The sequence below is a fragment of the Micromonospora sp. CA-263727 genome (genome assembly GCF_050942455.1).
Lineage (GTDB): Bacteria > Actinomycetota > Actinomycetes > Mycobacteriales > Micromonosporaceae > Micromonospora.
Genome location: NZ_CP192031.1, coordinates 171,927 through 228,838 on the forward strand (window position 1 = coordinate 171,927; position 56,912 = coordinate 228,838).

52 protein-coding genes (2 of these 52 cut by a window edge) are annotated in these 56,912 nt (G+C 72.4%); 31 read left to right on the forward strand and 21 right to left on the reverse strand.

Annotated features, from left to right (window positions below; genetic code table 11):
- On the reverse strand, positions 1–225 hold the 5' end (the start) of the coding sequence (locus ACQPYA_RS00785; RefSeq protein WP_433530715.1) for an adenylosuccinate synthase. Its footprint begins 1,065 nt before the window's first position; only the first 225 of its 1,290 coding nucleotides appear in the window; it begins with the start codon at positions 223–225; its stop codon lies off the left edge, out of view.
- 123 nt (positions 226–348) lie between these two features.
- Here ACQPYA_RS00785 and ACQPYA_RS00790 point away from each other — a divergent pair, with 123 nt between their 5' ends.
- The gene (locus ACQPYA_RS00790) at positions 349–1,347 is read left to right on the forward strand and encodes a hypothetical protein (RefSeq protein ID WP_433530716.1); all 999 of its coding nucleotides are present in this window, start codon (positions 349–351) and stop codon (positions 1,345–1,347) included.
- A 68-nt stretch (positions 1,348–1,415) separates the two neighbouring features.
- The gene (locus tag ACQPYA_RS00795) at positions 1,416–3,596 is read left to right on the forward strand and encodes a chromosome partitioning protein (RefSeq protein ID WP_433530717.1); all 2,181 of its coding nucleotides are present in this window, start codon (positions 1,416–1,418) and stop codon (positions 3,594–3,596) included.
- Between the two features lie 100 nt (positions 3,597–3,696).
- Here the strand turns inward: ACQPYA_RS00795 and ACQPYA_RS00800 are convergent, their stop codons facing one another.
- On the reverse strand, positions 3,697–4,125 hold the full coding sequence (locus ACQPYA_RS00800) for a DUF3151 domain-containing protein (protein WP_433530718.1): 429 nt from the start codon (positions 4,123–4,125) through the stop codon (positions 3,697–3,699).
- Between the two features lie 274 nt (positions 4,126–4,399).
- Between ACQPYA_RS00800 and ACQPYA_RS00805 the strand changes: the two genes are divergently transcribed.
- The gene (locus ACQPYA_RS00805) at positions 4,400–5,647 is read left to right on the forward strand and encodes an LOG family protein (RefSeq protein ID WP_433530719.1); all 1,248 of its coding nucleotides are present in this window, start codon (positions 4,400–4,402) and stop codon (positions 5,645–5,647) included.
- 127 nt (positions 5,648–5,774) lie between these two features.
- Here the strand turns inward: ACQPYA_RS00805 and fbaA are convergent, their stop codons facing one another.
- Together fbaA and ACQPYA_RS00815 are read right to left on the reverse strand one after the other, a co-directional pair.
- Positions 5,775–6,800 carry a class II fructose-bisphosphate aldolase gene (gene fbaA / locus ACQPYA_RS00810; RefSeq protein ID WP_433530720.1) on the reverse strand — a complete coding sequence of 342 codons (1,026 nt, stop codon included), beginning with the start codon at positions 6,798–6,800 and terminating at the stop codon, positions 5,775–5,777.
- A 244-nt stretch (positions 6,801–7,044) separates the two neighbouring features.
- On the reverse strand, positions 7,045–7,428 hold the full coding sequence (locus ACQPYA_RS00815; protein WP_433530721.1) for a phage holin family protein: 384 nt from the start codon (positions 7,426–7,428) through the stop codon (positions 7,045–7,047).
- 147 nt (positions 7,429–7,575) lie between these two features.
- Between ACQPYA_RS00815 and ACQPYA_RS00820 the strand changes: the two genes are divergently transcribed.
- The 4 genes from ACQPYA_RS00820 (at position 7,576) to ACQPYA_RS00835 (ending at position 12,947) form a co-directional block, all read left to right on the forward strand.
- Positions 7,576–7,788, forward strand: a complete 213-nt coding sequence (locus ACQPYA_RS00820; protein WP_433530722.1) for a hypothetical protein — start codon at positions 7,576–7,578, stop codon at positions 7,786–7,788.
- A 94-nt stretch (positions 7,789–7,882) separates the two neighbouring features.
- A complete protein-coding gene (locus ACQPYA_RS00825) occupies positions 7,883–9,310 on the forward strand; it encodes a 3' terminal RNA ribose 2'-O-methyltransferase Hen1 (RefSeq protein ID WP_433530723.1) in 1,428 nt (475 codons plus the stop codon).
- A 73-nt stretch (positions 9,311–9,383) separates the two neighbouring features.
- The gene (locus ACQPYA_RS00830) at positions 9,384–11,909 is read left to right on the forward strand and encodes a polynucleotide kinase-phosphatase (protein ID WP_433530724.1); all 2,526 of its coding nucleotides are present in this window, start codon (positions 9,384–9,386) and stop codon (positions 11,907–11,909) included.
- A gap of 102 nt (positions 11,910–12,011) precedes the next feature.
- Positions 12,012–12,947, forward strand: a complete 936-nt coding sequence (locus tag ACQPYA_RS00835; protein ID WP_433530725.1) for a DUF368 domain-containing protein — start codon at positions 12,012–12,014, stop codon at positions 12,945–12,947.
- Between the two features lie 51 nt (positions 12,948–12,998).
- Here the strand turns inward: ACQPYA_RS00835 and ACQPYA_RS00840 are convergent, their stop codons facing one another.
- The 8 genes from ACQPYA_RS00840 to ACQPYA_RS00875 form a co-directional block, all read right to left on the reverse strand.
- The gene (locus tag ACQPYA_RS00840; protein ID WP_007454255.1) at positions 12,999–13,376 is read right to left on the reverse strand and encodes an ArsR/SmtB family transcription factor; all 378 of its coding nucleotides are present in this window, start codon (positions 13,374–13,376) and stop codon (positions 12,999–13,001) included.
- Between the two features lie 57 nt (positions 13,377–13,433).
- On the reverse strand, positions 13,434–13,964 hold the full coding sequence (locus ACQPYA_RS00845) for an orotate phosphoribosyltransferase (protein ID WP_433530726.1): 531 nt from the start codon (positions 13,962–13,964) through the stop codon (positions 13,434–13,436).
- A 169-nt stretch (positions 13,965–14,133) separates the two neighbouring features.
- Positions 14,134–14,943, reverse strand: coding sequence for an SDR family NAD(P)-dependent oxidoreductase (locus tag ACQPYA_RS00850; protein WP_433533719.1), 810 nt, complete (start codon positions 14,941–14,943; stop codon positions 14,134–14,136).
- Positions 14,944–14,966: 23 nt separating this feature from the next.
- Entirely contained in the window at positions 14,967–15,623 is a 657-nt protein-coding gene (locus ACQPYA_RS00855) for a hypothetical protein (RefSeq protein ID WP_433530727.1), read from the reverse strand.
- A gap of 109 nt (positions 15,624–15,732) precedes the next feature.
- Positions 15,733–16,497, reverse strand: a complete 765-nt coding sequence (locus tag ACQPYA_RS00860; RefSeq protein WP_433530728.1) for a hypothetical protein — start codon at positions 16,495–16,497, stop codon at positions 15,733–15,735.
- Between the two features lie 190 nt (positions 16,498–16,687).
- Positions 16,688–17,062, reverse strand: a complete 375-nt coding sequence (locus ACQPYA_RS00865) for a hypothetical protein (RefSeq protein WP_433530729.1) — start codon at positions 17,060–17,062, stop codon at positions 16,688–16,690.
- Positions 17,063–17,207: 145 nt separating this feature from the next.
- Positions 17,208–19,799: an ATP-dependent chaperone ClpB gene (clpB, locus tag ACQPYA_RS00870; protein ID WP_433530730.1), complete on the reverse strand. Its 2,592-nt coding sequence runs from the start codon at positions 19,797–19,799 to the stop codon at positions 17,208–17,210.
- A 127-nt stretch (positions 19,800–19,926) separates the two neighbouring features.
- Positions 19,927–21,054 carry a hypothetical protein gene (locus tag ACQPYA_RS00875; protein ID WP_433530731.1) on the reverse strand — a complete coding sequence of 376 codons (1,128 nt, stop codon included), beginning with the start codon at positions 21,052–21,054 and terminating at the stop codon, positions 19,927–19,929.
- Between the two features lie 31 nt (positions 21,055–21,085).
- On the opposite strand from ACQPYA_RS00875, the gene ACQPYA_RS00880 reads away from it, so the two are divergent.
- From ACQPYA_RS00880 to ACQPYA_RS00890, 3 genes are all read left to right on the forward strand, one after another.
- A complete protein-coding gene (locus ACQPYA_RS00880) occupies positions 21,086–21,586 on the forward strand; it encodes a cation:proton antiporter regulatory subunit (protein WP_433530732.1) in 501 nt (166 codons plus the stop codon).
- A gap of 7 nt (positions 21,587–21,593) precedes the next feature.
- A complete protein-coding gene (locus ACQPYA_RS00885) occupies positions 21,594–22,805 on the forward strand; it encodes a cation:proton antiporter (RefSeq protein ID WP_433530733.1) in 1,212 nt (403 codons plus the stop codon).
- A gap of 169 nt (positions 22,806–22,974) precedes the next feature.
- On the forward strand, positions 22,975–23,403 hold the full coding sequence (locus tag ACQPYA_RS00890) for a hypothetical protein (protein ID WP_433530734.1): 429 nt from the start codon (positions 22,975–22,977) through the stop codon (positions 23,401–23,403).
- Between the two features lie 118 nt (positions 23,404–23,521).
- Here ACQPYA_RS00890 and ACQPYA_RS00895 read toward each other — a convergent pair whose 3' ends face one another.
- From ACQPYA_RS00895 to dnaK, 5 genes are all read right to left on the reverse strand, one after another.
- Positions 23,522–23,740, reverse strand: coding sequence for a hypothetical protein (locus ACQPYA_RS00895; RefSeq protein WP_433530735.1), 219 nt, complete (start codon positions 23,738–23,740; stop codon positions 23,522–23,524).
- Between the two features lie 128 nt (positions 23,741–23,868).
- Complete coding sequence (locus ACQPYA_RS00900; protein WP_433530736.1) at positions 23,869–24,297, reverse strand: heat shock protein transcriptional repressor HspR; 429 nt, start codon at positions 24,295–24,297, stop codon at positions 23,869–23,871.
- Positions 24,298–24,325: 28 nt separating this feature from the next.
- A complete protein-coding gene (dnaJ, locus tag ACQPYA_RS00905; RefSeq protein WP_433530737.1) occupies positions 24,326–25,504 on the reverse strand; it encodes a molecular chaperone DnaJ in 1,179 nt (392 codons plus the stop codon).
- An 85-nt stretch (positions 25,505–25,589) separates the two neighbouring features.
- On the reverse strand, positions 25,590–26,366 hold the full coding sequence (gene grpE, locus ACQPYA_RS00910; protein WP_433530738.1) for a nucleotide exchange factor GrpE: 777 nt from the start codon (positions 26,364–26,366) through the stop codon (positions 25,590–25,592).
- 46 nt (positions 26,367–26,412) lie between these two features.
- A complete protein-coding gene (gene dnaK, locus ACQPYA_RS00915) occupies positions 26,413–28,305 on the reverse strand; it encodes a molecular chaperone DnaK (RefSeq protein ID WP_433530739.1) in 1,893 nt (630 codons plus the stop codon).
- Positions 28,306–28,526: 221 nt separating this feature from the next.
- On the opposite strand from dnaK, the gene ACQPYA_RS00920 reads away from it, so the two are divergent.
- The 3 genes from ACQPYA_RS00920 to ACQPYA_RS00930 all read left to right on the forward strand — a co-directional run bounded on the left by ACQPYA_RS00920 (position 28,527) and on the right by ACQPYA_RS00930 (position 33,398).
- A complete protein-coding gene (locus ACQPYA_RS00920) occupies positions 28,527–30,371 on the forward strand; it encodes an ABC transporter (protein ID WP_433530740.1) in 1,845 nt (614 codons plus the stop codon).
- Positions 30,372–30,417: 46 nt separating this feature from the next.
- A complete protein-coding gene (locus ACQPYA_RS00925; RefSeq protein ID WP_433530741.1) occupies positions 30,418–32,103 on the forward strand; it encodes a GTPase in 1,686 nt (561 codons plus the stop codon).
- A 74-nt stretch (positions 32,104–32,177) separates the two neighbouring features.
- Positions 32,178–33,398 carry a hypothetical protein gene (locus tag ACQPYA_RS00930; RefSeq protein WP_433530742.1) on the forward strand — a complete coding sequence of 407 codons (1,221 nt, stop codon included), beginning with the start codon at positions 32,178–32,180 and terminating at the stop codon, positions 33,396–33,398.
- Positions 33,399–33,430: 32 nt separating this feature from the next.
- Here ACQPYA_RS00930 and ACQPYA_RS00935 read toward each other — a convergent pair whose 3' ends face one another.
- Together ACQPYA_RS00935 and ACQPYA_RS00940 are read right to left on the reverse strand one after the other, a co-directional pair.
- On the reverse strand, positions 33,431–34,399 hold the full coding sequence (locus ACQPYA_RS00935; RefSeq protein ID WP_433530743.1) for a hypothetical protein: 969 nt from the start codon (positions 34,397–34,399) through the stop codon (positions 33,431–33,433).
- Positions 34,396–35,457 (reverse strand): SPFH domain-containing protein, encoded by a 1,062-nt coding sequence (locus tag ACQPYA_RS00940; RefSeq protein WP_433530744.1) that lies wholly within the window; start codon positions 35,455–35,457, stop codon positions 34,396–34,398. Before ACQPYA_RS00940 ends, ACQPYA_RS00935 begins: the two co-directional genes overlap by 4 nt.
- Before the next feature lie 75 nt (positions 35,458–35,532).
- Here ACQPYA_RS00940 and ACQPYA_RS00945 point away from each other — a divergent pair, with 75 nt between their 5' ends.
- The 11 genes from ACQPYA_RS00945 to ACQPYA_RS00995 all read left to right on the forward strand — a co-directional run bounded on the left by ACQPYA_RS00945 (position 35,533) and on the right by ACQPYA_RS00995 (position 48,375).
- Positions 35,533–36,228: an NUDIX hydrolase gene (locus tag ACQPYA_RS00945; protein ID WP_433530745.1), complete on the forward strand. Its 696-nt coding sequence runs from the start codon at positions 35,533–35,535 to the stop codon at positions 36,226–36,228.
- Between the two features lie 149 nt (positions 36,229–36,377).
- On the forward strand, positions 36,378–37,067 hold the full coding sequence (locus ACQPYA_RS00950) for a hypothetical protein (protein WP_433530746.1): 690 nt from the start codon (positions 36,378–36,380) through the stop codon (positions 37,065–37,067).
- 638 nt (positions 37,068–37,705) lie between these two features.
- A complete protein-coding gene (gene pdhA, locus ACQPYA_RS00955) occupies positions 37,706–38,881 on the forward strand; it encodes a pyruvate dehydrogenase (acetyl-transferring) E1 component subunit alpha (RefSeq protein WP_433530747.1) in 1,176 nt (391 codons plus the stop codon).
- Entirely contained in the window at positions 38,881–39,870 is a 990-nt protein-coding gene (locus ACQPYA_RS00960; protein WP_433530748.1) for an alpha-ketoacid dehydrogenase subunit beta, read from the forward strand. The genes pdhA and ACQPYA_RS00960 overlap by 1 nt, the downstream gene beginning before the upstream one ends.
- A gap of 5 nt (positions 39,871–39,875) precedes the next feature.
- Positions 39,876–41,345 (forward strand): dihydrolipoamide acetyltransferase family protein, encoded by a 1,470-nt coding sequence (locus ACQPYA_RS00965; RefSeq protein WP_433533720.1) that lies wholly within the window; start codon positions 39,876–39,878, stop codon positions 41,343–41,345.
- 213 nt (positions 41,346–41,558) lie between these two features.
- The gene (locus tag ACQPYA_RS00970; RefSeq protein ID WP_165521953.1) at positions 41,559–41,696 is read left to right on the forward strand and encodes a hypothetical protein; all 138 of its coding nucleotides are present in this window, start codon (positions 41,559–41,561) and stop codon (positions 41,694–41,696) included.
- 343 nt (positions 41,697–42,039) lie between these two features.
- Entirely contained in the window at positions 42,040–44,604 is a 2,565-nt protein-coding gene (locus tag ACQPYA_RS00975; RefSeq protein WP_433530749.1) for an LppU/SCO3897 family protein, read from the forward strand.
- A gap of 310 nt (positions 44,605–44,914) precedes the next feature.
- The gene (locus ACQPYA_RS00980) at positions 44,915–46,642 is read left to right on the forward strand and encodes a recombinase family protein (RefSeq protein WP_433530750.1); all 1,728 of its coding nucleotides are present in this window, start codon (positions 44,915–44,917) and stop codon (positions 46,640–46,642) included.
- An 82-nt stretch (positions 46,643–46,724) separates the two neighbouring features.
- Positions 46,725–47,015 carry a hypothetical protein gene (locus tag ACQPYA_RS00985; protein WP_433530751.1) on the forward strand — a complete coding sequence of 97 codons (291 nt, stop codon included), beginning with the start codon at positions 46,725–46,727 and terminating at the stop codon, positions 47,013–47,015.
- Positions 47,012–47,584: a helix-turn-helix domain-containing protein gene (locus ACQPYA_RS00990; protein ID WP_433530752.1), complete on the forward strand. Its 573-nt coding sequence runs from the start codon at positions 47,012–47,014 to the stop codon at positions 47,582–47,584. Before ACQPYA_RS00985 ends, ACQPYA_RS00990 begins: the two co-directional genes overlap by 4 nt.
- A complete protein-coding gene (locus tag ACQPYA_RS00995; protein WP_433530753.1) occupies positions 47,581–48,375 on the forward strand; it encodes a hypothetical protein in 795 nt (264 codons plus the stop codon). Before ACQPYA_RS00990 ends, ACQPYA_RS00995 begins: the two co-directional genes overlap by 4 nt.
- A gap of 188 nt (positions 48,376–48,563) precedes the next feature.
- On the opposite strand, the gene ACQPYA_RS01000 is transcribed toward ACQPYA_RS00995, so the two are convergent.
- Positions 48,564–48,692 (reverse strand): hypothetical protein, encoded by a 129-nt coding sequence (locus ACQPYA_RS01000; RefSeq protein WP_433530754.1) that lies wholly within the window; start codon positions 48,690–48,692, stop codon positions 48,564–48,566.
- Between the two features lie 902 nt (positions 48,693–49,594).
- Here ACQPYA_RS01000 and ACQPYA_RS01005 point away from each other — a divergent pair.
- The 6 genes from ACQPYA_RS01005 (at position 49,595) to ACQPYA_RS01030 (ending at position 54,658) form a co-directional block, all read left to right on the forward strand.
- Positions 49,595–49,888 carry a hypothetical protein gene (locus ACQPYA_RS01005; RefSeq protein ID WP_433530755.1) on the forward strand — a complete coding sequence of 98 codons (294 nt, stop codon included), beginning with the start codon at positions 49,595–49,597 and terminating at the stop codon, positions 49,886–49,888.
- Between the two features lie 303 nt (positions 49,889–50,191).
- On the forward strand, positions 50,192–50,395 hold the full coding sequence (locus tag ACQPYA_RS01010) for a hypothetical protein (protein WP_433530756.1): 204 nt from the start codon (positions 50,192–50,194) through the stop codon (positions 50,393–50,395).
- Positions 50,392–50,646 carry a flavin reductase gene (locus ACQPYA_RS01015; protein WP_433530757.1) on the forward strand — a complete coding sequence of 85 codons (255 nt, stop codon included), beginning with the start codon at positions 50,392–50,394 and terminating at the stop codon, positions 50,644–50,646. The genes ACQPYA_RS01010 and ACQPYA_RS01015 overlap by 4 nt, the downstream gene beginning before the upstream one ends.
- 404 nt (positions 50,647–51,050) lie before the next feature.
- The gene (locus ACQPYA_RS01020; RefSeq protein WP_433530758.1) at positions 51,051–52,043 is read left to right on the forward strand and encodes a hypothetical protein; all 993 of its coding nucleotides are present in this window, start codon (positions 51,051–51,053) and stop codon (positions 52,041–52,043) included.
- A gap of 303 nt (positions 52,044–52,346) precedes the next feature.
- Complete coding sequence (locus tag ACQPYA_RS01025) at positions 52,347–53,408, forward strand: hypothetical protein (RefSeq protein ID WP_433530759.1); 1,062 nt, start codon at positions 52,347–52,349, stop codon at positions 53,406–53,408.
- A gap of 962 nt (positions 53,409–54,370) precedes the next feature.
- The gene (locus ACQPYA_RS01030; protein ID WP_433530760.1) at positions 54,371–54,658 is read left to right on the forward strand and encodes a hypothetical protein; all 288 of its coding nucleotides are present in this window, start codon (positions 54,371–54,373) and stop codon (positions 54,656–54,658) included.
- 67 nt (positions 54,659–54,725) lie between these two features.
- On the opposite strand, the gene ACQPYA_RS01035 is transcribed toward ACQPYA_RS01030, so the two are convergent.
- A complete protein-coding gene (locus ACQPYA_RS01035; protein ID WP_433530761.1) occupies positions 54,726–55,673 on the reverse strand; it encodes a hypothetical protein in 948 nt (315 codons plus the stop codon).
- A 555-nt stretch (positions 55,674–56,228) separates the two neighbouring features.
- Here ACQPYA_RS01035 and ACQPYA_RS01040 point away from each other — a divergent pair.
- Positions 56,229–56,912 carry the 5' end (the start) of an NHL domain-containing thioredoxin family protein gene (locus ACQPYA_RS01040; protein ID WP_433530762.1) on the forward strand. 1,152 nt of this gene lie beyond the right edge of the window, so the window shows 684 of its 1,836 coding nt (coding positions 1–684); it begins with the start codon at positions 56,229–56,231; the stop codon falls past the right edge of the window.

Genomic DNA, 56,912 nt, shown 5'->3' on the forward strand with positions numbered 1-56,912 from the left:
GACCACCACACCGTTGCCGATGACGATGACGGCGTTCGGGGAGAGCGCGCCCGACGGCATGAGGTGCAGGGCGTACTTCTGGCCGTCGGGGGTGATCACGGTGTGTCCGGCGTTGTTGCCGCCGGAGTAGCGCACCACGTAGTCGACCCGCTCACCCAGCTGGTCGGTAACCTTGCCCTTGCCCTCGTCGCCCCACTGAGCGCCGATGAGCACGATCGCTGGCATCTTCTCGCCTCCAGAAGGCTCGGGTGCCAGACGGCGACCGGTCAGCGAGCCCGGGGTGTCAGGTTAACAAGTAGTGACGGCACGACCGGCAGGGGTCGTGCGTGCAGGCAGGAGGGGCTACCCGTGTACGACGTGGTGCTGCTCACCCTGGGCTCGGAGCGGGACGCTCCGGGGGCCGGGTGCGGCGGCGGCGAAGCCTGCTGCGGGGGTGCGACCGAGGCCGCGGAGGAGCGGGACAAACGCTGCGATACGCCGCGGGTGCCCGTGCTGGCCTGCGCGGACGCGTTGACCGCCCGAGGCGCCCGGGTCGAGACGGTGACCGCCCGCTCGGACGCGGAGATCGACGCGGTGCTGGCCCGGCTGGACGGGCCGCCCCGACCGGACGGCCACACCTGGCCGGACCCGGACACCAAGACCCGGCTCGTGGTCGCCATAGCCGGTGACGCACAGTTGCGCGCCGTGCTACGCCGGCTGGTCCGGCGGTACGCGCCACCGCCCAGCCGCCGCCCGGCGGACCTGGCCGGCAACCGGACCGTGCCGGACCTGCCGCCGGTCGGCGTACTGCCGCTCGATCCGGCGCGCAGCACGGCGCACCGCGACCTGGCCGCGCAGCTCGGCCTGCCCCGCGCCCCCGCTGCGGTGGCCGCCGCGGTGCTCGACGGCACGCCCCGCCGGCTCGACCTGCTGCGCAACGACGGCGGTTCGGTGACCCTGGACGGCGCGCTGCTCGGCGCCGCCGCCGAGGACGGACGCCCGCTGCACTGGCGGGGCCGGGTAGAGGTGGACGACGCCGTCCTGTCCAACGGCGACGATCCGCTGCTGGCCTGTGCGATCGGCAACGCGGGCGGGTACGCCCAGCTCGACGACGTCACCCTGCTCAGCACGCCGGACCCGACGGACGGGCTGGTCGAGGTGGCGGTGGCGGTACCGGTGTTCACCCGGTCGCGGCTGGGTCGGCGTCGGGTACGCCTGGAGGTCCGCCGGGCCCGGGGCCGGGCCGTCTCGGTCCTGCCCCGGGACGGGGGCGCGCTGCCCTACCTGGACGACGGCGTGGAGGGGGAACTGACCCGCAAGCGGTCATGGTGGACCGAGCCGGGTGCCTGGGCGGTCTGGACGGCCTGAGCCCGCCGCCGCACCAGCGGTCCGGGTCGGCCGGGCCTATCCTCGGCAGGGGGAATGGGGAGGAAACCGTGGTGGACGAGAACGCCGACCGGGCGCACGTGCCCGGCCAGCATGGGGTGCCGGAGCGGGACATCGAACCACTCTGGCCGCCGGAGCAGATCGACGGCTTCGGCACACCCGCGTGGGGTCCTCCGCCGCCCGCGCCACCCGCCGTGCCACCGCCACCGACGCACCCGACGTCCCGGCCCGGCCCGCCGGCCGCCGGTTCGACCACCGACTACCCGTCGCTGACCGGTGACGGGCCGGCCGCCACCGGCTGGGGATCCGGCACACCACCCACCACCGACGGCGAGCCGGGGCCACCGGCCTCGTCGTGGGCTCCACCCGCCAGCGGGGAGCCGGGGGCATCGGCTTCGGCATGGGAGCCGCCCACCACCGGGCTGCCGCCGGAGCCCGCCCAGGTCGACCTGAACCTGCCGTTCACCCTCGACCGGCCAACCTCGCTCGCCCCGGCGAGAGAAGGAGTGCCAACCGGCGGCGAACCCTCCGCCGGGGACGGTACGTCGGCCGGCGGAGGGCGCTCGGCCGGCGACAGCGGCATCGGGGCGGATGCGCCCGTCGAGGCGGGCGGCGCGACGGAGGCTCCGGCGGACACCGGGCCGGGCGGTCCCGACGGATCGAGCACCGATGCCGGTACCGCACCGCCGGTGGCCCGCCCGCAGACGGAGTCGCCGTGGGCGCAACCTCCGCAGCGTCCCGCCCCCGACCCCCCGGCCGCCGATCTGCCCGGCAGCACCGACCACCCGCCGCAGCCCACCTGGGCGGCGCCGGCCCAGCCGTTCCCGCCGGTGCCGCAGCCCTTCGCCGGCCCGCCGGCGCCCCTGCACGCCGGCCCGTATCCCGGGGCTGCCCAGCTGCCACCCGGCGCGCCCGTGGCCCAGCACGGCACCCCGACACCGCAGCACGGCCGCGCGCCCGTGCCGCACCACGACGCCCCCGCCCTACCGCCTCCTCAGCCGGGGCCGCACCCACCGGGGCCGTACGCGCCGGAGCTGCACCTGCCGCAGACGCCGGAGCCGGGGGCACAGCCGACGGAGACCGGGGCACCCGGGCAGTCGTACCCCGGGCCGGTCGCGCCGCAGGCCGAGCCACCGTACGCGGCAGCGCCGCCCGGCCCGTTCCCGCCGCAGCCGGCCTGGCACCCGGCGCCCTGGCAACAGGGCGCGCCGCCGCCGGTGGCACCCCCGCCATACCAGCCGACGGAGACCGCATCCCGGCTGCCTCCGGCGTACGCGGAGCCGGCGTGGAGCCCGGAGGTGGGCGCCGCACCGACCGCCGAGGACTTCGCCCGCCGGCGTCAGGTGCGCCCCGCCGATCCGGTCGCGACGATGGGCGTACGCGCTGTGGTCAACAAGACGGGTCTGGTGAAGCTGCCACCCGGGCGGCACGAGCTGGAACTCAAGCGGGACATCGAGATGGTGCGCCGCAACTTCGGCGGGCTGCGGCAGGTGACCGTGGTCAACCCGAAGGGCGGTGCCGGCAAGACCGTCGCCATCCTGCTGCTCGCGATGACCTTCGGTCAGAAGCGCGGCGGGTACGTGCTGGCGTGGGACAACAACGAGACCCAGGGCACCCTCGGCATGCGCGCCCAGCAGGACTTCCACTCTCGTACGGTGCGTGACCTGCTGCGCGACCTGGGGCAGTTCCACGGCGCGCACGGGCGGGTCGGTGACCTGTCGCAGTACGTCCGCTCGCAGGGCGAGGGGATGTTCGACGTGCTCGCCTCCGACGAGTCGGCCACCGGCGGCGAGATGCTCACCGCCGCGGCCTTCGGCGAGATCCGCGAGGTGGTCAGCCGGTTCTACAAGCTGATCTTCGTCGACACCGGCAACAACGTCCGGGCGCAGAACTGGCAGGCCGCGATGGACGCCACCGACCAACTGGTGGTCACCATGTCGGCCCGTAACGACTCGGCCGAGACCGCCGCCCGGATGCTCGACCACCTGGAGCAGAGCGGACGGCAGCGACTGGTCCGGCAGGCGGTCACCGTGGTCTCCATGCCGCCGTCCCGCAAGGAGATCGACCTACCCGCGATCGAGGAACACTTCGCGGCCCGGACCCGGGCGGTGCTGCTGGCCCCGTACGAGCGGCTCATCGACACCGGCGAGCCGCTCCGCTACGCCCACCTCTCGGCGGCGACCCGGGACGCCTGGCTCAAGATCGCCGCGGCGGTGGCCGAAGGGTTGTGACGGCGGCGCCCCGGCCGGGCGAGCCACCGAACCATACCGGCGTGGGCGGGCCGACCCGCGTCGCCGGCCCGGGCTGGCCTGGGCCGGCGACCTGTCGCAGTCAGTTGCTGGCCAGCGCGTCGGCGGCGGCCGGATCGCAGTCGCGGAGGAACTGGGCGCAGCGGGCCGCCTCGTCCGCCTCACCGATCTCGTCGGCGGCCCGGGAAAGCACGTAGAGGCAGCGCAGGAAGCCCCGGTTCGGCTCGTGCGACCAGGGCACCGGGCCGTGCCCCTTCCAGCCGCTGCGACGCAGCTGGTCCAGCCCGCGGTGGTAGCCGGTGCGGGCGTACGCGTATGCCGGGACGACCTGGCCCTGCGCGAAGGCCCGGGCGGCCAGCGCGGCCCAGGCCGCGCTGTGCGTCGGGAACCGGGCCGCCGCCTCGGCGAACGCCTCGTCACCACCGGCCTGCTCGGCAGCGGCCAGGGCGGCGTCGGCCTCGTCGGCGGCGGGCAGGAGCGTGGCGGGCGGCTCAGGCAAAAGGTTCTGCATCACCTCATTCAACCCGCTCCGGAGGGGGGTCCGCGAGGGGGTCCGCCGAGCTGGGATGGCTGAACGGCCGAGAGGTCCGTCACGCCTGCGGCCCATGCCGCCGGGCGACCATTTCCACTACAACTGGGGGTCCGGAGCCTCCCCAGGAACCGGAAGCGCGGGAGCCCGGCCAGGCCGCCGGGCTCCCGCCCCACGCCGCCGCCCACCCACTGCCCCCAACAGCCGGCCGGAGGCCGCGTCCGGACGGGTCGAGTCGGCCGGGCAGGATGATGCGGTGCCGACTCCACCCCCCGCGGACGTCATCGAGCCGCACACCTGGACAGACGAGATCCAGACCCGAGCCGAGTTCGACCGGCGACTGGCCACCGGAAGCCTGGTCGGCCTGACCGTCCAGGGGCTCCGGCTGGATCTGGACCCGATCCCCGATTTCACCGGCGTCGAGGTGGCCGGGACCCTCTTCGTCGGCTGCCGGTTCGCCTCCCGTCAGGTCGGCGCCGACCTGGTCCGGAGCGGCGCGAACGTGGTGCCGCCCTTCTCCGGCCTGCCGTACCCGACCCAGCCGCCGCACCTCTACACCCCGGAGGAGTTGGCCGCCGGCTTCGCCGAGGGCGGGTTCGAGGCGATGTACGACTCCCGGGTGTACGCGCACTTCCGGGCCCACGGCGGGGCGCTGCCCGACGTCCGGGAGGCGCTCGGCCAGCGGCTGCACGACCACGGGGTGGACAACGCGCTCGCCGACGCCACCCGGGCCTGGCTGAGCAGCCACGGGCCGCAGTCGGTGGTCGGGGTGATGGGCGGGCACGCGGTACGCCGGGGCAGCGCGCCGTACCGGATGGCCGCGGTGCTGGGCCGGGAGTTGGCGCGGGCCCACCGGCTGGTGGTCACCGGTGGCGGGCCGGGAGTGATGGAGGCCGCCAACCTGGGCGCGTACCTGTCGACCCGGCCGGCCGAGGACCTGACCGCCGCCATCGACCTGCTCGCCACCGCGCCGAACTTCACCGACCACGACCGCTACACGGCGGCGGCGCTGCGGGTTCGGGAACTCTTCGGCCGGTCGGTCGTGCCACCGCGCAACGGCCACGAGCCGGTCACCGCCTACCGGGCCGACTCGGCCGTGCTGGCCACCGGCGACCTGGACTGGGCCGGCTGCGGCGGGCTGGCCATCCCGACCTGGCTCTACGGCCACGAGCCGGCAAACCTCTTCGCCGGCCGGATCGCCAAGTACTTCTCGAATGCCATCCGGGAGGACACCATCCTGCGGCTGGCCAGGGGCGGCATCGTCTTCGCCCCCGGCCGGGCGGGCACCGTGCAGGAGGTGTTCCAGGCGGCCACCAAGACCTACTACGGCACCGACGGGAGCAGCGGCGCGTACGTCTTCCTCGATCGCGCGTACTGGACGGAGGAGCTGCCGGTGGAGTCGCTGCTGCGTCCCCTGCTGGCCACCTCACCCTTCGGCGACCTCTCCACCACCGTCCACCTGACCGACGACGTCCACGAAGCCGTCCACCTGCTACTCCGGTAAGGAGGGGTCCCTTCTTAACGCCTCCGGTAGAGGAGGGGCCCCCTATTAACACGAACGCGGTTCAACACAACGCGACGGCGGCCGGCTCCTGGGACGGGCCGGCCGCCGTCGTCGCGGCGTCAGGATGTCACTTGGTCATCGTGGTGCCGGTCGAGCGCAGGTGCTCGCAGGCCTCCACCACGCGGGCGGCCATGCCGGCCTCGGCGGCCTTGCCCCACACCCGGGGGTCGTACAGCTTCTTGTTGCCGACCTCACCGTCGACCTTGAGCACGCCGTCGTAGTTGCGGAACATGTGGTCGGCCACGGGACGGGAGAAGGTGTACTGCGTGTCGGTGTCGATGTTCATCTTCACCACACCGTAGTCGAGCGCCTCGCGGATCTCCGACAGCAGCGAGCCGGAGCCGCCGTGGAAGACCAGGCTGAGCGGCTTCTCCTTGCCGTACTTGGCGCCGACCGCCTCCTGGATCTGGTTCAGCACCTCGGGACGCAGCTTGACGTTGCCCGGCTTGTAGACACCGTGCACGTTGCCGAAGGTCAGCGCCGCCATGTAGCGGCCCTTCTCGCCCAGGCCGAGCGCGTCGACCATGGCCAGGCCGTCCTCGACCGTGGTGTAGAGCTTGTCGTTGATGGCGTTCTCGACGCCGTCCTCCTCGCCACCGACGACGCCGACCTCGATCTCCAGGACGATCTTGCCCTTGGCCGCCTCGGCGAGCAGTTGCTCGGCGATCTCCAGGTTCTCCGCGACCGGCACGGCCGAACCGTCCCACATGTGCGACTGGAACAGCGGCTCCTGGCCGTTCTTGACCCGCTCCTGGGAGATCCCCATCAGCGGCCGGACGAACTTGTCCAGCTTGTCCTTCGGGCAGTGGTCGGTGTGCAACGCGATGTTGACCGGGTACTTCTTGGCCACCTCGTGCGCGTACGCGGCGAACGCGACCGCGCCGGTGACCATGTCCTTCACGGACGGGCCGGAGAGGTACTCGGCGCCACCGGTGGAGACCTGGATGATGCCGTCACTCTCCGCGTCGGCGAAGCCCTTCAGCGCCGCGTTCAGCGTCTGCGAGGACGTCACGTTGATGGCCGGGTACGCGTACCGGCCGGCCTTGGCGCGGTCCAGCATCTCGGCGTAGGCCTCGGGGGAAGCGATGGGCATGTCGAACGCTCCTTACTTGCCGCTGTCGGCCGTACGGCCGCTGTTCTCCTTGCAAGCCGGCCGCAGGCCGCCTGAATCTCCTCGCATGCGGGCCGCCTGAATCTCCTTGCGTGCCGGCCGCAGATCTCGCGTGCCGGCCGCCGGCCGCCTGGTACTCGGCTTGGCACGCCGGACCGCGCTGTCCTCCGCGGGCAGTATCCCGTAGCTGGACCACCCGGGCACAACCGGCCCGGTGCGGCCCGGTTCACCGGCGCCCGGTGGAGTCCGGCACCACCACACTGATCAGCCAGGTGACCACCGCCATCACGATGGCTCCCCAGAAGGCCGCCCAGAAACCGTCGACGTGGAACGGCAGGTCCAGCGCCCGGGCGATCCAGTCGGTCAACAGGAACAGCAGCGCGTTGACCACCAGCGCGAACAGGCCCAGGGTCAGCAGGTAGAAGACGCAGCCCACCACCTTGATGACCGGCTTGAGCACCGCGTTGACCACCCCGAAGATCAACGCCACGATGACCAGGGTGAACGCGGTGTGGTAGCCGGTCCGCCCGGTCACCCCGACCCCGGGCACGATCAGCGTGGTGATCCACAGTGCGACGGCGGTGGTCGCCAGTCGGATGAGGAAGCCCACGACGTCATCCTGGCACCGGGGACGGTTCCGGTAGGGCGATTCGACCGACTCCGCTCCGGCCCGGCGGCCGGCCGGTTCCCAGCGAGTCGACCACGCAGCCCGTACCGTGGGTGCCGTAAACGTCCACCGACATCCCGGAGGGACCGAATGGGTCAGCCCGACGAGGACTTCGCTCCCGGCGACCACCTGAGCCCGGAGGAACGCGACCTGGAGGCCGAGCCGGCCGACGCGGTCGAGCAGGCCACCTCGGTCGACCCCACCGAGATCGAGACCGAGCCGCGCCGCGGCCTGGAGGTCGACGACTGGGACGCGATGGAACAGGCCCGGGTGGTCGCCGCCGACGAGGACGACTACCGCTGACCGGCGCCGGCAGCCGTGCGTCGCCGGTGCCGGGCACCCATCGCCCGACGAAATCGGGACGACGCAAGATCGACGGAGCTGACACCATGGGCGGGTGCTGCTCACCCTGACCACCACGCACCGCCCCGCGACCGACCTCGGCCATCTGCTGATCAAGCACCCCGACCGGGTGCACGCCTTCGACATGCCCGTCGGCACCGCGCACGTCTTCTACCCGGAGGCCGGCGAGCAGCGCTGCACGGCCGCCCTGCTGCTCGACGTCGATCCGCTGAAGCTGGCCGCCGCGCGGGGTCGGGGCCGCGGCCGGCAGCCGGCCACCACCCCGGAGAGCTTCACCCTCGGGCGGTACGTCAACGACCGGCCCTACGCGGCGTCCAGCCTGCTCGCCTCGACGCTGTCCCGGGTGTACCGCTCGGCGCTGCGTGGCGAGTCGCGGGAACGGCCCGAGTTGGCGGCGACCGGCATTCCACTGGAGATCCGGGTGCCGGTGCTGCGCTGCCGGGGCGGCGCCGAGGTCGCCACCCGGCTGTTCACCCCGCTGGGCTGGACGGTCACCGCCACCGCCATCCCGCTCGACGAGCAGCACCCGCAGTGGGGCGACAGCCGCTACGTCGACCTCACCCTCACCGGGACGGTACGGGTCGCTGACGCGCTCAACCACCTCTACGTCCTGTTGCCGGTGCTGGACGACGCGAAGCACTACTGGGTGGCCCCGGACGAGGTGGACAAGTTGCTGCGGGCGGGTGCGGGCTGGCTGGCCGACCACCCGGCGCGCGGTCTGATCGTCCGCCGTTACCTGGCCCATCGTCGGGCACTGGCCGGCCAGGCGCTGGATCGGCTGGCCGCCCAACGCCCCACCGACGAGCCGGTGGCCGACGACGGCGTGGACGACACGCCGGCCCGCGAGGCAGCGCCTCGGGCGTCACTGGCCGCGCGGCGGCGGGAGGCGGTGCACGCCGCGCTGGTCGACGCCGGCGCCCAGCGCGTACTGGACCTGGGGTGCGGCGGGGGCGCGCTGCTGGCCACGCTGATCGGGGACCGCCGGTTCACCGAGATCGTCGGCACCGACGTCTCCACCCAGGCACTCACGCTGGCCGCCCGCCGGCTGCGGCTGGACCGGCTGCCCGAGCGCCAGCGCAGCCGGGTCACACTCCGGCAGTCCGCGCTGACCTACCGCGACGATCGGCTGCGCGGGTACGACGCGGCGGTGCTGATGGAGGTCGTCGAGCACGTCGACCCGCCCCGGCTGCCGGCGCTGGAGGACGCCGTCTTCGGCCACGCCCGACCGGCCACGGTCGTGGTGACCACGCCGAACGTCGAGCACAACGTGCGCTACGAGGGCCTGCCGGCGGGTGCCTTCCGGCACGCCGACCACCGGTTCGAGTGGACCCGGGCCGAGTTCGCCGGCTGGGTGGAACGGGTCTGCGCGACGTACGGCTATTCCGCCGTACTGCGCGGCGTCGGCGACGACGATCCCGAGGTCGGCGCCTCCACCCAGCTCGCCGTCTTCACCCGGACCTGATGTTAAGAAGGGGCCCCTGCTCTACCTCAGGCGTTAACAGGGGGCCCTTCCTTTCTCCCTTGGAGCAGTTGCGATGAGCGTTGTGGGTATTCCTGAGCTGGCGCTGGTGGCGCTGGTCGGGGTCTCCGGCTCCGGCAAGTCGACCTTCGCCCGCCGGCACTTCGCGCCGAGCCAGGTGCTCTCCTCGGACGCCTTCCGGGCGATGGTCGCCGACGACGAGAACGACCAGTCCGCCTCCGCCGACGCCTTCGACGCGCTGCACTACGTGGCCGGCAAGCGGCTGCGCGCCGGCCGGCTCACCGTGGTCGACGCGACCAACCTCCAGCCGCACGCCCGGGCCGCCCTGGTCCGGGTGGCCCGGGAGCACGACGTGTTGCCGGTGGCGATCGTGCTGGACGTGCCGGAGGCGCTGGCCTGGGAGCGCACCGAGGCGCGGGCCGACCGCACCTTCGGCCGGCAGGTGCTGACCCGGATGTCGCGCGACCTGCGCCGCAGCTACGCCCAGCTGGCCCGCGAGGGCTTCCGCAAGGTGCACGTGCTGCGCGGGACGGACGAGATCGACGCCGCCGAGGTCCGGTACGAGCGGCTGTTCAACGACCGGCGGGAGCTGACCGGGCCGTTCGACATCATCGGCGACGTGCACGGCTGCCGCGCCGAACTGGAGGCGCTGCTCGGTCGGCTGGGCTGGCAGGTGCACCGCGACGACGCGGGCCGGCCGGTGGACGCGACGCATCCGTCGGGGCGTACCGCGGTGTTCGTCGGCGACCTGGTGGACCGCGGTCCGGACTCGCCCGGGGTGCTCCGCCTGGTGATGGGCATGGTCGCGGCCGGGCACGCGCTCTGCGTACCCGGCAACCACGAGCAGAAGCTGCTGCGCAAGCTGCGCGGGCGCAACGTGAAGGTCACCCACGGCCTGGCCGAGACGCTGGAGCAGCTGGCCGGCGAGCCGGCCGGGTTCACGGCCGAGGTGGCGGCCTTCGTCGACGGGCTGGTCAGCCACTACGTGCTCGACGGCGGCCAGCTGGTGGTCGCGCACGCCGGGCTGAAGGAGGCGTACCAGGGCCGGGCCTCCGGCCGGGTACGGGCGTTCGCGCTGTACGGCGAGACCACCGGCGAGACCGACGAGTACGGCCTGCCGGTGCGCTACCCGTGGGCGCGGGAGTACCGGGGCTCGGCCGTGGTCGTCTACGGCCACATCCCCACCCCGGAGCCGGAGTGGGTCAACAACACCATCTGCATCGACACCGGTTGCGTCTTCGGCGGCCGGCTGACCGCGCTGCGCTATCCCGAGCGGGAGTTGGTCTCGGTGCCGGCCGAGCGCGAGTGGTACGCCCCGGTCCGCCCGCTGACCGCCGCACCGGCCCGCCCCGACGAGGTGCTGGAGCTGACCGACGTGGCCGGCCGGCGGCACGTGGAGCACCCGTACGGCTCGCTGACCGTGCCGGCGGAGAACGCCGCCGCCGCACTGGAGGTGATGAGCCGCTTCGCGGTCGACCCGCGCTGGCTGGCCTGGCTGCCGCCGACCATGGCGCCCTGCTCGACGTCGCGCCTCGACGGCTTTCTGGAGCACCCGGCGGAGGCGTTCGCCGACTACCGGGCGGCCGGGGTGGAGCGGGTGGTCTGCGAGGAGAAGCACATGGGCTCCCGCGCGGTGGTGCTGGTCTGCCGGGAGCCGGAGGGCGGTCCGTTCGGGCCGGGCGGCGGGGTGGTGCACACCCGCACCGGGCGGCCGTTCTTCGGTGGCCCGCTGGACGCCGAACTGCTCGACCGGGTCCGCGCCGCGGTGACCGCCACCGGGCTCTGGGACGAGTTGGACACCGACTGGCTGCTCCTCGACGGTGAGCTGCTGCCCTGGTCGGCCAAGGCCAGTGGCCTGATCCGCGAGCAGTACGCCGGGGTCGGCGCGGCCGGCCGGGCCGCCCTGCCGGCTGCGCTGGCGGCGCTGGACGCGGCGGCCGGCCGTGGGCTGGACCTCGGCGACCTGCGGGACCGGGTCGCCCGCCGCCGGGACGACGTGGTCGCGTACACCGACGCCTACCGGGCGTACGTCCGGCCGACCGACGGGCTGCGCGGGGTGACCCTGGCGCCGTTCGCGGTGCTGGCCGGCGGGAAGGCCAGCTACGCCGAGCGCGACCACGGCTGGCACCTGGCCCTGGTCGACCGGCTCTGTGCGGCGGACCCGGAGTTCTTCACGCCCACCCGGCGGCAGGTGGTCGACCTCGCCGACGCCGAGGCGGTGCGCGCCGCCACGGACTGGTGGCTAACGCTGACCGCCACCGGCGGCGAGGGCATGGTCGTCAAGCCGTACGCCGGCCTCGCGGCCCGCGGCGAGCGGGGCGCACTGTTCCAGCCGGGGATCAAGTGCCGGGGGCGGGAGTACCTGCGGATCATCTACGGCCCCGGGTACACCGAACCCGACCAGTTGGCCGCGCTGCGCCGCCGGTCGCTGGGGCGCAAGCGGGGACTGGCCCTGCGTGAGCACGCGCTCGGCCTGGCCGCGTTGGACGCCCTGGTCGGCGGTGCGCCGCTGTGGCGCCGGCACGAGCTGGTCTTCGCGATCCTGGCCTGCGAATCCGAGCCGGTCGATCCGCGGCTCTGACCGACCGCCGCCGACCGTGCATGGTGGACGGTGCCGAACGCCCCGGTAGCCTGGGCCGCCGTACGGGACACCTGGTCTATCGATTTACGGAGCGGAATCTTCATGGCATTGGGCGAACGGATAGGGCACGTTCTGCGCGGCTCGGCCATCGGTGTGGCCGAGGCCGTGCCGGGGATCAGCGGTGGGACCATCGCGCTGGTAACCGGCGTGTACGAGCGGGTCATCGCGTCCGCGGGTCATGTGGTGAACGCCGTGCGGTACGCGGCCTCCGACGTTCCGCGCGGACGCGGCTGGACGCGGGCCGGACACCAGTTGCGGCAGGCGCACTGGGACGTGGTGATCCCGCTGCTGATCGGCATGCTGCCCGGCCTGCTGATCGCCGCGAAGACGCTGGAGCCGCTGCTCACCGGCTACCCGGAGCAGACCCGTGGGCTCTTCCTCGGGCTGGTGCTCGCCTCGGTGCTGGTGCCGGTCTCGATGGTCGGCCAGCCGTGGCGTCGAGTCGAGGTCGTCGCCCTGGTGGTCGCCGCGGTGGCGGCGTTCGCGCTGACCGGTCTGCCGCAGGCCACTCTCACGCCACACCCGCTGGTCGTGCTGGTGGCAGCGGCGGTCGCGGTCTGCGCCCTGGTGATGCCCGGGGTGTCCGGGTCGTTCCTGCTGCTGACCGTCGGCCTCTACGAGCCGACGATCACCGCGCTCAACGAGCGGGACTTCGGCTACCTGGCGGTCTTTGCCACCGGCATGGTCATCGGCCTGGCGCTCTTCGTCAAGCTGCTCCAGTGGCTGCTGGAGCAGCACCGCCGGATGACCCTCGCGGTGATGTCCGGCGCCCTTCTGGGCAGCCTTCGCTCGCTCTGGCCATGGCAGTCCGACGACCGGGACCTACAGGCGCCCGGCGACAACCTACCGGCCATCGCCATGCTGTTCCTGCTCGGTGTGGCCGTGGTGACGGCAATGGTCATCGCCGAGCGTCGCCGGCTGAACCGGGCCGCACGGAAACTCACCGAAGAGTCGTACGAGACGACGCAGGTCCGTTGACACCCACCGCTTGGTGGCTGCCCGTCGGGGCGGCCACCAAGCGGTTCCGGTTCAGCGAGCCTTCTTGGTGGCCCGCTTGCGCGGCGGGGTCAGCAGGTCGGCGATCGTGGCGATCGCGCTCGGGACCAGCCGGTAGTAGGCCCACACACCGCGCTTCTCCCGCTCCAGCAAGCCGGCCTCGGTGAGGATGCGCAAGTGGTGGCTGACCGTCGGCTGGGAGAGACCAAGCGGCGCGGTCAGGTCGCACACGCACGCTTCGCCCTCGGGCGCCGACTGGATCAGGCTGAGTAGCCGCAGCCGGGCGGGGTCGGCAAGGGCCTTGAGGACCCCGGCCAGCCGCTCGGCATCGGCGCGTTCGATCGGCTCGCCAGCAAGCGGCGAGATCTGAGGCATAGTCATTTCGGCCAACGCAGTTCCCACGTATTCCATCCTTCCACCAGCAGCATCGATCCGCCTGCATATCAGCAGATCCGAATCGGCAGACTTTTACGCCACAAGGCCGAGGTCAGCCAACGTATAGGCCGCCCGATAGGGCAGTCCGGCGGCTCGCACCGCGTCGCCGGCGCCACGATCAACGATAACCGCCACCCCCGTGACCTCGGCCCCGGCCTCGCGAAGGGCCTCGACGGCGGTCAGCACACTTCCGCCGGTGGTGGAGGTGTCCTCCACCGCCAGCACCCGACGACCGGCCACGTCGGGACCCTCGATCCGGCGTTGCAGCCCGTGTGCCTTGCCCGCCTTCCGGACCACGAACGCGTCCAACGGACGCCCGGGGGCGTGCAACATCGACAACGCGATCGGATCGGCGCCCAACGTCAGGCCGCCCACCGCGTCGTACGACCAGTCGGCGGTCAACTCCCGCATCACCCGGCCGACCAACGGTGCCGCCCGGTGATGGAGCGTCACCCGTCGCAGATCGACATACCAGTCGGCCTCCCGCCCGGAGGAGAGCACCACCCGGCCGTGGACCACAGCCAGGTCGGAGATGAATTTACGCAGGTCGTCGTGGTCCCCCATGGCGATAGAGGGTACTGCGGAAGTCTGTGGGTCGCGTGCGCGGGCCACCTGCGGCAACCCTTCCGGGGGACAGATGGGTGGCGATGTCCGACTACGCTACGTCGATCAATTCGGTGGATCGGGTCATATCGAGCCGGCTGAGCCTGGTCACGCTACCCGGGTGTACCGGTCAGCCGCGATCACGGCCGGTGCGCCCCCGGGTGTCCCGGCCGACCTTGTCGAGCAGCCGGCGCGGCGCGTGCCGCAGACCCGCCACGGCCAGCTTGTACTTCCACGACGGGACACTGACCAACTTGCCTTTACCGAGGTCACGCAGGGCCTCGTCGACCACCGTCGGGGCGCTGAGCCACATCCACTCGGGAGTCTTCGACATGTCGATGCCGGCGCGCTGGTGGAACTCGGTCCGGGTGTAGCCGGGGCAGAGCGCCATGACCCGTACGCCGAAGGGACGCGCGGACCGGCCGATGGACTCGCTGAAGTTGGTCACCCATGCCTTGCTGGCCGAGTACGTCGAACCGGGCATGACCGCCCCGAATCCCGCAACCGAAGAGACATTAATCACTGCCCCGCTGCCTCGCTCCGTCATCGCACGCAGCGCGGCGAGGGTCAGCCGCATCACCGCGTGCACGTTGAGCCGGAGCAGTCGGGCCTCATCCTCGGGTGACGACCGGAGAAACGACGTGTTCAGGCTGATCCCGGCGTTGTTGACCAACAGCTCGACCGGTGGGTTGTCGGCCAGCCGCCGCTCGACCGTCGCGCAACCGTCGTCGGTGGACAGGTCGGCGGCGATCGTCTCGACCACCACGCCGTACCGGCCGGTCAGCTCGGTGGACTGCGCGGCGAGCCGGTCCGCGTCCCGGGCCACCAGCACCAGCTGCCACCCGTCGGAGGCGAGCCGCCCGGCGAACGCCGCCCCGATGCCCGCGGTCGCCCCCGTGATCAATGCCCGGCGCTCGCTGGTCGACTGCTCGGGCGTCACGGCGTCGGGCCTCACGGGCGTACTCACCTCGGCGGATACGGGGGCGACGGGGGTGCCCCGGGTGGCGGGTAGGGCTGGTACGGCGGTGCGGGTGGCTGGTGCGGGGGCGGGGCTGCCGGGCGGCGACGGAACCAGGCGCTGGCCGCAGGCAACGCCAGCAGCACGGCTACCACAAGGTAACCGAGCACCTGACCGACCGAAAGGGTCACGGTGAGCGGGATCCACCAGGATGGTTGGGCGTCCGCGATCCGGTCGACCAGTTCGGCGGCGGCTCGATCGTCGCCGAAGTCCAGGGGCGTGGCGCGCTGGATGATCAAGGTCACCACGCCGCAGCAGCCGAGGAACATGCCCAGCCCGGCGACCACCCAGGTGGCCACCCGGGCACCCCGCCGGCCGGCGGCCAGGCCGAGCGCCAGGCCGGCGAGGAGCAGCCCGGCGAGCACGCTCAGCACCGCCGCCAGCAGCACCGAGCCGCGCAGCAGGTTGACCGCCGCGTCGACCTGGCCGGCGTCGGCCGAGGTGCCGGCGGCCGCCGCGCGGAACCGGCTGACGGTGCCGCCGACGGTGGTCAGGCCGGCCACGGCGTACCCGAGCGCGCCGAGCGTCATCACCGCCAGCACCGCCACGGCCAGCACGACCACGGCCGGCCGGCGGGCCGGTGCCTGTTCGGGGTACGACACGACGAGTCCCTCCGGTAGGCCTTTGGGATGCAACCTACTCGGAGGGACCCATCACAGTCTCCAAGAGCGACCGCCAGCCCTCCTGCCGGTCGCGCTGACTCAGGGACGGTCAGCTGGGGCGATCAGCGGGCGGCGGCTGCTCGCCGGGCTGCTCCGGGCCGCCGGCCGGTGGGTGCTGCCCGCCCGGCCCATCGGGCTGGCCGAGCGCGGGCGGTTGACCGGGTGCTCCCGGGTAGCCAGCCCCGGTCGGCTGCTGCGGGGCGGCCGGGTACCCGGGGACTGGCGGATATCCGGGTGCCGGCGGATATCCGGGTGCCGGCGGATAGCCGGGCTGGCTCGGGTAGCTGGCCCCGGGCATCGGCGGCTCCCACTGCGGGGCCGGCTTGCGGAAGAACTCGTTGGCCTTCGGCAGCGCCAGCAGGATCAACGCCACCAGCACCGAGATCAGGCTGATCGCGCTGAGCAGGGTGGTGACCGGCGTGGTCCAGGAGGGCAGCGCCTCCTCCAACCGACGCTGGACCTCGTCGGCGCTCGGCAAGTCGCCACTGGTGTCCGGGGTGCCGAGGTTGCCGGCCAGGTTGCCGACCAGGCCGAACCCGCTACAGCAGAAGAGGATGCCGCCGACAATCCAGGTGGCGATCCGCGAGCCGTTCTTGCCCCGCAGGTTCAGCAGGCCCAGGCCGAACAGCGCGAAGGCCGCCACCAGCAGGAAGATTGCGGTGCCGATGCTGACGACGACCACAAGGTCGGCGGCGCCCTCCATCCCGTTGGCCCCGGTTCCCCGGTAGGCGTCCTCCATGACGTCACGGACGGTGCCGATGGTGGACAGCGAGATGATCACGCTGATCAGCTGGCAGATCGCGAACAACAACAACAGGTAAGTGGATATCGTCACCACGCTCGGCCGCGACCGGACCGGGGTGCTCTGAGGATCGACCATCTTTCTCCTTCCCGGGAACGCGCTTCACCGTATCGGCAACGGGCCATCCCGGCACGCCACGGCGTTACCCGGCCGCGTCACCGGTGGCGGCGCGCCGATCGGGCGGAGCCGACCAGCGGATGGGTCACGCTCCGGCGAGCCGCTCCGCGGCGTACTCGCCGACCGTGGTCTGCCCCAGAACGCAGCCGGTGGCGGTGTGCAGCTCCGCCGGATCCCCGCGCAGCGCGATCCAGGCCGCCCGACCGGCCGCCGGGTCGAGCTGCCCCAGCAGGGTCGCGGCGTACACCCGGCCCGCCGGTGCGCCGGTCGCGAGCAGCCGGTCGAGCTGGTCGCGTACCTTCTCGGGGTGGTCGGCCACGACCGCCGCGACCCGCTGGTACGCCTCGGTCTCCGGCAGCAGCGACCCCACGATCCCCACGCCGCCGAACGCGACCCTGCCCGCGGCGGCGAGTTCCGAGACGGCCGCCGTCAACTCCGAGTCCTTCTCGCTCCCGAACATGCCTTCCATCCTCGCCCCGCGGGCGTGGATCCGCCCACCAGAGCAGAAGTCGCCGCCGGTCCGACGGGCCGAGCCCGGGTGCGGTGCGGGAACCCACGTCGCGGGTTCCCGCACCGGCGGGCTGGGTAGCAGCGGCGGGCTGTGGTCAGGCGGCCGTGACCGCCAAGCCGTCCTTGCCGTCGGCGAGGTCGACCCGGACCGTGTCGCCGTCCCGGATCTGGCCGGCGAGCAGGGCCCTGGCGAGCTGGTCGCCGATCGCGGACTGGACCAGCCGGCGCAGCGGACGGGCACCGTAGATCGGGTCGTATCCGTGCTCGGCGAGCCAGGTCCGCGCGGCGTCGGTGATGTCCAACGACAACCGGCGGTCGGCGAGACGATGGCGCATCCGCGCCAGCTGGATGTCCACGATGGCCCGCAGGTCATCGCCCTGGAGGGCGGCGAAGACCACGATGTCGTCGAGCCGGTTGAGGAACTCCGGCTTGAAGTGGGCCCGGACCACCGCGAGGACGCCCTCCCGGCGCTGCTCCTCGGCCAGCGTCAGATCGCTGATCACCGCGGAACCGAGGTTCGAGGTGAGAATCAGAATCGCGTTGCGGAAGTCGACCGTACGGCCCTGGCCATCGGTGAGCCGGCCGTCGTCGAGCACCTGGAGCAGGACGTCGAAGACATCCGGGTGGGCCTTCTCCACCTCGTCCAGCAGGATCACCGAGTACGGCCGGCGGCGCACCGCCTCGGTGAGCTGGCCGCCCTCCTCGTACCCGACATAGCCGGGCGGGGCACCGACCAGCCGGGCCACGGAGTGCTTCTCGCCGTACTCGCTCATGTCGATGCGGACCATGGCCCGCTCGTCGTCGAAGAGGAACCCGGCGAGCGCCTTGGCCAGCTCGGTCTTGCCGACACCGGTCGGGCCGAGGAAGAGGAAACTGCCGGTCGGGCGGTCCGGGTCGGCGACGCCGGCCCGCGCCCGGCGTACCGCGTCGGAGACCGCGCCGACCGCCTCGGCCTGGCCGACCACGCGCTCGCCCAGCGACTCCTCCATCCGGAGCAGCTTGGCGGTCTCGCCCTCCAGCAACCGGCCGGCGGGGATGCCGGTCCAGGAGGCGACGACGGCGGCGATGTCGTCCGCGCCGACCTCCTCCTTCAGCATCGCGCCGGCGGCATGGAGCCGGGCCAGTTCCTCCTCGGCCCTCGCCAGGTCGGCCTTGAGGGCGGGGATGCGGCCGTAGCGCAGCTCGGCGGCGCGCTCCAGCTCACCGTCGCGCTCGGCCCGCTCGGCCTCGCCGCCGAGCCGCTCCAGCTCCTCCTTGGCGGTGGAGAGCTTGCTGATGTGGCTCTTCTCCAGCTGCCAGCGCTCGGAGAGCGCGGTGAGCTGCTCGCGCTTGTCGGCCAGCTCCTTGCGGAGCCGTTCAAGACGCTCGGCGGAGGCCGGGTCCGGCTCCTTGGCCAGCGCCATCTCCTCGATCTCCAGCCGGCGTACCGCCCGCTCGATCTCGTCCACCTCGACCGGCCGGGAGTCGATCTCCATCCGGAGCCGGGACGCGGACTCGTCGACCAGGTCGATCGCCTTGTCCGGCAGGAACCGGTCGGTGATGTAGCGGTCGGAGAGGGCGGCGGCGGCGACCAGGGCGGCGTCGGTGATGCGTACGCCGTGGTGCACCTCGTAGCGTTCCTTGAGGCCGCGGAGGATGCCGATGGTGTCCTCGACGGTGGGCTCGCCGACCAGCACCGGCTGGAAGCGCCGCTCCAGGGCCGGGTCCTTCTCGATGTGCTCGCGGTACTCGTCCAGCGTGGTCGCCCCGACCATGCGCAGCTCACCACGGGCCAGCATCGGCTTGAGCATGTTGCCGGCGTCCATCGAGCCCTCGCCCTTGCCCGCGCCGACCACGGTGTGCAGCTCGTCGAGGAAGGTGATGACCTGCCCGTCCGAGTTCTTGATCTCCTCCAGGACGGACTTGAGCCGCTCCTCGAACTGACCCCGGTACGACGCACCGGCGACCATCGCGCCGAGGTCGAGCGAGACCAGCTTCTTGTCGCGCAGCGACTCGGGCACGTCACCGGCGACGATCCGCTGGGCCAGGCCCTCGACGATGGCGGTCTTGCCGACGCCCGGCTCGCCGATCAGCACCGGGTTGTTCTTGGTACGCCGGGACAGCACCTGGATCACCCGGCGGATCTCGGAGTCCCGGCCGATCACCGGGTCGATCTTGCCCTCCCGGGCGCTCGCGGTGAGGTCGACGCCGTACTTGGCCAGCGCCTGGTAGGTCTGCTCCGGGTCGGCGGTGGTGACCCGGCGGTCCCCGCCCCGAACGGTCGGGAACGCGGCGACCAGGTTCTCCTCGGTGGCTCCGGCGGCCTTCAGCGCCCCGGAGACAGCGCCGCCGACCCGGGCCAGCCCGGCCAGCAGGTGTTCGGTGGAGGTGTACTCGTCCCCGAGCGGCCGGGCGATCTGCTCGGCGGCCCCGATGGCGTTGACGAACTCGCGGGCCAGGGTCGGCTCCGCGATGCTGGAACCACGGGCCGCGGGCAGCGCGTCGACAGCCCGCTGGGCGGCCCGGCGCAGCTCGGCGGGGTCGGCCCCGACTGCGCGCAGCAGGCCGGCCGCGGTCGAGCCCTCGGTGTCCAACAGCGACAGCAGCAGGTGCCACGGCTCCACGGTGGCGTGCCCGCGCTGGTTCGCCAGGGCGACGGCACCGGTGATGGTCTCGCGGCTCTTGGTGGTGAAGCGTTCGGTGTTCATGGGCTCCCCTGGATCGGTGTGTCCACTGATACCGACAGAACCAGAGTTGAGCCTATTCCACTCAACTCGCAGGCTGTGATCTACACCACTCCAATCCCGCCCTGAGAGCTGGATTACGGTCGCGGGGTCAGTCCGTGCCGAGGGTTACCGCTGTCCAGGTGCGGTCGGCGAAGATGCCGGTGCCGAGCAGGACGGCGTCCGGGGTGACCGCGACGAGGGTGCCGTCGGGCAGCAGCCGCAGGTGGTGCCCGACGGTGAGCGGCCAGGGCAGGTCGACGTACCGACCCTCGGTGATCGCGCCCGCGCCCCGGGGGCCGACCACCGCCGCAATCCCGCCGCCGAGCGGGACCACCTGCCCCGACTCCGGGTGCCCCTGGGTCGACTCCAGATGCCACTTCCGGGCCGTGAAGCGCCACAGCGCCGGGAAGCCCGTACGGTCGGGTCGCTCGCCGATCAGCCAGAGATCGCCGGCTACTGCCGCCAGCCGGAGCCGGCCCACCTCGCCCTCGGGCGCGGGAACCGGGGTCCGCTGCCAGCTCCGCCCTTCGTCCCAGGAGATCGCGGCGTGGAGTCGGCCGTCCTCACTCGCTCCCGCCGCCACCACCAGCCCGCGGTACTCGGTGCCGTCTCCGGACACCGTCTTGCCGTCGGTCTGCGCGACCGTGTTCAGCGCGGGCATCGGTGGCTGGGCGGGCACCGGCCGCAGGGCGCTGCCATCCCACAGGCCGACCCTTCCCGAGTCTCCGATGAGCTGGATCCGCCCCTGGGCCGCCTGCCACTGCGGGGGCGGGGTCTCGCCCGGGCTGTGCTGGAAATTGTGGCCGCCGTCGGTGGACGTCCACCAGCCGTACGGCTCGGCCCTCAGGGCCAGTATTCCGGGAACGGTGTAGAGCTGATGGTTGTCGGCGACCGGCTTCGGGTGGCGCAGCCGCCGCCAGGACCGGCCGCCGTCCGGAGTCGCGAACAGCAGGGCCTGGCAGTCGGGGCCGGGTGGCTGGCCGTCGCAGGCAGCGAAGAGGGCGTATCCCTGATCGGCGTCGACGAACTCGACGTGCGGCTGGTCGTACCGCTCGGGGACAGCGAGCCGGGTGTGGCGGATCTCCCCGACGGACTCCGGGAACGGCCTTGTTCCGGTCGGGGAGGGGCTCGGCGGCGTCGGCGCGGGCGGGGGCCGGCGAACGTCCCCGATGGAGCAGCCGGCCAGGACTGCTACCAGCGCAGACAGGACCAGAGGGCGGGTTCGGAGCACAAACATTCCGCCTCCGTCGCGAGAGTAGCCTGAGCCCGTGCGAGTACGTGTCGAACAGACTGCCCTACCGGGGATCGGCGTGCGTCACGACATGGTGACGGAGTCCGGCCGCCGGCTCGGCGTGGTCTCCCACCGCAACGGTCGCCGCGACCTGGTCCTGTACGACCCCGACGACCCGGACGGCTGCGCAGCGGACATTCCGCTCACCGACGACGAGGCCGAGGCGCTCGCCGACATCCTGGGCGCGTCACTGATCCTCGGGCAGCTCTCCGGGGTGCGCGAGCAGGCCGCCGGGCTGCTCACCGAGCAGATAGCGATCCCGGCCTCCTCCGTCTACGTCAATCGGCCACTGGGCGACGCGAAGGTCCGCTCCCGTACCGGTGCCTCGATCGTGGCCGTCCTGCGCCGCGGCGAGGTGATCGTCTCGCCGGTGCCGACCTTCCGCTTCGAGGCGGGCGACGTGGTGGTCGTCGTCGGCAACCGGCAGGGCCTGGACGGAGTGGGCGCGATCTTCGCCGACAACGACCTCACCGGCTGAGCCCCGGATGCACGACTTCACCAGCCTGCTCATCGAGGTCGGCGCGCTGCTTTTCCTGCTCGGGTTGCTCGGCCGGCTCGGCCGGCGGGTCGGGCTCTCCCCGATCCCGTTGTACCTGCTCGCGGGGCTGGCCTTCGGCCACGGCGGCATCCTGGAGCTGAGCGCCAGTGAGGAGTTCTTCGCCATCGGCGCCGAGATCGGCGTGATCCTGCTGCTGGTGATGCTCGGTCTCGAATACTCGGCCGACGAGCTGGTCGGCAACCTGCGGTCGGCCGCGCCGGCCGGGCTGATCGACGCGGTGCTCAACGCGCTGCCGGGCGCGGCGTTCGCCCTGCTGCTCGGCTGGGGCTGGGTGGCCGCGGTGGTGCTCGGCGGGATCACCTGGATCTCGTCCTCCGGCGTGATCGCCAAGATCCTGGCCGACCTGGGCCGGCTCGGTAACCGGGAGACCCCGGTGATCCTCTCGGTGCTCGTGGTCGAGGACCTGGCGATGGCGTTCTACCTGCCGCTGGCCACCGCGCTGCTGGCCGGCGTCGGTTTGGTCCAGGGCGGCATCGCTCTCGGGATCGCCGTGCTGACGGTGGTCACGGTGCTGGTGGTCGCGCTCCGGTACGGAAATCTGATCTCCAAGGCGATGTCCGCCGACAACGCCGAGGCGCTGCTGCTCGGGGTGCTCGGCCTGACCCTGCTGGTGGCCGGGGTCGCGGCGCAGCTCCAGGTGTCGGCGGCGGTCGGCGCGTTCCTGGTCGGCATCGCGCTCTCCGGTCCGGTGGCGCACCACGCCGCCGAGTTGCTGACCCCGCTGCGCGACCTCTTCGCCGCCGTCTTCTTCGTCTTCTTCGGGCTGGCCACCGACCCCCGCCACATCCCGCCGGTGCTGCTGCCCGCGCTGCTGCTGGCGCTGATCACCATGACCACCAAGACGCTGACCGGCTACCTGGCGGCGCGACGGGTCGGCATCGCCGAGCCGGGCCGATGGCGGGCGGGGTTGGCGCTGGTGCCCCGGGGCGAATTCTCCATCGTCATTGCCGGGCTCGCGGTGAGCGCCGGCAGCGTCGAGCCGAAACTGGCGGCGCTCGCCGCGACGTACGTGCTGATCACGGTCGTCACCGGTCCGATACTGGCCCGGCTGCCGGATTTCGCCTGGTTCAAGCGGTGGCTGCGGGCGCGGGCGGCGGCGCAGCGGACCCGGACCACCCCGACCGCGGACCGGGCGTGACGGTAGACGGCCGGGTCGACCGTCCGGACGCCCCGGCTCTGCCAACAGTTGCGGAATTGCTTCCTGTAGGGGCTACCCATACTCACCGGTACCGCGTTAACGTGTCGCCCCAGCAGCCAGGGTTCGCGGCGGGCCGACGCCCCTGCGGGCGCGAACGGAAGGTTGGCCGGTGAGCGTGCAGGAGTCAACGTTCCACGGCTTTGCCAACCCCGTCGACCCAAGCCCGGCGGAGTTGCGAGCGTGGGCGTACCACCCGGATTCGGTCCCGTTGACCTCCATGCCGCCGGACTGGGACCTGCTCGTCTCCGGCGACCGGCTGGTGATGACACTGTTCGATCTGGCCATGGACGCGCACTGCCCGGCCCGCCGGTTCGCCCTGCACTGCCTCTACATCTACGCCGCGGACGGGATCCGGACGAACTTCCGGGCCCATCCGAAGCGGCGCTTCCGCAAGCTGGTCGACCAGGCCGAGCGGAACGGCGACGAGATGATGCGCGTCTGGGCCCACAACAGCCGGATGCTGCTGACCCGGCCGAACCTGTTCGTCTACCGCGAGTGGTGCGAGGGCGGGCTGGTCCGGGAGGGCCGGCGGCTCTGAGGCTCTTCGGGACGGCCCGCACGTCCCACGACGGCGAACGGGCCCGGCCCCCCGCGCGGCCACGACGGCGAACGGGCCGGGACCCCCCGTGGCTCCCGGCCCGCACGTCGACGGGTCGTCAGTGTGCCGATCCGCCCCGCTCCCGGCGGTGCCGTGCGGAACGTGCCTGGCCGGCGCCGTGGCCACCCTGAGTCCCCTGACCGCTGAACCGGCCGCTCTTGACCTGGTCGGAGAAGCGTCCCTTGACGATCCGGTCGAACCGCATGCGGACGTCCTCGGCCAAGCGGTCGAGCCGATGCTCCGCCGATTCGGCCACCTTCTTCGCCGCTTCCGTCATGGCTCCCCCCGCCAGATCGGAGTCCGGATTGAGATGGTTGGACCTGATTAACGAGGTTAACGGAGCCAGCCCGACTCCCGCTCGGGTTTGCCGAAGTACGGCAGAGACGGGCAGAGCGCCACCGGCGGTCAGCTGCGACGGGGACGCCACACCACCAGTGCGGTGGAGGTCTGGCTGGTCGGGACCAGGTCGCGGCCGGGGAAGCGGGCCAGCGACTCCAGCTCGGCCATCCGGCGGTACGCGGCCTCCAGCTCGGCCTCCAACTGGGCGACCCGCTGCTGGGCCTGCTCCAGCAGCTGTTCCAGCCCGATGATCCGTTTGATCCCGGCGAGGTTGACCCCGTCGTCCTGGCTGAGCCGCTGCACCTCGCGCAGCAGCACCACGTCCCGGACGCTGTACCGGCGCCCGCCGCCGGCCGCCCGGCCCGCCTGCACGAGGCCGAGCCGGTCGTACTGGCGCAGCGTCTGCGGGTGCATCCCCGCCATCCGCGCCGCAACCGAGATCATCAGCACTTTGGCCTCGTAGGCAGGGTCATCCGAGCCGACGAACCCGTTCATCCTGCTCACCTCCGCAGCACTTCACCGATCAACCGAACCGACGCACCCGCGCGTCGAGATGTTCCCGTGCCGCCGGCGGGGTCTGCGCGGCGAACGTCTCCAGGGCGGCCCGAGCCGCGTCGGAGACCCCCGCTGGCACCACCACGTCGAGCGTGACCAGCAGGTCGCCGACCTGACCGTCGCGGCGGCTCACCCCCTTGCCCCGGGCCCGCAGGATCCGCCCGCTCGGCGTGCCCGGTGGCACTCGCAGGGTCACCGCTCCGTCGAGGGTCGGCACCCGCAGGTCGATGCCGAGGACCGCCTCCGCGAACGTGATCGGAACGGTCAGCGTGAGGTCGTCACCGGCGCGTCCGAAGAGTTCGTCCGGCCGGACCTTCACGTGTACGAACAGGTCGCCCGCCGGGCCGCCGCGCTCGCCCGGCTCGCCCCGGCCGGCCAGTCGGATCCGCTGGCCGTCGGCGACCCCGGCGGGAAAGCGGACGTTGAGCGTACGGGTCTTGGTCACCCCGCCGGTGCCCTGGCACTCCGGGCACTTCTCGTCCACCACCGTGCCGACACCCTGGCAGTTGCGGCACGGCTCGGAGAAGCTGAACGCACCCTGGTTGCGGGTGGTCACCCCGGCACCGTGGCAGACCGGGCAGGTCCGCGGCTGGGTGCCCGGCTTGGCGCCGTTGCCGTGGCAGGTGTCGCAGACGCCGGGGGCCCGCAACGTGAGCGGCAGGGTCACTCCCCGGACGGCGTCGTGGAAGTCGAGCACCACCTCGGTCTCGACATCGCGGCCCCGCGCCGGGCCGGGCGCGCCGCCGCCACCCGCGCCGCCCGAGAAGATCGAGCTGAACAGGTCGGAGATGCCGCCACCGGCGAACCGGTTACCGCCCGGCGACGCGCCGCCGAACAGGTCGGAGACGTCGAACGGCATGCCGCCGCCCGGCTGGCCCGGTTGACGCGCGCCACGCCGGAACGCGCCCGAGCCGAACAGCGAACGCATCTCGTCGTACTCGCGGCGCTTGGTGTCGTCGCCGAGCACCGCGTACGCCTCGGAGACCGCCTTGAAACGCTCCTCGGCCTGCGTGTCGCCGGGGTTGTGGTCCGGGTGCGACTCACGGGCCAGCTTTCGGTACGCCTTCTTGATCTCGTCAGCGGAAGCGGTCTTCGTCACGCCCAGGACCCGGTAGTAGTCCTTCTCGATCCAGTCCTTGGAACTCACCCGTGCACCTCCTCCCCACCTGCGGGCCCGGGCCGTCCCGCCCGCCAGGTCTCGGCGGGCGGGACGGCCCGGTCACCGTCGCGCACTATTCCGGGTCGGCGACCGCGACCATCGCGGGTCGCAGCAGCCGATCACCAATCTGGTAGCCCCGACGCATCACCTGTACGCAGCTTGGCTCGGTGACGTCGGCCGAGGTCTGGTGGGCCACCGCCTCGTGCAGGGTCGGGTCGAACGGGTCGCCCTGCTCACCGAACGCGGTCAACCCGAACTTGCCCAGCGCGGTGGTCAGCTGCTCGGCCACCGAGCCGAACGGGCCGACCAGGTCGCCGTGTTCCCGGGCCCGGTCCAGGTCGTCAAGGATCGGCAGCAGCGCGGCGAGCACCGCACCGGTCGCCTGCTCGGTGACCAGGCCACGGTCACGCTCGACCCGCTTGCGGTAGTTGGCGTACTCGGCCGAGACCCGCTGGAGGTCCCGGGTGCGCTCCTCCAGGTCGGCGCGGAGCGCCGCCAGCTCGGCACCGAGCCCGTCAGAGGCCGCCGCCTCGTCCGGCTCGGCCGCCGCGTGCTTCCCGACCGGCTGGGCGGGCGAGTCCACCACCGGCGGGCCGTCCGTGGACGGCTCGCTCAGCGCGGTGGTCTCGACCTCCATCGCGTCGACCACCACCTCGGCGTCCTCGACCAGGCCCTCGGCTGGGGCGTCCGAACCGGCGTCGGCAGCCGCACCGTCCGGCTCTTGGGTCTGGCTGATCTTGCGGTTGTTGCGGATGACGACCCGCGGCGCGTCGGCGGACGGCTCGGCGGCCGAGCCACCCGACGCCGACCCGCGCCGACCCGCGCCGGCGGCTCGGGGCTTCTCGGTCATACGGCTACCTCATCCCTCTGCCGGTGAGCTCGGGCCGCGAGGACAGTCACTTCTTGTCCTCGTCCACGATCTCCGCGTCGACCACGTCGTCCGCGCCGGGCCGCGCGCCGCCGGCCTGCGCGCCGCCGGTCGCGTCGGCGCCGGCGGCACCAGCCGCGCCGCCGGCGCTGGCACCGGCCGCACCGCCCGGCTGGGCCTGCTCGGCCTGCTGGGCGTAGAGCAGCGAGCCCGCCTCCTGCGAGACCTGCGCCAGCCGCTCGTGCGCCGACTTGATCTTATCGATGTCGCTGCCACCGAGGGCGCCACGCAGCTCGCCGAGGGCCTCGTTGAGCTTCTCGCGGTTCTCGGCGGGCAGCTTGTCGCCGTTCTCGGCGAGGAACTTCTCGGTCTGCCACTGGAGCGCCTCGGCCACGTTGCGGCTCTCGGCCTCGTCGCGGCGGCGCTTGTCCTCCTCCGCGTGCTCCTCGGCGTCCCGGCGCATCCGCTCGATGTCATCCTTCGGCAGCGAGGAGCCGCCGGTGATGGTCATCTTCTGCTCCTTGCCGGTGCCCAGGTCCTTGGCGTGCACGTTGACGATGCCGTTGGCGTCGATGTCGAAGGTGACCTCGATCTGCGGCACGCCGCGCGGGGCCGGCGGGAGGCCGGTCAGCTCGAAGGTGCCGAGCTTCTTGTTGTACGCGGCGATCTCGCGCTCGCCCTGGAAGACCTGGATCAGCACCGACGGCTGGTTGTCGTCGGCGGTGGTGAACACCTCGGAGCGCTTGGTCGGGATGGTGGTGTTGCGCTCGATCAGCTTGGTGAAGATGCCACCCTTGGTCTCGATGCCCAGGCTCAGCGGAGTCACGTCGAGCAGCAGGACGTCCTTGACCTCGCCCTTGAGCACGCCGGCCTGGAGGGCGGCGCCGACGGCGACGACCTCGTCCGGGTTGACACCCTTGTTGGGCTCCCGGCCGGTGAGCTGCTTGACCAGTTCGGTGACGGCCGGCATCCGGGTCGAGCCACCGACCAGGATCACGTGCTCGACGTCGGCGACCTTGATCCCGGCGTCCTTGACCGCCTGCTCGAACGGGCCCTTGCAGCGGTCCAGCAGGTCCTGCGTCATCCGCTGGAACTCGGCCCGGCTGAGCGTCACGTCCAGGTGCAGCGGGCCGGCGGAGCCGGCGGTGATGTACGGCAGGTTGATGTTGCTGGTGGTGGCGGCGGACAGCTCGATCTTGGCCTTCTCGGCGGCCTCCTTGAGCCGCTGCATCGCCATCTTGTCCTGCGACAGGTCGATGCCGTGCTCGCCACGGAAGGTCTTCACCAGGTGGTCGATGATCCGCTGGTCCCAGTCGTCACCGCCGAGCAGGTTGTCACCGCTGGTCGACTTGACCTCGATGACGCCCTCGGCCAGCTCCAGCAGCGACACGTCGAAGGTGCCGCCACCGAGGTCGAAGACCAGGACGGTCTGCTCCTTGGAGCCCTTGTCCAGCCCGTAGGCCAGGGCCGCCGCGGTCGGCTCGTTGACGATCCGCAGCACGTTGAAGCCGGCGATCTCACCGGCCTCCTTGGTGGCCTGACGCTGGCCGTCGTTGAAGTAGGCCGGGACGGTGATCACCGCGTCGGTGATCTGCTCGCCCAGGTACGCCTCGGCGTCCCGCTTGAGCTTCATCAGCGTACGGGCCGAGATCTCCTGCGGGGTGTACTTCTTGCCGTCGATGTCGACGGACCAGCTGGTGCCGATCTCCCGCTTGACCGAACGGATCGTCCGGTCCGGGTTCGTCACCGCCTGGCGCTTGGCCACCTCGCCGACGAGCACCTCGCCGTTGCGGGCGAACGCGACGATCGACGGGGTCGTCCGCGAGCCCTCGGCGTTGGCGATGACCGTGGGCTCACCGCCCTCCAGGACGCTGACGCAGGAGTTCGTCGTGCCGAGGTCGATACCGACCGCACGTGCCATCTTCGCTTCCTCGCTTCGTAACGTTGAGCAGGTGACGGGCCCTCCCGCCATCCTGGCCGGCGGGCGCCGCCCGCAGCGACCCCACCTCAAGTTGAGTGAACTTGACTCAATAGTGCCACGCGCCCGGAAATCGTCAAGTCGAGGTTGAGTCGGATAGGCGCAACTCAGTGCACCGTACCGACTGGTTGTCTTACCTTGTGTCGGTCGGGCACGCTTTAGCGGTGACGACGAACGGCGATTCCGCCTCACTCTCCGGCGCGCCCGCCGTCGCAGCCCGCACCGGCTTCACCGACGGTGGGGAGGACCGGCCCGCGGCCACCGGGGACGACACCCTGCCCGACGCCCTGACCGGCCTGCGGGCCGCGATCATGGCGGTCCGATTCCCGCTGGCCCTGCCCTCGGCGGAGCCGGCCGGGCGGATCCGCACCGCCCTCGCCGACCAGCTCGACGACTACCTGTTGCCCCGGCTCGCCCGGCTCGACGCGCCGCTGCTCGTGGTGGTCGGCGGGTCCACCGGCGCGGGCAAGTCGACCCTGGTCAACAGCCTGGTGCAGGCCCGGGTCAGCGCCGCCGGGGTGCTGCGGCCGACCACCCGATCCCCGGTCCTGGTCTGCAATCCGGCCGACTCGCCCTGGTTCCGCCGGGGCGAGTTGCTGCCCGGGTTGACCCGCACCAACCAGCCCAGCACGGATCCGCGCACCCTGCACCTGGTGACCGCCCCGGCGCTCGCCCCGGGGCTGGCCTTCCTGGACGCCCCCGACATCGACTCGGTGGTCGACGCCAATCGGGCGCTGGCCAGCCAGTTGCTCGCCGCAGCCGACCTCTGGCTCTTCGTCACCACCGCGGCGCGGTACGCCGACGCCGTCCCCTGGGAGCTGCTGCACGGCGCACGGGCCCGGGGCGCGGTAATCGCCCTGGTGCTCGACCGGGTGCCGGCCGAGGCCACCGACGAGGTCACCGCCCACCTCGCCGAGATGCTCGCCGAGCAGGGTCTCGGCTCGGCACCGCTGTTCGTGCTGCCGGAGACCTGGGTCGACGGGCAGGGTCTGCTGCCCGGACGGGTCACCGCGCCCCTGGCGGACTGGTTCGCCCGGCTCGCCGCCGACGCCGACGCCCGCGCGGCGGTGGTCCGGCAGACCCTGGGCGGTGTGCTGGCCACCCTGGAACCGGCGATGGAGAGCCTGGCCGAGGCCACCGACGAGCAGGTCGCCGCGGCCGACACGCTGGACGAGCGGGTACTCGCCGCGTACCGGGCCGCGAACCACACCGTCCGCCAGGGGCTGCGCGACGGCCGGCTGCTCCGTGGCGAGGTGCTCGCCCGCTGGCAGGAGTTCATCGGCACCAGCGAGTTCTTCCGCACCCTGGAGGCGCGGATCGGCCGGCTGCGCGACCGGGTGGTGGCCACCTTCAGCCGGCGCCCGGCGCCGGCCGTCGAACTGACCGACGCGATCGAGTCCCAACTGGTGACCCTGCTGCGGGGCGTCGCCGCGGAGGCGGCCGACCACGCGTACACCGGCTGGAAGGCCCATCCCGCCGGAGCCGCACTGCTCGAACCGGGTCTCGCCCAGCACTCGCCCGACCTGCCTGAACGCGCCGAGCGGCTGGTCCGGGACTGGCAGCGCGGCGTGCTGGAACTGGTCCGCGCCGAGGGCGCGGACCGGCGCTTCGTGGCCCGCACGGCGGCCTACGCGGTGAACGCCACCGGGCTGGCCGTGATGATCGCGGTTTTCGCCTCCACCGCCTTCATCCCGACCGGGCTGGAGGTCGCCACCGGGGCCGGCACCACCGTCGCCGGGCAGGCGGTGCTCCAGGCCATCTTCGGCGACCAGGCCGTGCGTACGCTGGCCGACAAGGCCCGGGAAGACCTGCTGGAACGGGTGCGGGCGCTGCTCGACGCCGAGGCCGGCCGTTACCTCGCCCGGACCGGCCAGGCGCGGCCGGCGGCCCGGACCTCGGCGGCGCTGCGCCAGGCGGCCGAACGGGTGGAGGCGGCCCGGCTGCACAGCGGATTCGCCGTTGCCGCTGACGCGCTCAGCGTCGCGGCCGACGAGGGGCGGCACACGTGAGTGAGCGGAGCGAGCGAACCCTGCGGCTCAGCAGCGAGGCGGCGGCGTGACCGGCATCGGCGAACGGCTCCGGGAGGCGTTCCGGGCCGACGGACGGGTGGACGCCGACCAGTTGGACGCCCGGCTGGAGGCGGTGTACCGCTTCCTCGGCATCGTCGACGGCCACCTGCCGGACACCCCGCTGGGCCCGGCGCGCACCCTGATCGAACGGGCCGGCACCCGGCTCTCGTTGTCCCGCGACCACACCGTCGTGGCGCTCGCCGGCACCACCGGCAGCGGCAAGTCGAGCCTGTTCAACGCGATGGCCCGGATGGACCTGTCGCCCGTCGGGGTGCGCCGGCCCACCACCGGCATGGCCCACGCCTGCGTCTGGGGTCCGCTCGACGGGGGCACCCGGCTGCTCGACTGGCTCGGCGTGCTGCCCCGGCACCGGTTCGTCCGGGAGAGCGTGCTGGACGGCGACGACGAGTCCACCCTGCACGGGCTGATCCTGATCGACCTACCGGATCTCGACTCCGTGCAGCACTCGCACCGGCTGGAGGTGGACCGGCTGCTCGGCCTGGTCGACCTCGTGGTCTGGGTGGTCGACCCGCAGAAGTACGCCGACCGGGTGATGCACCGCAGCTACCTCCGCGAGTTCCACCAGCATCGGGACGTCACCGTGGTCGTACTCAACCAGACCGACCGGCTGCCCCCGGCCGAGGTGCCCCGGGTGCTGGCCGACCTGCGCCGGCTGCTCGACGCGGACGGGCTGGACGGGGTGCCGCTGCTGGCCACCACGATCGTCGACCCGGTCGGGCCGGACGGGCTGCGGACGGCACTGGAGCGCACCGTGGCCGAGCGGCAGGCCGCGCTGCGTCGACTCTCCGGCGACGTGGACGCCGTGGTGGCCGGGCTGGACGAGATGGTCGGAGCGCCCCGGCCGGCGCTCGCTCCGGACGATCCCGCGATCGCCGCGCTGGACAAGGCGCTGGCGGCCGTGGCGGGGGTACCGACGGTCGTGGCGGCGGTCGAGCAGGCGTACCAGCACCGGGCCGCGTCGGCGACCGGCTGGCCGTTGGTGCGGTTCTGGCGGCGGCTGCGGGCCGATCCGCTGCGCCGGCTGCACCTGCGCGGTCCAGAGGGCGATCAGCGGGACCCGGCGGAGAGCCTGGTCGCCGCGACCTCCGTACCCGAGCCCAGCGCGGCCGACAAGTCCGCGCTGGCGTTGGCGCTGCGCACGGTGACCGAGAGGTCCGCGTCGGGGCTGCCGAGCGCCTGGCGCGACGCGGTGGCCACGGCCGCCCGCTCGCGCCTCGGCGACCTGCCGGACGCCCTGGACCGCGCGGTCGCCGGCGCGGACCTCGACCTGAACCGGCCCCGGACCTGGTGGCGGCTGGTCGGCTGGGTGCAGTGGCTGGTGACCCTCGCCGCGGTGGCCGGGCTCGGCTGGCTGATCCTCGGCTACGCGCTGCGGGCCCTGGGGCTGCCGGAGCTTCGACCTCCGGCGGTCGGCGAGGTGCCCGCGCCGACCCTGCTGCTGCTCGGTGGGGTGCTGGCCGGGCTGCTGGTGGCCGCGTCGACCCGACCGGTGGCGCGGTGGGCGGCCAGGCGGGCCCGGCAGCGGGCCCTGGCGGGGCTGACCAGCGCGGTCGCTGCCGTCTCCGACGAGTACGTGCTCGCCCCGGTACGCGCGGTGGTCGCCGCGCACGCCGACGCGCGGACCGTGCTGGAGATCGCCCGGCATCGGTGAGGCCACCGCCGCCACGCGCGCCGGTCGGTTCGCTCACCGCATGACTGGGCGGTGAGCGGCGTAGGGTCGGTGCCATGGCCACGCCACTGACCCCCTACGACGCGGTGCTGCACGCCGCACGCGACGTGACCAGGCTCGACTCGGCGCTCGACGCGGAGATGCTCGGCGCAGCCCTGCTGGGCAGCGTCTACGAGATCGCGGAGACCGACCGGGACACCGCGGTACGCGAATTCGTGGCCGGCTTCCTCGCGGCCACCTCCCGACGGCGGACCGCCGCGGCGACCACCGTCCGCGCGGTCTTCGCCGCCCTGGTGCCGGAGGCGACCGGCGCGGACCGGGTACGCCCGGGGGCCGCCGCACCCGCCTGGTCCGGCCAGCTCGGCAAGGTCCACCTCACCGGCAGCTGGGCGTACGGCGACGTGTACGGCGACCAGACCTCGTACCTGGCCACCTTCGCCTACGACGACGCCTCCGGCGGACCGGAACACGCGCTGGTGGCGCTGGTCGACCACAACATCGGCATCGCCAAGGACGTCTTCGTCGGCGGGCCGGCCGACCGGATCCTGGAGCAGGTCCGGCAGCTGTGCGCCGACGACGAGCTGACCTGGTTCCGGGAGGAGGACCCGGCCCGGATGCGTGGCGAGGTCGGTCGGCACCTGGCGGTCACCGACCGCCTGGGCCAACTGCCCGGGACGAGCTCGCTGGCCACGGATCGCGCACTGGTCGGGGCCAGGCTGGCGGTCATGCCCACCGAGACGACGCCACCGCCCCGGCTGTCCGACGATCCACTGCCGGCGGCCGAGCGAGCCGAGCAGATCCGGCGCTTCCTGGCCGCACCGGAGGCCGCCCGGGCCGGGCTGGACACCATCGACGGCGCGGAGCTGGCCTCCCTGCACTTCTGCCTGGGTCTGCTGCTCGACCACGTGGCCACCTTCCCGGACGCCGAGCCGCTTCGGTGGAGCCCGACGGTGGCGGGGTTGTTCCTGCTGGACTGGGTGCACCGCCGGGCCGTGCTGGACATGGACGATGCCGCGATGCTGCCCCGGGTGCTCCGCGCCTGGGCCGGGTACGCGGCCCGCAAGCGCGGGCTGCCCGCGTCGGCGGCGGCCGGCACCGACACCGCGATCGAGGAGATGGTGCCGGAGTTCGTCCGGCTCTACGCCACCGGCGAGCGGCGCAGCCCGGCGACCGCCGCCGTCGCCCAGCTGATGGCCGACGGCATCGACCCGGACGATCCGGCCGCCCTCGATGCCTGGATCGACGCCAACCGACACCGCCTCGCCGACGACGGTTGAGCTGCCCGGCCCGCCGCAGCCGCGACGGTCGCTCAGGGTTCGACGAGGGCGAGCCGGCGCGGGGCGACGCCGACGGTGAGGCGCTGCCCCCAGTCGAGGGTGAGCCGGTCGGACTCCAGGCCGTCGGCGAAGACGACCAGACCCTCCGACTCGGCGGTCAGTTCCAGTTCCTCACCGCCGTCCAGCCGGCCGGCGGTGAGACTCACCCCGGTGACCGGGGAGGGCCATGCCTCCCGGACGAACCAGCAGAGCGCGCCCTCCTCCGGCGCGGGTGGGCGCGGCGCACCCGGACGGTCCCGCGCGATGGACGCGCACCAGCCGGTCGCCCCCGTACCGCTGCCCACCACCACGCCGGAGGAGGAGTGCCGTTCCCGCCGCGTTCGCCCGCCCACCGGCACCGAGAGCAGGTAGCGGGCGGACTGGTGGGAGGCATGGCCGACGTACACCTCGTTGAGGCCGACGAGTTCCTGGCCGTCGTCGAGCGTGGCGCGGACCATCGCCCGGGAACGCACGCCCGCCGCCTTCGCGGCCACCGCCGGCAGCAGGCCGGTCAACTGGCCCGCCCGGTGCCGGACGAGTACCCCGGCGTTACGCCCCGGCTCCGGGTCCACCCCGATCACCGGCTGCCCGGTCAGGTACTTCGCGACGTTCGCGACCAGGCCGTCCGGGCCGACCGCGACCACGATGTCCTCGGGCGCGAACAGGAAGCGCGGCAGGTCGTCCCGGTCCACCGCGCCGCGCCGCCACTGCGCCGGCACGGCGGCGCCGACCGTGGTCAACGCCGCCTGTAGAGCTTCGTGCCGGTCGACCACCTCGGCCAGCTCCCGGCCGCGGGCGGCCAGGTACCAGGAGGCGGCGGCGCGGGTGCCGTGCCGGGCCAGCAGTTCGTCCAGCTCGCTGCGCCGGCTGACCACCACCACCCGGGGTGCCAGCCCGGGCCCGGCCCACCGGTCGATGCCCGGTTCGCCTCCGGTCGCCGGGCCGGGCCGGGCCACGCTCATCGGGGCGCCGCCAGCCGGGTGAGCAGGTCGGTCAGCACATCGGGGGTGATGGTGAGCTGCCCGATCTCCGGCAGTTGGCCGGCGAGTTCCCGGACCGTCAGGGCCCGCAGCACCTCCGGCGGGAGGTCCGCGTACGCGGCCAGTTTGGCCCCCTCGGCCTCGGCCTCGGCGTGCCCGACCGCGCGTACCCCGTCGGCCTTTGCGGCGGCCAGCACGCGCTCCTTCTCGGCCTCGGCGACGGCGAGCACCTGGGCCCGTTCGGCGGCGGCCGCGTTGGCCACCTTCTCCCGCTCGGCCTTCCCCTGCGCAACGGCCAGCTCAGCGACGGCCTCCAGTTCGGCCCGGCGTCGCGAGTTCGCCCCGTGCTGTTCGACGAGTTGCTGCTCACGCCGGGCCAGCTCGATCTTGTTCTGGAGTTCGTTCTCGGCGATCGCCCGTTCCTGCTCGACGGCCTGGGCCCGGCGGGCGTACGTGGCGCGGTCGGCCTGGACCTGGACCGCCTCCCGGGTGGGGGTCTGCAACGCGCGTTCCAGCTCCGGCTCGGGCCGGATGGCCACCACCCGGGCGCTGACCACCGCCACCCCGATGTCGGTCAGCCGCGGCTCGGTGGCCAGCGCGCCGGAGACCGCCTCCCGGACCGGCGCGACGGTGGTCAGCGCCTCGGCCAGGGGAACCCGGGCGAGCAGGTCGAGGGCGGGCTGCTGGGCCAGTTCGGCCAGCAGGGTGGCGACCTGGTCGAGCGGGCGGGCCCGGGGCTTCCCGGTACGCGGATCCACCGAGAAGTCGAGCCGGCCGGCCGCCAGCGCCGGATCCGCCACCCGGTAGGTGACGGTGGCCTGCACGGTGATGTCGGCGAAGTCGCCGGTGCGGGCGTGGAAGAGCAGCGGCAGCTCACGGTCGTCCACCGGCACCTCGCTGAGCACCGCGCGCAGCGGGCGGTACCAGAACGCCTGCCCGACCCCCTCGCGGCGGATCCGCCCACCCACGTGCAGCCGGACCCAGCTGGTCGAGGTCCCGCGCAGGTGGCGCAGGAACAGTCGCCTCGTCACATCAGCCATGACTTACGCCTCCCTTTTGTCGTCGCCATGACGATAATAGGTCTGATACTTTGTCGTCAAGGTGGTGATAAAGAGATGGCCGAGTACCCGCCGTTCGCGGTGACCGTCGATCTGGTCGTGCTGACCGTCCGCGCGGACCAGCTCTGCGTGCTGCTGGTCCGGCGCGGCGTCGAGCCGTTCCGGGAACAGTGGGCGTTGCCCGGTGGCTTCGTCGGCATCGACGAGGACCTGCCCGACGCGGCCACCCGCGAGCTGGCCGAGGAGACCGGCCTCGCCGAACCGGCCGGGCACCTGGAGCAGCTCGGCACGTACGGGCACCCGGGTCGGGACCCGCGCGGCCGGGTGGTCACCGTGGCCTGGCTGGCGCTCCTGCCCGACCAGGCCAGCCCGGTGGCCGGCACGGATGCCGCCTCGGCGGACTGGCTACCACTGTCCCGGCTCTCCCCCGGGCAGCTCGCCTTCGACCACGACCGGATCCTCGCCGACGGCGTGGAGCGGGCCCGGGCCAAGCTGGAGTACAGCCCGCTGGCGACCGCGTTCTGCCCGGCCGAGTTCACCGTGGCCCAACTGCGCGGCGTCTACGAGACGGTCTGGGGAACCCACCTCGACCCGCGCAACTTTCACCGCAAGGTGACCAGCACCCCGGGCTTCGTGACCCCGGTCGGCCGCGCCACCGAGGGCGATCGGGGCCGACCGGCCCAGCTGTTCCGGCGCGGCCCGGCCCCGCTGCTACACCCTCCGATGCTGCGGCCCGACCACTCCGGGGGCTGACCCACCACGCTCACCGGACCGCTGCGGAACCGGCGCTTCCCGGCGAATCCGCGGTGGGCGGCTCGACCCGGCGGTCGCGCAGCCGGATCCGCGCCCGGGACCGGGCACTGCCCCTCGGGTCGGGGGAGGCGGGGCGCATCGGATCGGGGATGACACCGACCGACGGCACCGGCGACGGGGACTCGGTCGCCGCGGCGACCGGATCGGCCGAGGCATTCGGGTCGGCCGAGGCAGTGGGGCCCGACGAGGCAGTCGGATCCGAAGCACCCGGATCCGACGAGGCGGTCGGGTCCGAGGAGGCACCCGGATCGGTCGACGCGCTCGGGTCGGTCGACGCGGTCGGGTCCGTTGACGCGGTCGGGTCGGTCGACACCGGCGGGGCCGTCGAGACGCTCGGGTCGGCCGAGGCCGTCGGCGAGGTGGGCGCGCCGGTCGGCGACGGGAATCCGGCCGGCGGCGACGCGCTCGGCGAGGGGGTGGGTGTCGGCGTACGGGTCGGGGTGGGGGTCGGCGCCGGCAGCGGGGCGGGTGTGGTGGTGGGCGGCCAGCTCATCGGAGCTGGTGACGTCGCCGGCTCCGGGCGGCGTTCCGGTGCCGCAGCGGGCGCCACGGCGGGCGGGACGGCCGGCTCGATCGACGGCACCGGCGTCGAGGTGGCCGCCGCCGGGGCGCTGGACGAGGGCGGCGGGATCACCACCGGCCCGACGGAGGGCGTCGGGATGAACCGGGTATTGCTGTCCGGTAGCGCCGTGCTGCCGACCGTCGCCGAACCGGTGCTGATGGCGGCGAGGACCGGCATGGATGCGGTGCCGGCGAGCAGCGCCACGGTCAACAGGTAACCGCGGGACGGGCCGGTGGCACGGACGGCCCGGTGGGCGCCCACCACCCGGCGGTAGCCGGGTGCTCGGTGCCGGCCGAGGGTCGGAGCCCCGGAGCCCTCATCTGGTTCGGACACCACGCACTCCTCGTCGTCACTTCCGGCCGGGACCGTCAGTGCGGACCCGGCGGACCGCCGGAGCTGGATCGGGGTCCGCGCGAACAGCCTGGGACAGTGACTCTGCGTCGGCCAACCCCACACCGCGTGTCGACACGCGTATCTGGCCGAATGGTGACGAACCATCACCGGATCGGTCGCGCGTCGCTGGACCCGACACTCCGGCATTTCAGGTAACGAAGCGGGCCGGCACTGGGATGCGGGGCAGGTGGGGTGTGGGACTGCTCACCTCTGATGCGAATATGGAGCCCACGGCGGCAGCGCAGCCGCGACCTCCGCGCACCCACGCGGTAGGCGCGACTGGGCACCGGCGCTCCCGAACCGGGTTCGGCCAAGGAATCCGGCTCAATGCCGCGCGGCAACCCCCACCGGGGCTAGGCGCGGTCCGCCAGGAACCGATCCCGGCACCAGCCGGGGCCGGCGCACGAGTCGCGCGGCCGGGTGACCCCCCGGTGCCGACGCAGACACGACAGGGAGAGACGGATGGCAAAGGGCGACCCCGGGGCCAGCACCCGTGGCCGGCGAGCCGCACCACGTTCCAGGAAGGCCGCGACCGCCGACCCGGAGCTGGTGCAGCTGCTCACCCCCACGGGCGAGCGGATCGACAGCGTGACCGGTCCGGACGGCACCGAGTACCGCGTCGACTTCACCGACGAGGAATACCGCGGCCTCTACCGTGACCTGGTTCTGGTCCGGAAGTTGGACGCCGAGGCAACGGCCCTGCAACGGCAGGGTGAGCTGGGCATCTGGGCGAGCCTGCTCGGCCAGGAGGCGGCTCAGGTCGGCTCGGGACGGGCCCTGCGTACGCAGGACATGGCCTTCCCCACCTATCGCGAACACGGCGTGCTCTACTGCCGCGGCATCGACCCGATCATGCCCCTGGGCCTGTTCCGCGGCGTCGACCAGGGCGGCTGGGACCCGAACGAGTTCAAGTTCAACATGTACACGATCGTGATCGGGGCGCAGACCCTGCACGCGACCGGGTACGCCATGGGCGTCGCGATGGACGGCAAGACGGGCACCGAAGACGGCGAGGCGGTGATCGCCTACTTCGGCGACGGCGCCACCAGCCAGGGTGACGTCAACGAGGCGTTCGTCTGGGCCGGCGTGTTCAACTCCCCGCTGGTCTTCTTCTGCCAGAACAACCAGTACGCCATCTCGGAGCCGCTGGAGCGACAGACCCGCATCCCGCTCTACCGGCGCGCGGCGGGCTTCGGCTTCCCCGGCGTCCGGGTGGACGGCAACGACGTGCTGGCCACCTACGCGGTGACCCGGCACGCGCTGGACAACGCCCGGCTCGGGCAGGGGCCGAGCCTGATCGAGGCGTACACCTACCGGATGGGGGCGCACACCACCTCCGACGACCCGACCCGCTACCGGATCGCCAGCGAGGTCGAGGCGTGGCAGGCCAAGGACCCGATCGCCCGGATGAAGGCGTTCCTGGAGCGCGAGAAGATCGCCGACGCCGGCTTCTTCACCGAGGTCGACGAGCAGGCCCGCCGGGAGGCGGTGGACCTGCGGGAGCGGGTGCTGGCCATGCCGAACCCGGAGCCCGCCACCATGTTCGAGCACGTCTACCCGAACGGGTCGCCGCTGCTGGACGAGCAGCGCGCACAGTTCGGCAAGTACCTGGAATCGTTCGAGGGGAGCGCCCACTGATGGCCACGGAGACGCTCACCCTCGGCAAGGCCATCAACGCCGGCCTGCGCAAGGCCCTGGAGAGCGACCCGAAGGTCGTCATCATGGGCGAGGACGTCGGCAAGCTCGGCGGCGTCTTCCGGATCACCGACGGGTTGCAGAAGGACTTCGGCGACCAGCGGGTGATCGACACCCCGCTCGCCGAGTCCGGCATCATCGGCACCGCGGTCGGCCTGGCCATCCGTGGCTACCGGCCGGTCTGTGAGATCCAGTTCGACGGCTTCGTCTACCCGGCGTACGACCAGATCGTGTCGCAGGTGGCGAAGATGCACTACCGCTCGCGCGGCAAGCTGAACATCCCGATGGTCATCCGGATCCCGTTCGGCGGCGGCATCGGCGCGGTGGAGCACCACTCGGAGTCGCCCGAGGCGTACTTCGCGCACACCGCCGGGCTGAAGGTCGTCTCCTGCGCCAGCCCGCAGGACGCGTACGTGATGATCCAGCAGGCGATCGCCTCGGACGACCCGATCGTGTTCCTGGAGCCGAAGCGGCGCTACTGGGAGAAGGGTCAGGTCGACCTGGACGCCCCGCTGGCCGAGGCGTACCCGCTGCACTCGGCCCGGGTGGCGCGGGCCGGCGCCGACGTCACCCTGCTGGCGTACGGCCCGATGGTGCGGACCTGCCTGGACGCGGCGACCGCCGCCGCCGAGGACGGCCGGAACCTGGAGGTCATCGACCTGCGCACGCTCTCCCCGCTGGACCTCGGCGTGGTCTACGAGTCGGTGCGGCGCACCGGCCGCGCGGTGGTGGTGCACGAAGCGCCGTCCAACGTCGGCCTCGGCGCGGAGATCGCGGCCCGGATCACCGAGGAGTGCTTCTACTCGCTGGAGTCGCCGGTGCTGCGGGTCACCGGCTTCGACACCCCCTACCCGGCCGCCCGGGTGGAGGAGGAGTACCTGCCCGACCTCGACCGGGTGCTCGACGCCGTCGACCGCACCTTCGGCTGGTGAGCGGCATGTCCCGGATCAAGGAGTTCAACCTGCCCGACCTGGGCGAGGGGCTCACCGAAGGGGAGATCCTCGCCTGGCTGGTCAAGGTGGGCGACACGATCGAGCTGAACCAGCCGATCGTCGAGGTGGAGACGGCCAAGGCGGCCGTCGAGATCCCGGCAAAGTGGGCCGGCCAGGTTCAGGCGATCTTCCACCCGGAGGGCACCACCGTCGAGGTCGGTACCCCGATCATCGCGATCGACACCGACCCCGGTGCCGGTCCGATCGGGTCCGCGACCACCGACCTGCCCACCCCCTCGGCGGCCTCGCTGGCCGCCGTCGAGGTCGCACCGGCCGAGGGCGCGGTCGAGCCGGGCCTGATCGGTGGTCCCGCCCCGGGTGGCCGCACCGCGGTCCTGGTCGGCTACGGCCCCCGGACCACCGCCGCCAAGCGCCGTCCCCGCAAGGGCGCCACGCCGGCCCAGGCCGAGGCCGTGCCGGTCGTGCCGGCGGCTCCGGCCGCACCGGTGCGGGCCACGGCGGCCCCGGCGGCGGTCACCCCGGCTCCGGCCGTGCCGGCGGTGAACGGCAACGGTCGGGTCACCGGTCCGGTGCTGGCCAAGCCGCCGGTGCGCAAGCTCGCCAAGGATCTCCGCGTCGACCTGAGCACGCTGACCGGGTCGGGCCCGCTGGGCTCGATCACCCGGGAGGACGTACAGCGGGCGGCGGCGACACCGGCGGCGGCCGAGCCGCTGGCGGTCGCCGGTCCGACCACGGCGGCGGCGAGCTTCGGCGCGGACCGCGAGCAGCGCATCCCGGTCAAGGGGGTACGCAGGCTCACCGCCGAGAACATGTCCCGCTCGGCGTTCACCGCTCCGCACGTCACCGAGTTCCTGACCGTCGACGTGACCCGCGCGATGAAGGCCCTGGACCGGCTGCGTGACCGCCGGGAGTGGCGCGATGTTCGGGTCTCGCCGCTGCTGCTGGTGGCCAAGGCGGTGCTGCTGGCGGTCCAGCGGCACCCGATGGTCAACTCGACCTGGGCCGGCGACGAGATCGTCGTCAAGGAGTACGTCAACCTGGGGATCGCGGCGGCCACCGAGCGCGGCCTGATCGTGCCGAACATCAAGGACGCCGGCCGGCTGACCCTGCGCGAGCTGGCGGACGCGATGACCGGCCTGGTGCAGACCGCCAAGGCCGGGAAGACCTCGCCGGCCGACATGTCCGGTGGCACGCTGACCATCACCAACGTCGGGGTGTTCGGGGTCGACACCGGCACGCCGATCCTGCCCCCCGGCGAGTCGGCGATCCTGGCCTTCGGCGCGGTTCGGGAGATGCCCTGGGTGCACAAGGGCAAGGTCAAGCCACGCCTGGTCACCACGCTCGGTCTCTCCTTCGACCACCGGATCATCGACGGCGAGCTGGGCTCGAAGTTCCTGCGCGACATCGGCGACTTCCTCGCCGACCCGGAGGCGGCACTGCTCGCCTGGACCTGACGCAGCACGACGACGGCCGGTGTGCCAGGGGTGAACGCCCGGCACACCGGCCGTTGCCATTGGACGAAAAATCGGCACCACACACGGCGAGGCACCTATGATTCTTAGGTAGGTGGTCCAACTCACCTAATAATCGATGGCCATCCGCCCGGGTTTGCGGTTCAATGGACTCGACGACGGGACGACAACCGAATAGCCAGGAGGAGAGACCCCATGAGCATGATCGAGCGAATCCGTAACCGCCGCGACGCCAACCGCCGCGCCCGCGCCATCGAGCGGGCCCTGCGCTCCGCCAGTTCGCCCGCGGTGCGCGACGAGATCCTCGCCATCGCCCAGCGTCACATGCACTGACGCCCCAAGACGTTATTCACCTCCTCCAGATCGACGCCCCGCCCGGGCCACCCGGGCGGGGCGTCGGCGTTGCAACCGGCCGTTGGCACCGGGATACCGCCCCGCCGCAGCGCCCGGTACGGTGGGGCTCGGTCGTCGTCCGTGGTCGGGGACAGGTCGAGGCGATAGAAGCACCTCGACACCGCCCAGCGACGGACAGTGACGATTGATGCTCCCCGGAAGCCCTCTGGAGGCCACCGGGATACGGTGCGGGGAGCCGGCACGGCCGGTACGCCGGCACCGCCGGCGGCCCTGCCGAGACCATCGGCGACGGCGGCCGACATGTGATGGAGGAGGCGCACGCATGACGTCCGAGGGCCCGCACCGCCCCGGCCAGGAGCCGGACGAGGTGCCGCCGGGCGGCGGATCGGCGCCATACGGCGACCGGTCGGCTCAGCAGGACAGCGGGTACGGCGCAAACGCCCCCGATCTGGGCTGGGCTCCCCCGCCGCCCGCGCGACCCGACGCGTCCACACCCGCCTGGGCGGGCCAGCAGGGCGCACCCTGGGGCGCCGCTCAGGCGACCCGGCAGGCGGAATCCCCGACCTCCGGCGGCCAACCTGCCTGGTCGGCCCAGGGAGACCAGCGCGAGCAGGCCGGCCAGGGCTGGGCACCGACCGCGCCGTCCACATCGGATCAACCCGCCTGGGCGAGCGGCGAGCAGGCCGGCCCGACCTGGGCCGACTCCACCACACCGGACACCGCCCAGCCCGCAGAGTGGACGCCCACCCAGCCCGCGTCGGGTCAGCCCGCCGACTGGGCCGGCGGTCAGCCGGCGTCCGGCCAACCGGTCGGCTGGGGCGGCGGCCAGCAGCCCGAGTGGAACTCCTCGCCCCGCACCGACGACCCGACTCCCGGCTGGGCCGCAGCCGCAAACGCGCCCGAGTCGGCTCTGCCGGACTGGGCGCAGACCGACCAGCCGACGCCGATGCGCGCCGAACCGGCCGCCCGGGCCACGGCCCAGGTGCCGCAGGCCGACGCGGCGGCACCACACCGTCCCGGCCTGGACGAGCCGGCCCGAGCCGGCAACTGGCAGTCCGAGCAGCAGGAACCACCCGCCTGGGCCACCGGTCAGCAGCGGGAGCCCGCCGTCGGCGGCTGGGCCGGCGAGCAGCCGGCCGAGGGCTGGCAGACCGGCGGCGACCGGCCGGCACAGCCCGACTGGGCCACGCCGCAGCCGGCCGAGTCGGCCGGCTGGTCCGGCGGCGACGCCACCGCGCAACCAGCCGGGTGGCCCAATGGCGACCCCGCCGCGCAACCACCCGGGTGGTCCGGTGGCGACGCGGCGGCGCAGCCGACCGGATGGTCCGGTGGCGGCCCGGCGGCGCAGTCGGCCGGCTGGCCCAATGGCGACGCGGCGGCCGACGAGCGGCCGCAGTGGTCGCCGCCGGCCCAGGACCGGCCGGCAGCGGCGTGGACGCCCGAGCCCGCCACCGGATCGGCCCGACCCGGCGACTCCGGGCCACTCCCGTCCCGTACCGCCGCCGACCGCTCACCGCTGCCCGACATCGAGCCGTGGGCACCCGGCGAGGCCTGGGGCAGCAGCGCCGGGTCGGCGGAGGCCGCCTCGGCGCGGCCCGAGGCCGAGGCCGGCCCGGGCCGGCCCGAGGAGTCACCGGTCTACCAGCCCGCGCCGGCTCCCGGCATCTCGCCGGCCAACATGGTGCCGCTACCGCCACAGGAGCAGCGGGTCCCCGGCGCCAGCCTGGCCGCCGCGCCACCCGCCGACTACGCCCCGCCGACCCCGTTCACCGGGGAGCAGGCCGCCGGCCCCTACCCGGGCGCCGACCAGCCGTCCGGCGGCATGGGCTGGGGCCAGCCCGAGTCCCGGCACGAAGAACCGCAGTCACCCTCCGGGCCGGCCATCCCCGCACCCCGTACCTCCCCCGAGGCCGCTGGCCGGGCCACCCCACCGCCGGCCGGTGGGGTCTCCGCCAGCGCGTCGGTGCCGCTGGCCAGTCGGGTGATGCCCCCGGCCGACCACGCGGCGCGGCCGACTGACACCCCCGCACCACAACCCCGGGTGTACGGCCGCCCGAGCCGCCCCGAACAGCCCGAGGAGCCGGCGGCCCAGGAGCAGCGGGGCGACCAGTCGCTGGCACCCCGGTTCGACCAGGCCCCCGATCCGCGCTTCGCCGACCGGGAACCGCCGGCTGGCGGGCCGAACCCCTACCCGGGCGCGGCTGCTCCCGCCTCCCCGGCGGCCTTCCCGCCGGGGCTGCCGTCCTTCGCCGACGTGCCGCCGAGCAACCGGCCGCTCAACGGCGTACGGCCGCACGCCGAGCCGGAGCGGCCGGTCGACCCGTTCGGCGCCCCGCCCGGTAACCAGTTCGGCGCTTCGCCCGGTGATCCGTTCGGGGCCCCGTCCGACCGCCCCGGCGGTACGTACGGTGCCGCGCGACCCGAACCAGGTGCCGACCACACCTCGGCGTTCCCGCCACCAACGCAGTCCGGTCCGGCGTGGAGCCCTTCGGGCGCGCCCGAACCGGATCAGGGTCGTTTCGACGCCTTCAAGCCGGTCGCCGAGCCGGCTCCGGAGACCCCTGCGCCAAAGGTACGAAACGGTCGGGTGCTCGCCGCAGTGCTGGTCGCCGCGGTACTCATCCTGGCCATCCCCCTCGGCCTGCTCATGCTCCTCGGCATGGTCGGCGGATCGGACGAGCCGGGCGGGTTCGACCCGGCGATCGGCTCCTGTGTCAAGCGGTCCGGCGAGACCGCCGTGGTCGCCGAGTGCACTGAGGCGGATGCGTTCACCGTGGTGTCGAAGGTCGAGGCGAAGGACAAGTGCCCCGATCCGGCGCAGCCGCACGTGGAGCTGCGCGGCAACGCGCCCAACCGGGTGCTCTGCCTGAAGGACGCCGCCAGCTGATCCGCAGCGCGCCCATGCGGCGGGGTCACGGTTCTCCGTGACCCCGCCGCCTGCGTCGTGGCGAGCGCTCCCGCACGAACGGCGGGTGTCGCGTACAGCCTCTCTCGCCGGCCGTCGGGCCGGCCGCAACTGCTGGTACGGCACGATGGGGTCATGAGTGCACGCGTGCGGGCGCCCGAGCTCCGGGGCCGGGCCTGGTTGAACACCGGCGGCAGGACCCTCCAACTGGCAGACCTCAGGGGCCGGATCACAATCCTCGACTTCTGGACGCCTCTTACGGTCTAACTAACTTGTCGCTAGCGTCCTCGGCATGGAACCCGCCGAGCTACCAGATCCGTCCCGCTGCTGTGCCCTCTACCTGCGCCGCTCGCACCGCAACGCTGAAGGCGACGCCCGCAACGGCCGCTCGCTCGCCGAGCAGGAGGCCGAACTACGCGAGTTGGCCTCGCGCCTCGGTCTCGTCGTCCTCTATGTCTTCGTCGAGCGGGAAGGTACTGGCGCGTCCCGCTTCTCGCTGAAGGCCCGCCCGGAGTGGAACAAGGCCCTCGAATGGCTGCGGGTCGGCGACCGCTTTCGCACGCTGCTGGCGTGGTCGCTAGACCGCGCCGACCGTCGCGGCGCTGTCGAAATCGGCCGACTGTTGGACGAGCACGCCGACGGCTCACGGCGGATCGTCGGGGCGGACGGAACCGACACGAGCGACCCCCGCCGCCGGCTGGAGCTAATCATCCGTGCCGAGATCGCGCGCGAGGAGGTCGAGAACCTGTCGCGACGCGTCAGCCGTACGAAGAAGTTCCGCCGTGCCGAGGGCCGCTGGCTAGGCGGCCCGCCGCCGTACGGGCTTCGTATCGTGGACGGCCAGCTTGCACATGATCCGGAGACGTACCCGGACGCCCGGCGCATCGCGGACGAGCTTCTGGCGGGGTCGACTATCTGGGCGACCGTCAGGGACCTGAACGCCGACAAGATCCCCTCACCGCGTGGTAAGTCCTGGGGCGTCGGTACCGTATCGGCTCTCGTACGGTCTCCCGGTTGGGCTGGGCTTCAGTCCATTCGCGAACGGACTTCCTCAGGACGCTGGCGGCACACGGCCGAGCCCTACCGTGACGAACGCGGTCAGACGGTCAGCGTCGGCGAGGGCGTGATTACGCCGGGCGAGCGCGCCCGAATCCTGCGCGCGCTTGGCGACCGATCGGCGACCGTCGTGAAACGGGGCGGCTTCGTGAGCCGGGGCGAACGGCGTTCGTCAACCCTCCTCGCTGACACACTGCGCTGCCCGTGCTGCGCGGGCCGCTCGACGCAGAGCGGCGCCGTCGGCCGCAAGTCGTACCGTTGCGGCACCTACGGCAACGGCCGGACCTGTGACGGCTTCACTGTTCCAATATCGGACACTGACGAGGCAATCTCGCTGGCATTCCTGCACCGGTTGGCCACGCTGGAGCCGGGCGACCCGCTGCTAGACGCGGTCGCGGACGCTTGGACGGCCCGGGTCGCACGAGAGGACATCGACGCCCGCGACGCAGCTCAGGATGCCCTCGACGAAGCTCGCGCCGATCTCGCCCGGGTCCGTCGCCTCGCCGCTGCTGGAACGTTCACCGATGAGGACGTAGCCGAGGTCATGCCCGAGTTGCGCGCAAAGGTAAAGGCCGCAGAGGACGCACTTGCCGCCGTCCCCGTCCCTCAGGCGGATATCTCACCCCTTCTGGACCTCGCCCAAAGCATTCCGGCCTGGTTCGACCTGCCGACGAACGAGCGGCGGCCCCTTCTCGGCCTCGCGATCTCCGAGGTTCGGCCAACCAAGGCTGACAGGCGCGGAGTCCGCTTCAAGCCGTCCGAACGGCTGCTGATCGTCTGGGCAGACGGAACTACCTCGCGCCCGGCCAACCTGCCCGACCGCATCACCGAGAAGGTGTGCGCCCTGCTGGCAGATAACCCGTCAATCACGGTCGAGGAGGTCGGCAAGGTCATCGGTCGGACGCCCCGGACCGCCCGCGGCTACCTGGAGGCGGCGCGCTCGATGCTCGCCGCCGTCGACTGATTCACCCCAACCCAAAAGCAGGCCCCGACCGAGCGATTCCGGCGCTGGTCGAGGCCCTAACGGAACACTGGAGGTTCCGCTGATGTCCCACCCTACCCGCCTGTACGTCGCCGCCCCGGCGCTCGCTACCGCCGCGCTCACTGCCGCTGTCGCAGCCCTGCTCGCCGCTGGCTACCTCGTGACCACCGCGACCGAGGCCGCCCCGGTCGACGCTAACGATCTGCTCGACGTGACGGCCCACGACATGGACGCCGCCCGCGCCGCTGACGCCGTGGTGACGCTGCCCGGCGCGGAGGACTTCCCCGAGCCGGTCTACGCCGCGCTGTTCGGCGTGCCGGTATTCACGCTTGACGCTCTGGTCGGTGCCCTGTGAGCGCCGCTGTGAAGGCGGCCCTGCTCGCCACGAAGGATCTCGATAAGAACGCACGCGCCGTGGCTATCGCCATCGCGGCGCACGCGAACGCTGACGGCGTCGCGTGGCCGTCGGTGGCGACGCTCGCGGACTACGCGGGTTGCTCGGAGCGGACCGTACAGCGGGCGCTGGCGAAGCTAGTTCAGCTCGGCCGGCTGGCCGTGTCTAAGGTCGCCGGGATCGCGACCCGCGTCTACCGGCTGCTGACCGCATCGGGGGTGCCATCGGCCGCGCCGGGGGTGCCAGATCGAGGCACGGGGGTGTCAGATCGGCGCGCCGGGGGTGACAGCCCCAGTGTCACCCGAAGTTCTGAAGACCATGTCGAAGAGAAGAAGCGCGCCGCGCGCGACTGGCGTCGATTCCTTCCGATGAACAAGCCGGCTACCGCCGGCCCGGCGTTCGCCGAGCGGCGCGGCGCGGCTCTGCCGATGTCGTCTGGGGGTGACCGTTGCCAGCGCCCGGGGCACGTCGGGCAGCCTGCCGTCCGCTGCGTGCCGTGCATCAGCGAGGCGAAGGCAGGCAGCCGATGACCCGCGCCGAGCGCGTCGAGGGTGCGCTACTGGTCCTGATCCTGCTCGTAGTCGGTGCCGCCGCTGGCTGGGCGAGCTTCAGCCACGTTCACGCGTGGACCATGGCGAACAGCCCGGCCGGCACGCCAGACGCCTTCGGCTGGGTCAACGCGTGCGTGTCCGAGCTGGTTCCTATTGCGGCGCTGTTGGAGATCCGGCGTCGCCGCCGCGCCGGAGCGCCGACCGGCTACCCGCTGGCGCTGCTGATCGCGGCGGCGTGCCTGTCGCTGGCCGCTCAGCTCGCGGTCGCGAAGCCGGGCCTGTCCGGCTGGCTGTTGTCGGCCGTGCCCGCGCTGGCGTTCATGGCGTTGGTAAAGCTGGTCTTCGCCCGCACTCCCGCAGTGGCCGCGCAGCCTGCCAGAAATTCGACTGAGGGCCCGGAGAGCGCCACCGCCGCCAGCGCCACCCCCGATCCGGCTACGGCCGTCCCTGATGCTCTGGCAGCGCCCGCGCGGCCCGTGGTCACCGCGCCGCCGCGCCCCCGTCCGCCTGCCGTGCCGCCGGGCGTGCGCCTGCTGCCGGTCGTTGCCCGTGTCGGCACTCCGCCCGCCGCGCCGGACACCCTGGCCGCGCCGCCGACGACCGCCGCCAGGGTGTCGGCAGCGCTCGCCGAGGCGCCCGACGCGACGCCCGCGCAGATCGCCGCACGCCTGGGCGTATCGGAGAGAACAGCCCGTCGATACATGCCCGCCGCCATCGCGCCGCCACGACGCCGCCAGGCGGCCCGCCCGCCGGCACTGGCGACCGCCTGACGGACAGGAGGGCGCCCGTCACTGCCACGGGCGGGCGCCCTTCCCGGCGCGGGGTGGCCAGCCATGCCGCCCAGGCGGACAGCTTGCCGCCCGTGTCCGCCCGACCGCAGCTCGCGGCCACGATGGGACGCTCGCGGCCGGGCGGGGGCTGGGCGGGTGGTGATGGCCGCGGAGCCCGCTGTTGGCGGTCACGACAGCGCGTCCAGTAAGGACGCCAACCCGCCGAGGCTAGTGAGGACAGCAGCGATGGCCAGCAGATAGGCAAGGATCAAGCTGTGTCGGTCGCGAGGCTTGGTGCGCTGCTTCTTGGTCGTCACGCCGTCGACGGTAAGGGGATTCGGAGTTAGTGTCCGGCGGCCGTTCTGCGCTGTGCATCGCTCGTCGTCCTTAGATTTTCACGCTTCGTGATCGCCGTCGGAGGCCCGTTCGCACCCATGCATGTCAGTGCAGTTGATCTATCCTTTCGGCGGACAGGACGGTTCGCCCGTTCGGCGCGCACACTGTGCGCATTCCGGCACCTCTAGCGCTGTGCGTCGGGCTATTTGCTACAGCGAAGAGCGCCCGCCCCGGCGTTGGGACGGACGCGCTCTCCTGTGTTCGGTTCGGCGTGCCCGCGTTGCGATTAGCGCCGCAGGCGGAACAGCTCGGCCAGCGCCCGCAGCACTGCCGGCAGTTTCTCCGGCGGCACCCTGAACAGCGCAACCAACGCCACGATGAGACGAGGCGCGGCGTAGATCGCCGCAACGGCGACCAGGGCCCAAGGCCCAACGTTGAAGATTGGCTCTAGCGCAGACACGGCGAAGCGACCCCCTTTGGGGTTCAACCTCGCGGCGGCCAAGGCGCGCGAGTTCGGTTCGCCGATCCCGGTCAGGCATTGAGTTCTGCCCTCAGGATACCGCAACCGCAGCTACTCAACTACGCGGGCCCAAGTCGGCGCACCTAGCGGTATCTGTCGAATGACGCCGATGCCGGGGAGCAATAACAGTCCACTGCGGCACCGCGAACAGATAGCTGGGGACGAGTAAGCCACCTCACCGGGCTGCCGCGGAAGCGGTACGGCTCGGGGTGGTCTGCTTACTGGCAAGATCGGCCCGTCGTTCTGACGGTCCGGTTCGTTGATCGGGCCGCGACCGCTCGACGTCCACAGCCACGTCCGACCATCTTCCCCGGCGTACACGATCGCGATCGTCGTGTGTGGCTTCGAGCACTCGCAGACGATTTGATCGAGCTTCCGATACCGATCTGGATTTGCCTTGATTTCGGCGGCCTGCTCTTCGAAGGCATCCATGCCGACACCTTGCCACTCGCCGCCGACAATTTCCGCCTCCACCAGCCCTCAGCCGGTCTCCTCATCCGCGAGCCGCCGGCCTCGCCGTTCGGCGTAGGCGCGCACGTCGGCGGCATCCCAAATCCGTCCGACGGTCAGGGTGTCGATGGGCGCGGGGAAGTCGGGCCGGTCGACCAGGATCGCTGCACGCCGGCGCGAAACGCCGAGGTGATCGGCGACCTCTGATAGCGCCATGACTCGCACGGGCGGACCCTCCGGCGACACGGGTAGGCAAGTTGCCGCCGGAGGGGTTGACTACTTGTCAATAGTGCGCCAACGTGGCCGTATGCCCACGCATCGTGATTGCAAACCCTCAGCTTCCTGCTCTGACCCGAAGCTTGCGAACGTCGTCCCGGCGTCGCGCTGGTCCGACCGCCGCAATGTCCGGTGACGGGCCCCCGGTCAGACGGGACGCCGCGGGTCTCCCCCGGCGTCTACCTCCTGACCCGGGAAGCATCCCCGCAATTTCTCAGGCCGCTTACGGTCCGGGTGATCCGCGAGCTAACGGAACGGCACACCTACGCGGGCTGGGCGTGGGTGGACTGCTATCAGCTCAACGCGGCGGGCGACGCGACGGACAAGCGTCAGCTGTTTGTGATGCCCACGGGCCTGCGCCCGGTGATCGTGCGGCCGGTCCCGTACGCCGAGCGTCGCTCTCGCCCACGGTCCGCCGCCGCGAGCGTGACCGAGTGAGCGGCGACCTCGAAGCGCACCTCCCGTCCCGCCCGACGTGGCGTTGCCGGGCGTGCGGCGCGGCGTGGCCGTGCTCCCCGGCGAAGCTACGCCTCCTCGCCGAGTATCGGGGCAACATGACGGGCCTGCTGGTTTACCTGGCGACGTTGCGCGAGGAGGCCGCCGAACAGCTCGCCGAGCTGGACTCCGGCGCACGGCCGGACGACCTGAACAAGCGCTTTACGGAATGGGTTCCGATCCGGTCCAAGTAGGCCACCCGCCCCGGTCGCCGCGGCTTTCCCCGTTGCCGCGCCCGGGGCAGGTTTCCGTGCGCCGGGGTGGCGCGGCGACGCCGGGAAGGGCTGGCCCGGTGTGAGTGACACATGTTGCAAATGACGTAGGTTCCTGCACTCCCCATTACTCTCTCTAGATCAACAACAACAACTAGAGAGAGAAATATGGAAGTGCAGGAACCTAGCCCCGTTGCAACATCTGTCACTGCCCCGGGACGCCGTCACCGGCCCGTCCCCGCGCTGCACGCCGCCGGCTGCCTGCGGCCCGCAAGACTCTCGGCGCTGCGGTGAACAGCCCGGCCCTCCCTGGCGCATAAGCCCTGTGACACCCCTGATGCGCCCGCCGTGCGGCACAACGCCCCGGCGCAAAGAGAGGAACAGCCGTGGCAGACGCCGATGGCCCACCACCAACCCCGGCCGCCCACCTGGCGGCCCTTGCCCACGCCTTCAACGGCACCCGCCCGCGGCTGATAGAGGAGACCCACAGTCGCCTGATCGACGGCCCGGTGGCACCACCCCGCCCCGGGGACCTCGGCCGCGCGCTGGCGCCGCTGTTCGCCCGCGAGTTCGTCCAACGCTCGCAAGAGGTCGAGTGGCGGGACGACATCGGCGAGCGGCGCACCGTAGCGAAGCTCCGCGCGGACGACCCAACCGCCGCCGACCACCGCGCCGCCGAGGACTTCGCCGACCTGGTCGCCCGCGTGCTCTGCCGGCTGCCCGAGCCGGGACCGGCAGCGTCGAGCGGTCTTCGGGCCGGTGTCCGCCACGCCCGCCGGCTGGCCGAGCACGGGACGCGGTCCCCATGGGTCCGCGCTGTCGCCCGCGCGATCGTCGCCGAACTGCCCGCGATGGCCGAGGTCGGCGTGACGCTGTACCGCGACGGGGAGCCCGAGCGCGGGTCCGCGTGGACACCCGAGCGCCGCCGCGAGTACGACCGGGCACGCCGCGGACCGTCCCGCGAGGGACTGACCACGGCCGCCTGCTGGGTCCTCGACTGGCGGGACCACGCCGAACCAGCGGCGTACAAGACGGCCGAGGTTCACGAGCACTACCGCAGCGAGGTCGCCGAGCCGGAACAATTGTCACGGACGCAGTTCCACCGCATCGCGTCGCATCCGACGGCACTCGGCCCACCCGTCCGCCGCGCCAGCGGCCGGCACTACGTAGTCCAGGAGGCCGCGGAGATGACCCGGGAAGAGCGCCGAGACCTCGCACTACTGATCGTGGCCAAGCTCGCCGACGAGTTCCGCGACGACGTCAAGCGCGCGTTCACCGAGCTGCGTGAGGAACGCGAGGCCGCCGTCACCACCCCGGCGCCGAGCCTCGCAGGCAACGTCGTCTCGCTCGCCGAGCGTCGCGCTCGCCGGGCCGCGTAGCCCCGCCCTGATCCGAAGAGGCCCCGGCCCGCCGCCCCCGGCACCGGGGCCTCTTCACGCTCCTGCGACCCACGGGCATGGTCGCAGGCCGCGCGCCTCCGGGCTGCGCTCCCTGGCTCGGCCCGCTCGCGCTGCCCTCCGTCGGCGTGAGCGGGCCGGGCTGGGTCGATCTCATCACGCCTCGCGCCGATGAACATCGCCCACCCCGGCACCGAACGGAGACCCGGCCGCAGCCCTCGTCCCTGACCGACCCACCCCACCCGCCGGAAGGCCCGGCGGGTGCTGCGTTTCCACGGAGAGAAGATGACTGACCCCACGCCCGAGCCCACCAACCCAACCCCCGCCCCGCGCCCGCTCTCTGGCCTTCCCCGGCCGGTAACTGACCCGTCGGTCGCCGCACTCGCGCCGGTCGCCGGTCGCGCCCCGGTGTTCTCGACGCCCGCTTTCGACGTGGCGAAGGTCGTCGAGGAGGTCGCCGCGCCGCCGGTAGAGACCGGCTCGGGGCATGTCGCGGGCGAGATCCGAGAGCCCGCCGAGCCCGCCGAGCCCTTCGCGCCGCTGGACGGCGTCGAGGTTCCCGCCGATCTCGCTGCCGCGCTCGCCACCTATCACGAGCGCTGGGCCGAGTGGACTGCGGCGGTTGACGCGGTAGAGGCTTACCGCGACGACGCTCAGGCGTCGCGTGCCCATCGCCGCACTGCGATCAGCGAAGCGCGCAGGGCCGCAGCCCGTGGAACCAAGCGCCCGGCCATTCCCGCCGAAATCAGCGAGGCCGACGAAGCGGTAGAAGTCGAGATCCTGTCCGGCGTAGTCGACGACCGCCGCCGCAGGGCGAACGCCGCCGCCGCGCAGGCCGACAAGCTCACCGCGAAGTACGCCGGAACCTGGGGCGCCGACGTGGTCAACCGCTTCGGCCCGGCGCTGGACGCCGCTACCGCCGCCGCTCAGGCCGCCTACGAGGCCGCCCAGCGTGCCGAATCCGTCCTTGGCCAAGCGGCACACTGGCGTTCCCTGGCGATTGCCGCCGAGTTGGAAGGCAAGGGCGTGCGGGTCAACGAGCACGCCCGTACGCGGATCATGAGCGACCTTTACGACTACTCCCGCAGTCACCAGTACGCAGCGATGGACAGTCGACACGCGAGCCCGACGGCTCGGGTCAACCAGCTACACGAGGCCATCGGCGCGCTGCGACAGTCGGACCCGGCCGCAGTCCCGGCGCCGGACATGCTCAGCCTCCCCGGCGGCTTCGTAGAGGCCCGGGACGTCTGGCGCCGCCTGTACGACGAGGCCAGCCCGGCGACCAAGAAGCGCTTCCGCGACCGGCACACGGGAGGACGCCCGTTGCGCCACGAGTTGGAAGGCTGAGGCCGAGGTACCCCCGGGGCCAGCAACCCCGGGGGTGCCTTGGCAACCACCCGCCCCGCTCGCAATAGGGGGACCCCTTACGAAGCGGCCCCCATCTTCGAAAAGGCCCCCACCAACTGAGCAGGCCCCCACAGCTATGGCACCGCCCACGCTCCCCGGGTCGGGTCAACCCTCGCCCACACACAGCGGCCCATGCTGTGCAGCTCACGCGAGCGTGACCAACCACTGTGCAGCCAACGCGCGTTCAACCAACGTCGATCGCTTGTTCTCCGCGAGGCACACGCCCCGGCCCACCCCGCCGCTCGCTTCTTCAAATCAAATGTCAAGAACAATTTTCGATGCGACGACCGCGAGCGACCTTGACGCAGAGTGAACCCCTGGGGGCAGGCCCCCTCCCCCTCCCGCCCCCTCACCGAAGCGGCATAGCGCCTCGGGCTCTGTACGGGCATAGAGGTCGTGACCGCGTGACGCTGCGTACAGGCAAACAGGTCGAAAGTACCCACAGCACGGGGAGCAAAGGTTACGGCCCTGGCCTAGGCGAGACTGGCTGAACCTCATAGGCGTACGGCGGCCCTACCCAGCCAGGAAGAACGATCTCGTACCAGTAGGCCCCTGGCACTGCGTCGGGCGACGGGGACGGCGCTACACGCGCCGCCTGTAGCGCGAAGTAGCCGTCAACGCCCGTACCCACTACAGCGCACGTGCCGGCGATCAACGCAGCTCCCAACACAGCAGCCAAGTTCATCCTGGCTGCCTGCAATGTGCCGGCTCTGTTGATAGTCGCTGCACGCACAGCCGCGCTCCTGTTGACCCGGGCGGCCTCGATCGTTGCCTGAGCAAGTTCATCGGGCGTCTTCGCCTTGCGCGCTCGGCGTCCCACCCCTCCATTATCACCGTTCGCTGCATGGGACGCACACAGGGTAGCCGCGGGTCGGCCCAGACGCTGGCCGAGGTCCGGCAGCATGACCCGGGACATGAACGAAGGTCCGGCTAGCCTCGGCGCCATGGTGAGGAGCATCAAGGAGCTACGCGCGACGCCTGACGACGTGCTGATAGCAGAGCATGACCGGCGCGCCCAGAACACAGTTGCGGGCACCAACTACTACACGGACGAGTTGGAACGCCGCGAACGACGCCGCGCCATCGAAGCCTCGGACCGGCTCGCACGCCGCGCCTACCGGCTCGCCTGGTCGAACACGATTCTGGCCGCGGTCGCTGCCGTCGCCGCCATCGTCGCTCTCCTCAGATAGCACCACCGAAGGCCCTCACCCGACCGCGCCGGGTGAGGGGCCTTCGTGCGTTTACACGCCCGGCAGCTTAGAACGGCGCGGGCCGACGCTTATCGAGCGCCAAGGCAACCCCGACTGCTTCGTCAAGAGAGTCGTGGTCCACCCAGGGCTTCTGGCCAATGTGCGCTGCAAGGTGGCTGTTCCGTTCCAGTGCTGTGGTCGCCGCACCGTAGTGCGGCGCGTCGCCGTAAGTGATAATGCCGTGTTCGGTGACAACCCATTGCGGGGGACAGAGTTGCCAGACTGGCCGGCGCTCCGGGTCGGTTTGAGCAACGCTCAGAGCTTCGCTAAACCCGTCGAAGAGGGCCTTTACATCCAATCTTTCACCCGCCGTCTCTCGTTGGAGAGCGCGCCCCAGCCGAACCATCACGGTCTCGACATCGTCACTTTCACCCCAAGGAACGATTCCCAACTCGGTCCCGTCATAACCTTCCAGCGTGAAGGTGATATTCTCTTCACCGTTAAAGCGAAGAGGATGTTCGTCATAACGGATCTCGACGAATATGCGCCGGTACTCGGATACGCACACACGCGGCCCGCGCTCCTGAGAGATAAGACCGATTTCGTTCGCCCGGGTGAGGGCCTGCAAGACGCTGTCCCTTGATGGCGCGGTTCCGAGCGCTTCGAACGCTGCGGCATCCGCCCCGGTTTCCTGCTCAAGCCGAGAGGCCACCGTGGCGGCTACGTCATCAATACGCCGTTCCACCTCATGCTCGAAGGTCTCGACACGGTCCGCGAGCGCCTGGACGCTTGCCTGCGTTTCGGTGCCGACCTGCTCGATCCGTTCATCGAGGCGCTTGGTCAGGAAATACACGGGCACGATCAGGACGACGGCTGCGCCGAGGTTGACCAACAAACCCGCGCTCCACTCGGCTAGCCCTGCCGAGGTCAGGACGAGGGATGCGAGCAAGGTCCCAATGCCGGCGATGGTGGCAACGCCGACCCACAGCTTCAGGCCACTAGGCTTAACACGCACCCCGCAATTGTCCACGGTCCGCGCAACAGGTATCGCCGCGACGCTCGGGGTCTGCTCACGCGCTGAGGCGCCTCGCCCCTGGTTTGCGTGCAGGGCGAGGCTTGCCTTATAGCGACCGACCTAACTGGACTCCTCGGCCGCGATCTCGGCAAGCCGCTACGCCCCGCAATGTCGTAACCCCTGGTTACCTTGTCGCGTATGCCCGGTGCCGTCCAAGTCTCTGCGCCCCATAGCCTGCGCCCTGGCGTCGGCACGCCCGCGACGATCGTCGTTGGCGACGACGCGTATCCGGCGGTCGTGGTCCGCGCCACGCCTACGGCGATCACTGTTCGCCGTGTCGAGGCCGCCGAGCCACGCCGCAACCGGGACCACACAGCCATGATCGCTCCTGGCGACCTGTCCCGCCCGGTCGGCCCACCCGAGGTGTACCGGCTGCGAGATGGCCGCTACCGGACGGCGTCGGCGGCCTTGACGCTGGGCGAGGCGGTGTCGCGTACGCCTCTCGCACCTCCCCGTCGCGCCGGCTGGCACCCGCTGGTACGGCACGATGGGGTCATGAGTGCACGCGTACGGGCGCCCGAGCTTCGAGGCCGGGCCTGGTTGAACACGGGCGGCAGGGTCCTCCGTTTGGCCGATCTAAAAGGTCGTATTTCCGTCCTGGATTTCTGGACCTTCTGCTGCATCAACTGCCTGCACGTGCTGGACGAGCTGCGCCCGCTGGAGGAGAAGTACGCCGACGTCCTCGTCGTGATCGGGGTGCATTCGCCGAAGTTCGAGCACGAGAAGGATCCGGAGGCGCTGGCCGCCGCCGTCGAGCGGTACGGCGTGCACCACCCCGTACTCGACGATCCCGAGCTGGACATGTGGCAGCAGTACGCGGCCCGCGCCTGGCCGACCCTCGCGGTGATCGACCCCGAGGGCTACGTGGTGGCCACGATGGCCGGCGAGGGGCACGCCGAGGGGCTGGTGCGACTGGTCGACGACCTGGTCGCCACCCACGAGGCCAAGGGCACGCTGCACCGGGGCGACGGCCCCTACGTCCCGCCGGCCGAACCGCAGACCACCCTGCGCTTCCCCGGCAAGGCGGTGGCCCGACCCGACGGCGGGCTGCTGGTGTCGGACTCGGCCCGGCACCGGGTGGTCGAGTTGGCGGCCGACGGGGAGACCGTGATCCGTACGATCGGTACCGGCGGCCGGGGCCGGGCCGACGGCTCGCCCGACGTCGCCACCTTCTCCGAG

What these genes read in the sequence shown, in the direction of transcription:
- ACQPYA_RS00800 (WP_433530718.1), bottom strand. Translation starts at nt 4,125, where the DNA reads ATGCAGAACCTTTTGCCTGAGCCGCCCGCCACGCTCCTGCCCGCCGCC.
- fbaA (WP_433530720.1), bottom strand. Translation starts at nt 6,800, where the DNA reads ATGCCCATCGCTTCCCCCGAGGCCTACGCCGAGATGCTGGACCGCGCC.
- ACQPYA_RS00820 (WP_433530722.1), top strand. Translation starts at nt 7,576, where the DNA reads ATGGGTCAGCCCGACGAGGACTTCGCTCCCGGCGACCACCTGAGCCCG.
- ACQPYA_RS00830 (WP_433530724.1), top strand. Translation starts at nt 9,384, where the DNA reads ATGAGCGTTGTGGGTATTCCTGAGCTGGCGCTGGTGGCGCTGGTCGGG.
- ACQPYA_RS00835 (WP_433530725.1), top strand. Translation starts at nt 12,012, where the DNA reads ATGGCATTGGGCGAACGGATAGGGCACGTTCTGCGCGGCTCGGCCATC.
- ACQPYA_RS00840 (WP_007454255.1), bottom strand. Translation starts at nt 13,376, where the DNA reads ATGGAATACGTGGGAACTGCGTTGGCCGAAATGACTATGCCTCAGATC.
- ACQPYA_RS00845 (WP_433530726.1), bottom strand. Translation starts at nt 13,964, where the DNA reads ATGGGGGACCACGACGACCTGCGTAAATTCATCTCCGACCTGGCTGTG.
- ACQPYA_RS00865 (WP_433530729.1), bottom strand. Translation starts at nt 17,062, where the DNA reads ATGTTCGGGAGCGAGAAGGACTCGGAGTTGACGGCGGCCGTCTCGGAA.
- clpB (WP_433530730.1), bottom strand. Translation starts at nt 19,799, where the DNA reads ATGAACACCGAACGCTTCACCACCAAGAGCCGCGAGACCATCACCGGT.
- ACQPYA_RS00875 (WP_433530731.1), bottom strand. Translation starts at nt 21,054, where the DNA reads ATGTTTGTGCTCCGAACCCGCCCTCTGGTCCTGTCTGCGCTGGTAGCA.
- ACQPYA_RS00885 (WP_433530733.1), top strand. Translation starts at nt 21,594, where the DNA reads ATGCACGACTTCACCAGCCTGCTCATCGAGGTCGGCGCGCTGCTTTTC.
- ACQPYA_RS00895 (WP_433530735.1), bottom strand. Translation starts at nt 23,740, where the DNA reads ATGACGGAAGCGGCGAAGAAGGTGGCCGAATCGGCGGAGCATCGGCTC.
- ACQPYA_RS00900 (WP_433530736.1), bottom strand. Translation starts at nt 24,297, where the DNA reads ATGAACGGGTTCGTCGGCTCGGATGACCCTGCCTACGAGGCCAAAGTG.
- grpE (WP_433530738.1), bottom strand. Translation starts at nt 26,366, where the DNA reads ATGACCGAGAAGCCCCGAGCCGCCGGCGCGGGTCGGCGCGGGTCGGCG.
- dnaK (WP_433530739.1), bottom strand. Translation starts at nt 28,305, where the DNA reads ATGGCACGTGCGGTCGGTATCGACCTCGGCACGACGAACTCCTGCGTC.
- ACQPYA_RS00930 (WP_433530742.1), top strand. Translation starts at nt 32,178, where the DNA reads ATGGCCACGCCACTGACCCCCTACGACGCGGTGCTGCACGCCGCACGC.
- ACQPYA_RS00935 (WP_433530743.1), bottom strand. Translation starts at nt 34,399, where the DNA reads ATGAGCGTGGCCCGGCCCGGCCCGGCGACCGGAGGCGAACCGGGCATC.
- ACQPYA_RS00940 (WP_433530744.1), bottom strand. Translation starts at nt 35,457, where the DNA reads ATGGCTGATGTGACGAGGCGACTGTTCCTGCGCCACCTGCGCGGGACC.
- ACQPYA_RS00945 (WP_433530745.1), top strand. Translation starts at nt 35,533, where the DNA reads ATGGCCGAGTACCCGCCGTTCGCGGTGACCGTCGATCTGGTCGTGCTG.
- ACQPYA_RS00950 (WP_433530746.1), top strand. Translation starts at nt 36,378, where the DNA reads ATGACACCGACCGACGGCACCGGCGACGGGGACTCGGTCGCCGCGGCG.
- pdhA (WP_433530747.1), top strand. Translation starts at nt 37,706, where the DNA reads ATGGCAAAGGGCGACCCCGGGGCCAGCACCCGTGGCCGGCGAGCCGCA.
- ACQPYA_RS00960 (WP_433530748.1), top strand. Translation starts at nt 38,881, where the DNA reads ATGGCCACGGAGACGCTCACCCTCGGCAAGGCCATCAACGCCGGCCTG.
- ACQPYA_RS00965 (WP_433533720.1), top strand. Translation starts at nt 39,876, where the DNA reads ATGTCCCGGATCAAGGAGTTCAACCTGCCCGACCTGGGCGAGGGGCTC.
- ACQPYA_RS00970 (WP_165521953.1), top strand. Translation starts at nt 41,559, where the DNA reads ATGAGCATGATCGAGCGAATCCGTAACCGCCGCGACGCCAACCGCCGC.
- ACQPYA_RS00975 (WP_433530749.1), top strand. Translation starts at nt 42,040, where the DNA reads ATGACGTCCGAGGGCCCGCACCGCCCCGGCCAGGAGCCGGACGAGGTG.
- ACQPYA_RS00980 (WP_433530750.1), top strand. Translation starts at nt 44,915, where the DNA reads ATGGAACCCGCCGAGCTACCAGATCCGTCCCGCTGCTGTGCCCTCTAC.
- ACQPYA_RS00985 (WP_433530751.1), top strand. Translation starts at nt 46,725, where the DNA reads ATGTCCCACCCTACCCGCCTGTACGTCGCCGCCCCGGCGCTCGCTACC.
- ACQPYA_RS00995 (WP_433530753.1), top strand. Translation starts at nt 47,581, where the DNA reads ATGACCCGCGCCGAGCGCGTCGAGGGTGCGCTACTGGTCCTGATCCTG.
- ACQPYA_RS01025 (WP_433530759.1), top strand. Translation starts at nt 52,347, where the DNA reads ATGACTGACCCCACGCCCGAGCCCACCAACCCAACCCCCGCCCCGCGC.
- ACQPYA_RS01030 (WP_433530760.1), top strand. Translation starts at nt 54,371, where the DNA reads ATGACCCGGGACATGAACGAAGGTCCGGCTAGCCTCGGCGCCATGGTG.